Consider the following 54,761-nt stretch of genomic DNA (forward strand, 5'->3'; position numbering starts at 1 on the left):
ATCGAGGACGCCGTCGCGCTCGACGCCTCGGTGGCGCAGGCCGCCGTGGTGGTCCGTGAGGACACCCCCGGCGTCAAGCGCCTCGTCGCCTACCTGGTGCCGAGTGAGGGTACCCTTATCGAGGTCGCCGCGGTCCGGCGTATGCTGGCCGCCCGGCTGCCCGAGTACATGGTGCCGTCGGCGTTCGTGCTGCTCACGGAGCTGCCGCTGACCGTCAACGGCAAGCTCGACCGCAAGGCCCTCCCCGCGCCCAGCGCCACCGACTTCACCACGTCGGGACCGCTGCGCGGGCCGAGGTACCCGAGCGAGAAGGCGGTGCACACGGCGTTCACCGAGGTGTTGGGCCTGCCCGCACTCGGGATCGACGAGAACTTCTTCGACCTCGGTGGCCACTCGCTGCTCGCGATGTCGCTGCTCCAGCGGATCCGGGCGGAGTTCTCCGGCGAGTTCGGCCTGGCCGACCTGCTGGCCCGGCCGACCGTGGCGGCGCTCGCCGAGTTCCTCGTCGACCGCCTCGTCCGGACCTCGCTCGGCGAGGAGCCCGCGAGCACGCCGGCCTGTTCCGGCTGACCACCCGTCCACCGACCACTACCCCCCCCCAAGGAGACGACATGAGCGCCACCAACCCGTTCGAGGACGACGACGCCCGTTACTTCGTGCTCGTCAACGCGGAGAACCAGCACTCCCTCTGGCCCGCCTTCGCCGAGATCCCGGCCGGCTGGACGGTCGTGCACGGCGAGGACACCCGCGAGGCCTGCACCGCCTACGTGGACGCCAACTGGACGGACATGCGCCCGGCCGGCCTGGTCGCCCGCACGGCCGCCGCCGGAATCGCGTAGGCCCGAACCGGACCTGACCCACCACCGGGGGGACGGCCCGACCGGGCCGTCCCCCCGCCCCGTATCCGAATCAGTGACCAGACGGGCGAGCGATCGAGTGAGCGATGTGAGCAACCGACAGACGGAACCCGCCGCGGGGCCCCAGGACGGCCTGACGGCCGAGGAACTCGCGGACGAGGACCTGGCGCCCGGGGCGCTCTCCCCGGAGCGCCGCCGTCGGGCGCGCGCCCTGCTGCGGAGCTCCCTGCGGCCCCACCGGGCCACCGTGGCCGCGGCGATGGTGGCGGCGGCGATCCGCCAGATCGCCCTGCTGGCCGTGCCCTGGTGCGTCCAGCACGCCCTGGACGACGGGCTCAAGCCCGGCGACGACCGGGCCCTGCTGCTCTGGTCCGGCGCCACCGCCGGCGCCGCCCTCGTCCAGTTCGCCGGCCTCTACGGCTGGCAGTACTGGGCCGGGTACGCCGACGCCAAGGTCGGCGCCGACCTGCGCGGCCGCCTGCTGCGCCACCTCTCCGGACTGGACCGCGCCGCGCTCGCCTCCCGCGGGCACGGGGACCTCGCCATGCGCGCCACCCGCGACACCGACCTGGTCCGCGAATGGGTGCACGGCCTGGCGATCTGGGTGGTGCTCGCCACCACCTTCGTGGTCGTGCTGCCCGCCCTGGCCGTCCTCGACCTCAGCCTGCTGCTGGTCACCCTGGCCACCCTGCCGTTCCTGATCTGGGTCAACCTGTACTTCCCCAAGCGCTTCGCCGCCGCCAGCGGGGAGCTCTCCCGGGCGCACGGCGAACGCGCCGACGCCGTCGCCGACCTCCTCCAGGTCGGCACCGGACTGCGCGGCACCGGCGGCCACCGCCCGCTGGTCGAGCGCCACCACACGGCCAGCGCCGACGTCACCGACCGCACCGTCGTCGCCGCCCGGGTCGAGGCCGGCTGGGCCGCCGTGGCGCCCTTCGTCCCGCGCCTGGCGGTCGCCGCCGGCGTCGGCATCGGCGGCCTGGCCGTCCTCGACGACCGGCTCACCCTCGGTGGGCTGGTCGCCTTCACCTCCTGGATGGCGATCGTCACCCTGGCCACCCGGGTCCTGGTGGACCGTCTGCTGGAGCGCGGCCAGGCCGACGTCGCCGCCGCCCGGATCGACGAAGCGCTCTGCATCCGGCCGGTCGTCGCCGACCCCGCCCCCGCGGACGCCGTCGAACTGCCGGACAACGGCACCCTGGTGCTCTCCGGCGTCAGCGCCGTCCGCGACGGGCGCACCGTGCTCGGCCCGGTCGACCTGGAGGTCAAGGACGGCGAGTTCGTGGCGCTGGAGGGCGCCACCGGCTCCGGGAAGAGCACCCTGCTACGCCTGGCGGTCCGCCTCGACGACCCGGACTCCGGCGCCGTCTCCTACGGCGGCGTCGACCTGCGCCGGGCCCGGCTGGACGAGGTCCGCGCGCGGATCGCGTACGTCTCCCAGCGCCCGCTGCTGCTCTCCGGCACCGTCGCCGACAACCTGCGGCTGGGCCGCGAGCTGGACGACGCGGCGCTGCACGAGGCCTGCCGGGTCGCCGCCATCCACGACCAGCTCAGCGCGATGCCCGACGGCTACCTGACCGAACTCGGCGAGGGCGGCACCGCCCTGTCCGGCGGCCAGGTCCAGCGCCTCGCCATCGCCCGCGCCCTGCTCGGCGACCCCCGGGTGCTGCTGCTGGACGACTCCACCTCCGCCCTGGACACCACCACGGAACGGCTCGTCCTGGAACGGCTGCGCACCTGGGCGGCCGGCCGCACGGTCGTCTTCGCCTCGCACCGCTCCGCCGTCCTCGACGCCGCCGACCGCTCGGTGCGGCTGCCGGGCCAGGGCGGCGGGGACCTCGCCGACCCCACCGATCTGTCCGACTCCACCGACCCCGCCCCGACCGAAAGGCCCGAGAGCGCCATGACCGCAACCAGCGCGGAGGCGACCCATGGCTGAGCAGCCCCTGCTCCAGGAGGAGGCGGACCAGCGGGGCGTGCTGCGCCGGGCGGCCCCGTACCTGCGCCCGCACCGCGCCCGGCTGATCGTCGCCCTGCTGGTCGGCCTCGCCGACTCCGCCGCACTGGTGGCCGTCGCCCCGCTGATCGGCCTCGCCGCCGACGCGCTGGACGACGGCGACCGCCGGGGCCTCGGCCTGGCCGTGCTGGTCCTGGCCGTGCTCGCGGTCGGCCAGCTGGTGCTGGCCAGGGTCGGCGAACTGCTGCTGATCAAGGGCGGCGAGCAGGTCGTCCGGACGCTGCGCGAGCAGGCCGTGGAGAACCTCGCCGTCGCACCGCTGCGCTTCCTGGAGACCCACCGCAGCGGCGAACTGCTGCGGCGCTCCACCGGCGAGGTCGCCGCACTGGCCGCCTTCGTCCGGCTCCACCTGCGCAACCTGGTGGCCTCGGTGGCGACCCTGGTCTTCACCCTGGTGCTGCTGGCCGGGTACTCCTGGCTGCTGCTCCTCGTCCAGCTGGCCGTCTTCGTCCCGCTGACCCTGCTGGTCACCCGCTGGTTCCAGCGCGACGCGGGCGCCGCCTTCGGGGCCAAGGCCCAGGCGGAGGCCACCGTGGCGGCCACCTTCTCCGAGACGCTGACCGCCCGTGAGGCGCTGCAGACCTCGCGCGGGATGGCGGGCTGGACCCGCCGCTTCGACGGCGAGAACGTCCGGGCGGTGCACGCCGCCCGCCGGGCGCTGCGGGTGGAGAACCGCATCGACCTGGTGAGCCTGATCGAGGGCCTGGCCCTGGTGGTGCTGCTGGTGGTCGGCGGCTGGCTGGTCACCGAGGACACCCTGACCATCGGCGCCGTGGTGGTCTTCGTGGTCGCCAGCCGCAACCTCTTCGACTCCTTCGCCGACCTCTCCCAGCTGGTCGGCGAGGTGCAGACCGCCAGGACCGGCCTGGCCCGGCTGCTGGACCTGCTGGCGGCGACCGCCCCGGTGGAGCGCGCCAAGCCCGCGGCGGGCGACCTGCCCGCCCGCGGCGACCTGCGCTGCGAGGACGTCGAGTACGCCTACCGGGCGGACGGCCGCACCCTGCACGGGATCAGCCTGGACTTCCCGGCGGGCAGCCGCACCGGCGTGGTCGGTGAGACCGGCTCGGGGAAGACCACGCTGTCCAAGCTGCTCTGCGGCCTCTACCACCCGGACGGCGGCAGCGTGAGCTTCGCCGGCACCGACCTCGCGGCCGTGCCCGAGGCGGAGCTGCGCCGGCGGATCGTCCTGGTGCCGCAGGAGGTGCGGATGGTCACCGGCACGGTCGCGGAGAACCTGGCACTCGTCCAGGGCGCCCCCGACCGGGCGGCCATCGAGCGGACGGTCGACCAGCTCGGCCTGGGCGCCTGGATCTCCGAGCTCCCGGGCGGTCTGGACGCCGAGGTCGGCCTGCGCGGCGGCAACCTGTCGGCGGGCGAGCGGCAGATCCTCGGGCTGGTCCGCGCGGTGCTGGCGGACCCGGCGGTGCTGGTGCTGGACGAGGCCACGGCCGACATCGACCCGGCGACCGCGGCCCGGCTGGAGCACGCGCTGGACGAGCTGCGCTCCGACTGCACGCTGATCGTGATCGCGCACCGCCCGGCCACCATCGCCCGGCTGCCCCGGGTGGTCCGGCTGGACGGCGGGCGCCTGGTGGGTGACGAAGCGGCAGGTGGGGGTCTCGTCGAGGCCGCACGGCTGGCCCAGTGATGCCAGGTTAGGCTAACCTAATCGAAAGTAGGTACCGGTACCGCTCGCCCGTCCCCGGACGTGGCGGGCGGTACCGGTGCGTACCGGCCTGCGCACACCTCCCACCGGATTGGGCTGACCGATGACGACAGAGACCGCCCCGCCGCGCATGCGGATCGTCCGCCACCCGCTCAAATACCGCCTGCTCGAAGTCAAGCGGGTCACCCGGGTCACCCCGGGCACGGTGCGGGTCACCTTCGGCGGGCCCGACCTCGAAGGCTTCTGTGAGCAGGCCCCCACCGACCACGTGAAGCTCTGCTTCGCCGAGGACGGCGCCACCCTGCCCGTCGAGCCGGTCGTCGAGAACGACACCTGGATGGACGCCCCGGTCGAGCCGATCACCCGCGACTACACGATCCGTCACTACCGGCGGGACGCGCAGGAGCTCGACATCGACATGGTGCTGCACGGCACCGGCATCGGCTCCGGCTGGGCCGAGGCCGCCGAGCCCGGCATGCGCCTGGGCGTCCTGGGCCCGCGCGGCTCGGAGGAGATCCCCTTCGTCCACGACTGGTACCTGCTGGCCGCCGAGGAGACCGCGATCCCGGCCCTGGGCCGCTGGCTGGAGATGCTGCCGGCCGGCGTCAAGGTGATCGCCTTCGCCGAGGTCCCCGGGCCCGAGCACGAGCAGGTCTTCGAGACCGCCACCGACCTCACCCTCACCTGGCTGCACCGGGGCGCCGCCGAGCCCGGCGGCACCGACCTGCTGGAGCGGGCGATCCGCGCCGCCGAGCTGCCCGGCGGCATGGGCTTCGCCTGGGTCGCCGGCGAGGCCAACGCCCTCAAGCCGATCCGCCGCCACCTGCGGGCCGAGCGCGGCCTGGACCGCCACCAGGTCGACGTGGACGGCTACTGGAAGCGCGGCGTCGCCAACCACGACCACCACGAGGGCGAGCACGAGCAGGCTTGACATCCTCCCCGTGCTAATGCACGGGGATTCCGGCCGCGCCCGCGGCACGGGGCTTGCGCCCGGTGCGGCTGGCGTTCCGGTGGGTTCCTGTTTCAACGGGCCGTGCCCGGCGTGGGATTGCCACGCCGGGTCCTACCGGCCCTCCGCAGGCGTTTGGCCTGTCCGCCCGTCCGGCGGCCAGGATGTTTCTAGCAGCATTGAGGTCACGGTCATGGCAAGTGCCGCACGCGCCGCACGTCCACGTGCGGATGCCGAGCGGCTTGGGTCCGTCGGGGACCCCGCAGGCCGAGCACACCTGGCTGGTGGGTTCGTACCGGCCGATGATGCCGACGTGTCTACCGTAACGGGCGGCCTTCTCGGTGAGGAGTCGTCGGAAGGTGGACCATCCGGCGTCGTGGACGGACTTGGCCAGGCGGGTCCGGGCCAGGCCGCGCACGTTCAGGTCTTCCAGGTAGATCGCTTGGTTTTCGCGGATCAGCCTGGTCGTCTGCTTGTGCAGCCAGTCCATGCGGGTGTCGGCCACCTTGGCGTGCGCCCTGGCGACCTTGCGCCGGGCCTTCGCCCGGTTCTTCGACCCCTTCGCCTTACGGGACAGCGCCCGCTGCGCCGCCCTCAACCGTTTCTCCGCCTTCCGCAGGAAACGCGGGTTGTCGATCACCGTGCCATCGGACATCACGGCGTAGGTGGTCAGCCCGAGGTCGATCCCCACCTCGGTGTCCAGGGTGGCCAGGTGCTGCGGTTCGATGTCCACGACGAACGAGGCGAAGTACCGTCCGGACGGGTCCAGCACGATCGTCACCGACGACGGGTCGGCGGGCAGCGCCCGCGACCACTTCACTCGCACATCGCCGATCCTGGCGAGGTTCAGTTTGCCGTTGCTCCGCAGGCGGAAGCCGTTGCGGGAGAACCGCAGCGACTGACGGTTGTCCTTTCGCGACTTGAACACCGGAAGGCCCACCCGGTGACCGGACCGCTTACCCGACACGCTGTCGAAGAAGTTCCGGTAGGCCGTGTCCAGGTCTCGGATGGACGACTGCAAGGCGTCGACCGACACGGACCTGAGCCACGACCTGGCCTCGGTCTTCTTCGCGTCGGTGATCACCGCCTTGGCCAGCGCCCCGGTCGGGATCCTCGACCGGTCCGCCTTCCACGCCGCCTTACGCAGGGCAAGCGCATCGTTGTACACCACTCGCGCGCACCCGAACGTACGGGCCAGCGCCTGCTGCTGACTTGCCGTCGGATAGATGCGATAGGAGTACCTGAGATGCACGAGATCAACCTACGGGCAGGCACTGACAACGGCCTGCGACTACCCGCACGGCGGTCCGCCCTGACGGCGGGACGCCGCCCCCCGACCTGCCTCGCATGTGGTCCGTTTCCTGCCCCGGCCAGGGCCGGGGGTATCCACGGAGGTCCTCGATGAGGACCGCCACCCCGTCCAGCGTCGCTGATCCCGCGGAGGCCGGAGCTGGAGCCGAGGCCGCCGCTCCCGCCGGAGCCGGAGCCGGAGCCGAGGCTGGGGTCGGGACCGGCCTGCCGGGGCGGATCGGCACCGGCCGACGGCTGGCCTGGCTGCTCGGCTCGCTGGCGCTGCTGGCCGTGCTCGCCCTCGCCGGCATCGCGATCGGCGCCCGCTACATCCCGCCCGGCCAGGTCCTGCACGTGCTGTTCACCCACGACCCGAAGTCCGAGGACTGGATCGTGGTGCACCACGCGCGGATCCCGCGCACCCTGCTCGGCATCGCGGTGGGCGCCGCCCTCGGTGTCGCCGGCGCGATGATGCAGGCGCTCACCCGCAACCCGCTGGCCGACCCCGGGCTGCTGGGCGTCAACGGCGGCGCCGCCGCGGCCGTCGCGGCCGGGACGGCGCTGTTCGACCTGCGGAGCTTCCACTCCTACATCTGGTTCGCGCTGGCCGGCGCGGCGGTCGCCGCCCTGGTGGTGCAGATCCTCGGTGGCGGCGGCCGGGCCTCGGCGACACCCGCGCGCCTCGCCCTGGCCGGAACCGCCGTCACCGCCGTGCTGACCGCCTTCGTCAACGGCCTGATCCTGCTCGATCCGCTGACCCTCAATCGGTTCCGGTTCTGGCAGGTCGGCACGCTCGCGGGCGTCGACTCCGCGGTGCTCGGCCAGGTCCTGCCGTTCCTGGCGGTCGGCGGTGTGCTCGCCCTGCTGCTCGGCCGGCCGCTGAACGCGCTGGCCCTCGGCGACGACGCCGGGCACGCGCTGGGCGCCCACCCGGCCCGCACCCGGGCGTTCAGCCTGGTCGCCGTCACCCTGCTGTGCGGCGCGGCCACCGCGGCGGTCGGCCCGATCGCCTTCGTCGGCCTGGCCGTTCCGCACCTCGCCCGCCACGTCTGCGGCCCGGACCAGCGCTGGATCATGCTGCTCTCGGCGGTCCTCGCCCCGGTGCTGCTGCTCGGGGCGGACATCCTCGGCCGCGTGCTCCTGCACCCGGCGGAGCTCCAGGCCGGCGTGGTCACCGCCTTCATCGGCGCGCCGCTCTTCATCGCCCTCGTCCGCGGCCGGAGGATCGCCCAGCTTTGACATCCTCCCCGCGCTGAAGCACGGGGATTCCGGTCGCGCCTGCGGCACGGGGTTTGCGCCCGGTGCGGTCGGCACGGGCCAGCAACTGCCGCTGACCCACCGGCGGACAGATCCGAAACGAGTACCTGAGATGCACAGGACCAACCTACCGACAGGCACTGACAACAACCTGCGGCCACCCGCACCGCGGTCCGCCCTGACGGCGAAACGCCGCTCCCCGACCCGCTCCGCAGGCGATCCGCTTCTCCCCCGCAAGTGGGGGCGCCCCCACCCCCCGGCCACGGCCGGGGGTATCCACGGAGGCCCCCGATGAACAGCCCCCTGACGGTCTCCCGGCCCGTCGCCCCGGTCGAGGCCGTGCCGGACGACACACCTGCGCGGCCGCCCGTCCCGCTGCGCGCCCTGCGCCTGCCCGGTGGGCGCTCGCTGCGCTGGCACCGGCGGGCGACGGTGGTCGGCGGCCTGCTGGTGCTCGCCCTGCTCGGCGTCGGCGCCTGGCTGCTGACGGCCGGTGACTACCCGCTGCCGGTTGCCGACGTGATCGACGTGCTCACCGGCGGCGGCGTCCGGGCGGACCGTTACATCGTGATGGAGGTGCGGCTGCCGCGACTGCTGACCGCCCTGCTGGTGGGCGCCGCGCTCGGCCTGGCCGGCGCGCTCTTCCAGACGCTCGCCCGCAACCCGCTGGGCAGCCCGGACGTCATCGGCTTCACGGTCGGCTCGGCCACCGGCGCGCTGGCGGTCATCCTGCTGATCGGCGGCAGCGCCGCCACCGTCGCCTTCGGCGCCGTGGTGGGCGGGCTGGTCACCGCCGCCCTGGTCTACCTGCTGGCCCGGCGCGGCGGCACCCAGGGCTACCGGCTGGTGCTGGTCGGCATCGGGGTGAGCTCGCTGCTCTCCTCGCTGAACGCCTACCTGATCGCCCGCGCCTCGTTCAGCGACGCGCAGAGCGCGGCGGTCTGGCTGACCGGCAGCCTCAACGCCCGCGGGTGGGAGCACTGCGGGCCGATGGCGCTCGCGCTGGCCGTGCTGCTGCCGGCGGCGGTGCTGCTCGGCCGCCCGCTGCGGATGCTGGAGATGGGCGACGACGCGGCGTCCTCGCTCGGGGTGCGCACCGAGCGGGTGCGGATCTGGCTGGTGCTGATCGGCGTCGCGCTGACGGCGGCCGCCACCGCCGCGGCCGGCCCGATCCCGTTCGTGGCCCTGATCGCCCCGCAGGCCGTGCGCAGGCTGACCCGCGCCACCGGCCCCAACCTGGTGGGCTCCGCGCTGCTGGGCGCGGTGCTGCTGGCCGTCAGCGATCTGGCGGCGCAGCGCCTGCTGGCCCCCACGCAGCTGCCGGTGGGTGTGTTCACGGGTGTGGTGGGCGGGTGCTACCTGGTCTGGCTGATCGCCGGTCAGTGGCGGGCCGCGCGCTCCTGAGGAATCGTCGGCGCAGCGGCAGACCCCGGGTCCGATCACGGACCCGGGGTCTGCCGCTGCGGGCGGGCGGCGGGGTCAGCCTTCGAGCGTCCGGCGGTAGACCCGGGAGCCCCGGGCCGGGTCCAGCTCGCGGGCCCAGGCCTGCGGCGCGAGCCCGGGCGGGATCTCCTCGAAGCCGTAGCGGCGGAAGAGCGCCCCGCTGCCGGTGCTGGCGGTGAAGAGGGTCCGCACCCCGCGGTGGCCGGCCTCGTCCAGCAGGGCGTCCAGGAGCTGCGAGCCGAGGCCCGCGCCCCGCAGGCCCTTGCGGACACAGAAGTTGTGCAGCAGCCCGGGGGCGGGGTGGGCCGGCGGCTCGGGGGCGAGCAGGCGCAGCGCCACGCAGCCGTCCGGGCCGGACGGCCCGTCGACCAGGAGGAACCGGTCCTGCGGCGCGAGGTAGTCGGCGGCTCGCCGGCGGCGCAGCTCGCCCGAGTCCATGGACGGCTCGGAGAGCGCGAGGAGCGCCGCCGCGTCGGCCGCCGTGGCCGGCCGGACCGGGAGGGTTCCGGTGCCGGTGGGGGTCACCGGGCCCTCGACCGGTGTCCGGGTGCCATCGGGACGACCAGCGGGGTGCCGGTCTGCGGGTCCTCGATCACCTGGCACGGCAGGTCGAAGACCTTCTCGACCAGTTCGGCGGTGACGATCTCGCCGGGCGGCCCCTGGGCCACCACCGCGCCGTCCCGCATGGCGATCAGGTGGCTGGCGTAGCGGGCGGCCTGGTTGAGGTCGTGGAGCACGGCGACGAGCGTGCGGTCCTGCTCCTCGTGCAGCCGGGCGCACAGGTCGAGGACCTCGACCTGGTGGGCGATGTCGAGGAAGGTGGTCGGCTCGTCGAGCAGCAGCAGCGGGGTCTGCTGGGCGATGGCCATCGCCAGCCAGACCCGCTGGCGCTGGCCGCCGGAGAGCTCGTCGACGAAGCGGGCGGCGAGAGTGTCGACGTTGGTGGCCGCCATCGACTCCGCGACGATCCGGTCGTCCTCCCCGGACCACTGGCGGAACAGTCCCTGGTGCGGGTACCGGCCGCGGGCGACCAGGTCGGCCACGGTGATGCCGTCGGGCGCGGTGGAGCTCTGCGGGAGCAGGCCCAGCCGGCGGGCGAGTACCTTCGCGGGCAGGGCGCTGATCTGCTCGCCGTCCAGCAGGACCCGTCCGGCGGCCGGCTTGAGCAGCCGGGCGAAGGCCCGCAGCAGGGTCGACTTGCCGCAGGCGTTGGGGCCGACGATGACGGTGAAGGAGCCGTCCGGGACGCCGATCGACAGGTCGGTCGCGATGGCGCGGTCGCCGTAGCGGAGGGTGACGTGGTCGGCGTGGAGCCGCCCGGGCTCCTCGGGCGCGGTCACGAGGTCTCCAGCAGCTGGTCGGTGGTCAGGACGACGGCGCACTTCTCGGCGGCCCAGCGCAGGCCCTCCAGGTGCTTCTCGGCGGAGAAGTCGGCGGTGGCGTCGGCCACCACGAACGCCTGGACGTCGCGGCTCCACGCGTCGGCGGCCGTCATCAGCACGCCGATGTGGGCGTAGACGCCGACCAGCACCAGCTGGTCGCGGCCGGACCGGGCCAGGATGTCGGCCAGTTCGGTCCGGGCGAAGGCGCTGTACTTCCACTTGAGCAGCAGGGTGTCGCCCTCGGCCGGGGCGACGACGTCCGGGACGGCCTGCGCCCACGCGTCGGCGGGCAGCCCCGGGCCCCAGAAGTCCAGTTGGAGGCCGCGCTCCTCGGGGGTCTGGCCACCGCGCTGGTGGGAGTAGACGACGGGCATGCCGTGTCCTCGGGCGTACGCCAGGACCTGGGCGGTCCGGGCGAGGGCCGGGGCCAGCGGCGGCCCCTCGGCGGGGAACGCGGAGAGGAAGTAGTTCTGCAGGTCGTGGACGAGCAGGACGGCCCGGGCGGGGTCGACCCGCCACGGGACCTTGGGCGCGGGGAGCTGGTCGACCCGCGGGGGATCGTAGGGGGCGATGGTGGGCAGTGCCATGGTGTCTGGACGTGCTCTCTGTGGGGCGGCGCGCTAGCGGGCGGTGGTGCGGAGGTCCTTCTTGCTGACCTTGCCGATTCCGGTCTGCGGGAACTCGGTGACGAACTCGACCAGGTCGGGCACCTTGTAGTCGGCCAGGCCGCGGGAGCGCACGAAGGCCTTCAGCTCGACGGCGCGCGGGCGGGGTGCGTCGGGGCGCAGGATGACGTAGGCCCGGCTGCGTTCGCCGAGGTGCTCGTCGGGCACGGCGACCACGGACACGTCGTGGACGGCCGGGTGGGCGAGCAGGACGTTCTCGACCTCCTCGGCGGCGACCTTCTCGCCGCCCCGGTTGATCTGGTCCTTGGCCCGGCCCTCGACCACCAGGTGGCCGGTGGCGGTCCGGCGGACGAGGTCCCCGGTGCGGTAGAAGCCGTCCGCGGTGAAGGCGGTGGCGTTGTGCTCGGGCGCGTTCCAGTAGCCGCGGATGGTGTACGGGCCGCGGGTGAGCAGGTGGCCGGTGGTGCCGTCGGGCAGGTCGCGGTCCTCGTCGTCGACGACCCGCACCTCGTCGTCCGGGGAGATCGGGCGGCCCTGGGTCGTCAGCACGGTCTCCTCGGAGTCCTCCGGGCGCGTGTAGTTGACCAGTCCCTCGGCCATGCCGAAGACCTGCTGGAGGTCGCAGCCGAGCGCGGGACCGAGCCGCCGGGCGGCCTCCTCGCTGAGCTTGGCGCCGCCCACCTGGAGCAGGCGCAGGCTGGCGAGGTCCCGGCCGGCGCCGGGCGCCGCGTTGGCCCAGGCGAGGGCGACCGGCGGGACGACACCGGTCAGGGTGACCCGCTCGCTCTCGATCAGCGCCAGCGCGGTGCCCGGGCTGGGGTCGGGGGCGAGGACCACCCGGCCGCCGGCGTGGAAGACGCCGAGGCTGCCGGGGGAGCTGAGCGGGAAGTTGTGCGCGGCGGGCAGCGCGCAGAGGTACACCGTCTCCGGGGTCAGCTCGCAGATCGCGGCGGACTCGCGGACGCTGTACAGGTAGTCGAAGTGGTAGCGGGGGATCAGCTTGGGCAGGCCGGTGCTTCCGCCGGAGAGCTGGAGGAAGGCCGGGTCGGTGGCGGCCGGCGGGTCCGGGACGGGGGCGGGCTCGTCGGCGCGCAGCTCGTCGAGCGAGGTGAAGGGCCCCGGGTCGCCCGCCACGAAGACCTCGGCGAGGTCGGGGACCGCCGCGGTGACCCGGGCGGCCATCTCCCGGTAGTCGAAGCCGGCGTGCCGGTCGGCGACGATCAGCGCCCGGGCCCCGGCGAACTCGCAGAAGTAGGTGATCTCGGCGTGCCGGTGCGCGGGCAGGGCCATCACCGGGACCACCCCGGCCCGCAGCGCGCCGATGAACACCTCGTAGAACTCGGCCACGTTGGGGAGCTGGAGGACGATCCGCTCGCCCCGGCGGATGCCCCGGGCGAGCAGCCCGGTGGCCATCCGGTCGGCGCGCCGGTCGAGTTCGGCGTAGCTCCAGCGCCGGGCGCCGTCGACCACCGCGATCCGCTCGGGCCGCTCGGCGGCGTGCCGGCGGATCATCGCGTCGAGCCGCTCGTCGGTCCAGTAGCCGGCCGCCCGATAGCGTCGGGCGAACTCCTCGGGCCAGTCGGTCACTTGTCGTCTCCCAGTCCAACAGCGTGGAGAAAGGTGCGGAACTTCGCGGTGGTCTCGGCGAGTTCGTGCTCCGGCACGGAGGCCGCGACCACGCCGGCGCCGGCGAACAGCCGCAGGCGGTCCCCGTCGGCCTCCGCACAGCGCAGGGTGATGACCCATTCGCCGTCGCCGTCGGCGTCCCCCCAGCCGACCACGCCGGTGTAGAACCCGCGGTCGAAGGGTTCCAGCGTACCGATCAGCGCGCGGGCCCGGTCGGTCGGCGTCCCGCAGACCGCCGGCGTGGGGTGCAGGGCGAGGGCGAGGTCGAGGGCGCTGGTGTCGGGGTCGCGCAGGGTGCCGGTGACGACCGTGGACAGGTGCCACATCGCGGCGGTGCGGATCACCGACGGCCTCTCGGGCACCACCAGGTCATGGCAGTGGGGTTCGAGCGCGCGCCGGACGGCGTCCACCACGAAGGCGTGCTCGGCGAGGTCCTTCGGCGACTCCAGCAGGGCGGCGGCGCGGCGCCGGTCCTCGACCGGGTCGTCGCTGCGCGCGGCCGAGCCGGCCAGCGGGTTGGAGGTGACGGCCCTGCCGTGCCGGGAGACCAGCAGTTCGGGGCTGGCCCCGACCAGGGTGGCGCTGCCCTCGCCGGGGACGGCGAAGGTGTAGCCGTGCGGGTCACGGTGGATCAGCCGGCGGAGCATGGCGGGGAGATCGGCGCCGCCGGGGGCGGACAGCTCCAGGGTCCGGGCCAGGACGACCTTGCTGAGCTCCGGGTCCTCGCCGAGGATCCGGACGGCGTCGGCGACGGCGTCGCGGTAGCCCTCGGGGGCGGGGACGGGGCGGCTGGTCCAGGCCGGTCCGGTCTGCGGTTCGGGGGCGAGCCGGAGCAGCGGATCGTCGTGGACCGGCTGGGCCCACCGGGCCTGCGCGGGTATGAAGAGCGCGGCGGGGCGGCCGGGGGCGAAGGGCACGGCGCCGACCACGAGCGGGTCGGGGTGTTCCCCGGTGCGGGCCTCGCGGAGCAGCCGGGTGGCCTCGGCGGGGTCGGTGACGGCCGTTCGGCTGCCGGTGGCGAGCAGCGTGCGTCTCGGGCCGGCGATGAAGGCCCGGTCGGGCCCGGGGCGGTAGGCGGCCAGCAGCGCACCGCCGACGCGGTGGGCCGCGGTCGTGCCGCCGGTCTCGTTCACTGTGGTCATGCTGCTCCGTTCTGAGGGGCGGGGTCGGTGTGCCCGGTGGATCGTCCGACCGGTGGATCAGGCGCGGAGGGTGGCGCCGCCGTCGACGTAGAGGTCCTGCATGGTGATGTGCCGGGCCCGGTCGCCGGCCAGGAACACCACGGCCTCGGCGATGTCCTCGGGGTCGGCGATCCGCCCGAGGGGGATCCCCACCCGGTAGCTGGCCGGGTCGCCGTCGATGACGCGCTGTTCGGCGGAGGGGTCGCGCCAGAGGGAGCGCTGCATCTCGGTGTCGGTGGAGCCGGGGGAGACCAGGTTGCAGCGGACGCCCGAGCGGGCCAGTTCCAGGCCGAGGCAGCGGACGAACATCGCGGTGGCGGCCTTGGAGGCCGCGTAGGCGGCCATCGTGGTGCGCGGCACCCCGGCGGCGTTGGAGCCGACCGTGACGATGCTGCCGCGGCCGCGCTCGGCCATCCGGCGCCCGACGGCCCGACAGGTGTGGAACACCCCGTTGGTGTTGACGGCGAAGGTGGCCGACCAGTCCTCGTCGGTGGTCTCGACGGCGAGGGCCGGGCGCAGGATGCCGGCGACGTTGACCAGGATGTCGATCGGGCCGAGGGTGTGCTCCACGCGCTCGACCTCGGCTTCGACGGCGGCGGCGTCGGTGACGTCCAGGAGGCCGAGGCCGGGGTGGTCGGCCCGCCGGTCGGTGGCCACGACACGGGCCCCGCGCTCGGTCAGGAGGCGGGCGACCGCGGCGCCGATGCCCTGGGCCGCGCCGGTGACGAGTGCGACGCGGCCTTCGAACTCCGCGCCGGCGAGGGCCGCGGGGCGGTCGGGGGCGGTGGCGGACCGGTCTCCCTCGTCGGTGGCGGGCGGAGCGGGGACGTCCGCGGGGGAAGTCGGCATGAGAGATCTCCGGGGGCGGGCAGGTGGGGCGAGTGGGCCGAGCACAACAGTTCGGTAAGGTTAGCCTAACCATGTTTCCCGGGGGCGGCCAGGGTGGGGGTGGCTCGGAGTACGGCCGGCGGCGGGTCCGTGGTGAGGTCCGGGCCGCACCCCCGGAGCGGGCCCGGGGAAGCGCCCCTGACGGGAGCTTCGGTACGAGGTCAACGCGGGGGCGTGGGCCGCCGGCCCGGTTGACCGGTGGGGCTTCACCGCCGGGACCTTCCGGCGCCGCGTCCGGCGGTTCGGGTGCGACGACATTCGCATCAGCCTGTCCGCACGGGTTCTTGACGGTGGTTCGCAGATTAGGTGAGGCTAACCTTATGTCGAATGATCCTTCGCGTCACGGGCTGACCGGGGTCGCCAAGACCCTCCTCACACCGCTCTACGGCCGCGCGCACGCGGACCGGCTGCTCCCGGACGGCGGGTTCCACGACCCGCTGGCCGCCGCCGTCCTCGCCGGGACCGGCTTCCGGCCGGACGAGGTGCTGACCGACCGGTCCAACGCCGTCGGCGCGATCCACCGGGCGATCGTCTTCGACCGCGCCGACTTCTTCCACCCGTGGGTCGCCCGCAGCGGGCTCCACCCGATCGTCCGGGCGACCGGGGCCCGGTTCCGCTCCGGCGCCCGGGGCGCCCGCGGCCTGGCCGGGGCGGCCCCCGGCTGGACCGCGACGGCCGAGCACCCCGTCATGGAGCGGATCGGCACCGCGCAGCGGATCTCCGCCGCCCTGCTGCGGATCGTGCTGCGCGGGCACCGCCCCTACGCCGTCGCCGACCTCCGGGCCGGCGGAGGGCGGCCCCGCCATGCGTGAAGGTTCCCGCCCGGGCCCGTGTCCCGGTGACGATTGGCTGACCCGATGAACCCCACCGCACCGGGGCTGTTGACGCTCAGCAGCTTCCTCATGTCCCGCACCGGCCAGGCCGCCCGGCGGCGGCTCTCGAACCAGGCGGAGCGCCGGGGGCTCCGGCTCTGGCACGTGATGGTGCTCTGCGCGCTGGAGGAGGAGGGCAGCCACTCCAAGGGCGAGCTGGCCGCCCGCCTGGACATCGGCCCCAGTGACGTGATCAAGGTGGTCGACGACCTGCTCGTCGCCGGGTACGTCACGTGCACCCGCTCGTCGGCGGACCGCCGGCGGGTGCACGTCGACCTCACCGCCCGGGGGCGGGAGGCGGCGGCCGGGATCAACTCGGACCTGGCCGCCGCCGACGACGAGGTGCTCGCCCCGCTGTCCGGCGAGGAGCGGCTGCGGCTGTTCGACATGCTGAACCGCCTGAACGGGCACCTGGGGCAGGCCGACGCCGGCGCCGAGCCGGCCGGCGCCCGGCAGAACCGGAGGCGGGGCCGCTGACGGCACCGGCGCCCCGGTCCGCCCCGGCCGGTCGGCCCGTCAGCAGCTGCACCCCCACCGGGGTTCGACGGGGGTGCCGGGAAGTGCCGTGGCGCCGGCCTTCCAGGCGGGCGCCGGGTGGACGGTCTGCCCGGCCTTGATGGTCTCGACGACGGTGATGTCCTTGATCTCCTCGGGCTCGACGGCCAGCGGGCTGGCGCTGAGGATCACCAGGTCGGCGAGCTTGCCGACCTCGATGGTGCCCTTGCGGTCCTCCTCGAAGTACTGGCGGGCGGCGTTGACGGTGATCGAGCGGACGGCGTCCAGGGCGTCCACGCACTGCTCGGGGCCCACGACCACGCCCTCGGTGCGGGTGCGGCGGGTGACCTGGCTGGAGAGGATGGCGATCGAGTTGGGCAGCGCCACCGGGGCGTCGTGGTGGGAGGTGTAGGCGAGCCCCTGGTCCAGCGCCCAGCGGGCCGGCGAGATGGTCGCGGCCCGCTCCTCGCCGAGGACCGTCCGGCGGTACCAGTCGCCCCAGTAGTAGGTGTGCATCGAGAAGAAGGACGGGATGACGCCCAGCCGGGCGAAGTCCTCGACCTGGTCCAGCCGGGCGGTCTGCGCGTGGATCGCCACCGTCCGCCGGTCGGCGGGGCCGGCCAGCTCGGCGGCGCCCTCGACGGCCGTGAGGAACTGGTCGATCGCGGCGTCCCCGTTGACGTGCGCCAGGACCTGCCAGCCCTTCGCGTACGCGGCCTCGACCTGCTTCAGGACGGTGGTGTCGTCCTCGATGGCGGGGTAGCCGCAGTACCCCTCGGGCTGGCCGGGCGGCGGGGTCAGGTACGGGGCGCCGAGCCAGGCCGTGCGGCCCTGCGGCGAGCCGTCCAGGACCAGCTTCACCCCGGCCGCGCGCACCCCGTCGACGTAGTCCGGGCTCGCCCCGATCGGGTCCTCCTCCGGGGCCTGCGCGAGCTGCTCGGCCTTGACGTAGGCGACCACGTCGATCTTGAAAGGCACGGCGGCGGCGGTGTCCCGCAGGGCCTGGAGGTTGACGAGGCTGGTGCCGCCCTCCTGCACCGTCGTGAAGCCGAACCGCGCCGCCGACTCCGCGCCCTTGATGAACAGCGTCAGCAGGGCGGCTTCGGGCAGGCCCGCCATCGCCAGGTCCGAGGCCGGGTTGAACGCCTTCTCCTCCAGCACCCCGTCGGGTTCGCCGTACGAGGGCGGCACCGCCAGCTCCCGGCGGCGGATGACCCCGCCCTCCGGGTCCGGGGTGGTGGCGTCGTACCTGAGCCGCTTCAGCCCCAGGCTGTTCACCGCGCCCAGGTGGAAGGACTGGTGGATCGCCAGCACCGGCCGGGTGGTGGAGACCTCGTCCAGCTCGTCACGGGTGGGGTGCACGCCCTCGGCGAGCATGGCGTCGTCGTAGCCGAACCCGATGATCCAGTCGGAGTCCCGGCCGACCGGGGTCTCGGCCCAGGCCCGCAACGTGTCCTGGAGCGAGGGGATGTCGGTGACATGGCCGTCGGGTGCGGCCAGCAGGTTCGCGATGGTCGCCTGCAGCCCGATCCCGCCGAGATGCCCGTGCGCGTCGACGAACCCGGGCAGCAGCGCCCGCCCCGCCAGGTCGCGCACCCGCGTCCGCGGCCCCTGCCAGCCGTCGACCGCTTCGTCGAGACCGCCGACGAAGACGATGAGCCCGTCCTTGACCGCGACGGCCTCCGGCGCCGGCCCGTCGGCGACGGTCACGATGTCGCCGCCGTGGAAGATGAGGTCGGCCTGGTCGGCCATGCTGCTGCCCCTTGGGTCGAATGCGGGTGGTGGCGGGGCCACTACCCCACGTGACCGTCCGTCAATCGTCGGCCGGGCCGCGTTCGTCCGGTCCGGTCGACGGGCGCGGTTCCATTGACGATCCGCAGTGGTCCAGTCCACATTGAACGCGTACACGTCCCTGGCCCGCTCTCACCCCCACGGAGCGACCCGTTATGACGCACCCTTCCTCCCGCCTGCCCTCCCGCGCCCTGCTGCTCGCCGCCGCACTCGGCGCCGCGGCGCTCACCCTGGCACCGGCCACGGCCGGCGCCGCCCCCACGGCCGGTGCCGGCTCCCCGGCGACCGCGAGCGGCGGTGCCGCCGGCCGCGTGGTCGACGTCGCCACCGCCAAGGAGCTCCAGGCCGCCCTGACCGCCGCCGCTCCCGGGCAGACGATCCGGCTCGCCGACGGCACCTACAAGGGCAACTTCAAGGCCGCCACGCCCGGCACCGCCGCCGCCCGGATCACCCTGACCGGCTCGTCCAAGGCGGTGCTGACCACGCCCACCGGCGGCGGCAACGGGCTGTACCTGAACGGCGCGGCGTACTGGACGGTGCACGGCCTCACCGTGACCGGCGCGCAGAAGGGCATCATGGTGGACGCCGCCGACCACGTCGAGATCGAGGCGGTGACGGTCCATCACGTCACCATGGAGGGCGTGCACTTCCGCAGCTCCAGCAGCTACGGCGTGCTGCGCGACTCCAGCATCCACCACACCGGCACCGCCCACGACGGCAAGGGCGAGGGGGTGTACGTGGGGACGGCCAACACGCTCACCGACCACAGCGACCACGTCCGGATCCTGAACAACGTGATCGGCCCCGACATCGGCGGGGAGAACATCGATCTCAAGGAGGGCACCACCGGGGGCCTGGTCTCCGGCAACACCTTCGACGGCAACGGGCTGACCGGCGTCAACTACGACGACTCCTGGGTCGACGTCAAGGGCAACGACTACGTCGTGGAGAACAACTCGGGCGTGCGGACCAGCAACGACGGCTTCCAGACCCACTCCCAGGCGGCCGGCTGGGGCTGCGGCACGGTCTTCCGCAACAACCGCTCCGACCTGACCGGCGCCACCGGCCCGACCCGGTACGCGATCGACGTCACCGTCTACGCCCCGGGCTCCTGCCCGGTCACCGTCACCGCCGACAACACGGTCACCGGCGGCCGGGGCCTGGTCAACCCGGGCATCCCGGTCGGCTGACGGGCGGGGCCGTCCTGCCCGGTATGTGCGCGGACACGCGGGGCACTGGCATGATCGCCGCATGGCAGAACGCATCATCGGCGCCTGTGACGGCGCCTCCAAGGGCAACCCCGGCCCGGCCGCCTGGGCCTGGGTCATCGCCGACGCCGACGGCCGGCCGGGCCGCTGGGAGGCCGGGCCGCTCGGCCGCGCGACCAACAACGTCGCCGAACTGACCGCGCTGAAGGAGCTGCTGGGCGCGGTCGGGCCCGACGCGCCGCTGGAGGTCCGGATGGACTCCCAGTACGCGATGAAGGCGGTCACCCAGTGGTTGCCCGGCTGGCGCAGGAAGGGCTGGAAGACCGCCGCCGGCACGCCGGTCGCCAACAAGGACCTGATCGTGGCGATCGACGCGCTGCTGGCCGGGCGCGACGTCGAGTTCGTCTACGTCCCCGCCCACCAGGTCGACGGCGACCCGCTGAACGCCGTCGCCGACCGGGCCGCGAGCGACGCGGCGGTGGCCCAGCAGCCCGCGAGCGGCACCTCCTTCGACGCGGACCTGCCCGCGCTGCGCGCCGACGCGGCGCCGGCGACCCGCGTGCGCCGGGCCGGCTCCCCGGCCGCCGGGAAGACCGCCGCCCGGCCGGGGGCCAAGGCCGCCGGCGGCCGCACCAAGGCCAAGTTCCCCGGCTCGTGCCGCTGCGGCCGCTCCTACGCCGTCGGCGACCCGATCGCCAAGAACCCGGACGGCTGGGGACACCCCGACTGCGCCCAGGCGGCCTGAGCGGCGAAGGCCCCACCGCAGCAGCGGTGGGGCCGGCCTCGTTCCCGCGATGCCACGGGAATCCGGTGGAATCCGGGGGAATCCGGCAGGGATCACCCCGCCCCGCCGGTGCGGCCCGCTGCGGTCAGGGCAGCAGCCGGCGGGTCTCGCACCAGCGGAGCAGCCGATCCCGCAGCGGGCCGGGCCGCAGATGGCCGACGAGATCGTCCAGATGGGCCGTCCGGCTCCGGTGCCGCCGCAGCTCGCGGATCTGCGCGGCGGGGAGCCCGCGCCAGTTGTCGGCGAGCGCGCCGGCGTCCGAGGGCGAGAGCGTCAGCGTGGCGAGGGTGTCGGCCGCCAGCGTCTCGGGAGTCCAGCGAGGGTCCCGGTGGTCGGGTCCGAGGTGGTGGACGACCCAGGTGCGGAGCATGAAGTCCTGGGTGGCCCCGCGCGTCGAGTCGTCCGGGTGGTCACCGCGCATCCGCCGGTTCGCCAGCAGCGACAGCCCGGCCCACCGCCGTCGGACCTCCGGCGGCAGGCCGGAGTCGTAGGCGTGCTGCTGCGCGACGACACGCGCCGCTTCCAGCCGGCGGCTGTCGTGAGCGGCCGGGACGAACTCCTGAAGGCGTTCGACCGGCCACGCGCTCAGCCCGTGCTCCGGCTCGTCCCGGTCCGGGTCGGTGATCAGCGGCATGCCGGGATCGTGCCACACCGGGCCCGGCGGCGCGGGTGCTCAGCCGGCGTCCGGCCCCTTGCGGCGGCGCAGCAGCAGCGGCAGGAGCGACAGCACCACGACGCCGCCCACCAGCAGCCACAGGTAGTGCTCGATCCCCGGGACGGCGGCGCCCAGCCAGTACCCCATCAGCACCAGGCTCTGCGACCAGAGCACACCACCGACGATCTGCCAGACGGTGAAGGTGCGGGTGGGCACGTCCAGCATGCCCGCCAGCGGGCTGAGCACCGTCCGGACCAGTGGTACGAAGCGGCCCAGGACGATCGCCTTCCGGTAGCCGTAGCGGCGCAGCAGCGCCTCGCCCCGGGCCGCCGCCGATCTCAGGCGCCCGCTGCGGGTACGGGCCAGCACCGGCCGGCCGCCGTGCCGGCCGAGCAGGAAGCCCACCTGGGCCCCGGCCACCGCCCCGACCGCGGCGCAGACCATCACCTGCCAGAGCGACAGGTGGGGCCCGGTGCGGCTGCCGGCGGCGCAGAGCACCCCGGCGGGCAGCAGCAGGGTGTCGCCGGGGAGGAAGAATCCCACCACCAGCAGCCCCGACTCGGCGAAGACCACCACCAGCACGGCCAGCGCGCCGAAGGCGGCGAGCAAGGAGTCCCCGCTCGTCGGGTCGACGGCCAGCAGCACCCCGGTCACCTGGGCCCGGCCGCGGCCGTCCGGCGGTTCGGGTGCCGTCCTGGGGGAGAACTGGACACGTGGTGAACCGTACTCGCGCGGCCGCCGCACCCGCCACAGCAGCAGGCCCGCAGCCCGGCGGGGAGCCGGCCGTCGGGCACCCCGCCGATCCGCACCCCGCCGATCCGTACCCGCCGCCCGCCCCGGCAGGGCCGAGTTGCCGGCCTGTGCACCGGGCTGACATGCGCAGGATGCCCGGCGGCCACGCGGATCGAGTGGGATCGGCCCGGCTCTCCGACTCCGAGCGACTCCCTGGACTCCTCATGCGACGCACTCTCACCTCCGCCGTGGCACTGGCCGCTTCCGCGCTGCTGTCGGTGGCGGTCGCCGCTCCCGCCCAGGCGCACGGCGGCCCGGTCGCGGGCCCCGCCTCCGCCACCCCGGCGGGCGCCACCACCAAGGCGCCCTACCGGCCGCTGCAGAGCGTCCGGAGCCTGCAGCAGGCGCCGGCCGGCTACTCGGCGGTGTTCACCCAGACCGTCTCCCGGCACGGCGCCCGCGCGCTCAGCGACAGCGAGGACGGCGACCTCCTGCTGAAGCTCTGGCAGCAGGCCGCCGACGAGGGCGCGCTGACCCGCCGGGGCAGGAGCTTCGGCCCCGACGTGCGGGCGCTGCTCGACGCCAATGCGAAGGTGGGCTACGGAGCCCTGACCGGTCAGGGCCGGCGCGCCCTCCAGGACACCGCCGAGCGGATGGAGCAGCGGCTGCCCGGCCTCTTCCACCGGATCGCCGACGGCGCCGGTGACCCGGCGGGCCGGGACCGGATCGACGTGGTCAGCTCGGGCCAGCCGCGGGCGGTCGACTCGGGGACGGAGTTCACCAAGGGCCTGCTGGAGGGGGACCCGGCGCTGGCGAAGGCCGTCGACCCGGCCAGGACCGACACCGACCTGCTCTACTTCCACAAGTCCGCCGTGAACAAGGACTACACCGACTACGTCAAGAAGGACCAGCGGCTGGCCGCCACCCTGGCCGCGGTCCGGGACCAGCCGCGCAGCCACGAGGCGGCCCGGCACGTCCTGGAGCGGACCTTCACCAAGCCGTTCGTCGACCGTCTCGCGGCCGGCGCCTACCCCTTCGCGGGGAACGAGGTGGACGCGGCGCAGGCCGTCTTCAACCTGTACGCCGTCACCGCCGACCTCACGGACGAGGGCGACTGGCACCTGGGCCGCTACATCGGCCCGGACGAGGCCGCCTGGTTCGGCTACCTCGACAACGCCGAGGAGTTCTACACCAAGGGCCCGGGCTTCTCCGGCCAGGACATCACCTACAAGATGGCCGGGGTGCTCCTCGACGACCTGTTCCGCAAGGTCGAGGACCGGCGGGCGGGAACGGGCGGCCTGGCCGCCGAACTGCGCTTCACCCACGCCGAGGAGATCATCCCGCTCGCCGCGCTGATGCAGCTGCCCGGCAGCACGGCGCAGGTGACCGAGGCGTCCCCCTACTCGTACGCGGGCAACGCCTGGCGCGGTGCGACGGTGGCCCCGATGGGCGCCAACATCCAGTGGGACCTGTACCGCAAGGGCAACAAGTACCTGGTCCGGATGCTCTACAACGAGCAGCAGACCGCGTTCCGGCCCGGCTGCGCGCCCGTCTCCAAGGGCAGCTACTTCTACGACCTCGACGAGCTGGAGCGCTGCTTCGGCCGCACGTCGTAGCGATCGGGGCGGGCCGGGGCGGTAGGGCCGCCCCGGCCCGTCCGCACGACCGACCCTGGAGGGACGGCAGGGCGGCGCCCCCGGCCGGGGAGCGGCGTTCGGCCAGCCAGTACAGGTAGATCCGCAGGTCCTGCTCCAGTCCGTCGGCGAGGCAGGCCTCGAACGCGCGGACGGCGGCGGCCGTGCCCTGCCGGTAGGACGCGTCGGTGCTCTCCCAGTCGCCGCGCCCGGCGGCCGGGTGCTCCAGCACGCGGGCCCGGTCCCGTCACCACTCCCGGACGGCCCGCGCCGTCCAGTGCTGGTCGCCGTCGAACCCGTAGCCGCCCCACGGGTCGCCGTCGACCGCCTCGACGACGAGCAGGGTCCCGGCGGGGTTCCGGGGCTGACGCCGGACGAACTCGCCGAACCGCTCGCCGTCGTAGAGCACGTGCCCCGGCGCGGCGATCCGGCCCGTCAGGCAGTTGTCCGTCCCACCGCCGTAGAACGGCCCGGGCACGTTCAGCCGGTGCCGGTCCGACCGGCGCCCCTGGAACGTCTCCCGGTGGTCGAGCGCAGCACGGACGTGGGGTCGAAGCAGCGCGTCACGCGCCCATCCCAGGAGGCCTGTTCGAGGCGGCCCGGCCGCGGGCCGGCGGCCTTCGCACCGGTCGTCCGCCCCGGCGGGACGGGGGGTCAGGCTCCTGTGCTGTACTACGCGTTCACCGTTCAGTACACCAACGCTTCAGGAGCGAACCGCACGATGAGTGCCCCTTGCCCGCAGTGCGCCGCGCCGGACCAGTCGGTCGCGGTGTCGCAGGCCCTCGCCGACACCACCCGGCCGCTCGCCGGGCCGACGCGCGCGCTGCTCGCACCGCCGCCCGGGCCCCGGCCGGCCGAGGAGGGCCTGAGCGGGGCCGCGATCTCGTTGTCCGTCCTGGCGGCGGTCTTCGGCCTGCTCGGGATCCTCTCGCTGGTGCGCAACCGGACGGACCTCGCCGGCTACGACCCGGCCTACCGGGTCGGCTACCTGGTGGGCCCGTTCGTCCTCCCCCTGTTCCTGCTGGCGATCGCCGCGATCGTGGAGGTCGTGAAGCGCAGCCGCCGCCCTGCCGCGCCCGCCGCCGCCTCGCCCGAGGAGGAGGCGCGCCGGCAGCTGCACACCCGGGTGTGGCAGGCCGGGTGGCTGTGCCGGCGGTGCCAGGTCGCCTTCTTCCCCGAGGCGTCGATCCGCCCGGGGTTCCCCGCCTCGCCGGCGATCCCCGTGGAGCAGTTCCCGCTCTGGGTGATGACCGCCGCCGAGCGGGCGTTCGGCGCGGACGCCCCGGCCGTGGCGGACTGACCCCACCCGGGGCGGACCGACCCCACCCGGGGCGGACCGACCCCACCCGGGGCGGCGCTCCCGGCGGGGGTGGCGCGGTACGGCCGGTGCGCCCGCGCGCCCGCCCGCTCGCGCGCCCGCGCGCCCGTGGCACGGCCGGTGGCGGCGCCGTGGCCGGGGGAGGAGGATGGCCTCGCCGAGGAGGTGTGGCCGAGTGGCGGACGAACAGGGCATCCCTACGGGCGCGGTGAGCGGCGCGGCGGCCTTCGGTGACCGGCCGGCGCTGCGGCTGGAGGAGGTCGCCCGGGAGGGTACGGGCGGCCGGCAGCCCGCGCTGAGCGTGTACGACGCCCGCACCGGCCGGAGCACCGGAGTCCCGCCCGGGCGCCGGATGCTGCTGCGGGTCGGCGTCCGGTTGTCCTGCGCCGGTGCTCGCACGGGGGCGGGGGACCTGCGGGCCGCGCTCGTCGGCGACCTCCTGCAACGGGTCGCGGAGATCGAGGGTCTCCAGGTGGTGCGGGTCCTCGTCCTGCCGGACCACGCCGCCGGGGAGCGGGCGGCCGGCTTGGAGCGCGCCGCCGCGGCCCTCGGCATCCACCCCCATGCGGCCGTCGCCGGCCCCGGCGACCTGGCCGGGGCGCTGGGGGGCCCGCCGGACGTCCAGGTCCTGGCGGCGGGCGCCGACCGGTCCGGCGCCGCGGAGGGCGTCCGGCTCGCGGTGGGCCCCGCCGGGCCCGACCGGGGCGGCGACCTCGCGGCGGCCCTCGGCTCCGGCGCCGTCGACGCCACGGCCCTGCGGCTGGCCCTGCTCGCCCGCCCGTACCGCGAGCCGGCCGAGGCGGGGCCGCGCGAGCTGACCGAGGCGGCCGCCACCCTGGGGGACTGGCGCCGGCAGGTCGCCGACTGGGCCTGGACGCCCTCGAAGCCCGTCCCCGACGAGATCCGCCGGGAGGCCGCGGCCGCGTTCACCGGGGACCTGGACACCCCGGCCGTGCTCGCCCTGCTGCACCGCGTCCGGGCGGCGTCGGAGTGCGCGGACGGCGCCCGCTTCGAGACCTTCGCGGCCCTGGACCGGGTGCTGGGTCTGGAGCTCGCGCGGGACATCGGCCGCCCCTGACCGGTCCGCCGCGGCCCGCCGTCGGGCGCCGAACGGCGAACTCCGCCTTCCCCCGGGCACGTTGCGGCCGGGAGGTGCGCCCCGGTCGGCGCGGCCGGCCGGGGGTCGGGCTTCCGGGGTCAGTCCTCCGGGGTCAGGCCTCCGGCCGGGGCGTGACCAGGGTGCCGTTGATGACGGTGCGCAGGATCCAGGCCAGGCGCTGCTCGGGCGTGCCGGAGAGGAGGTCCGCGCCGAGCGCGGTGATCCGCGGGTGGCTCTCGGGCGTGGTGGCCCGGAGCGCGGCGGTCAGCGCGCCGTGCTCGTCCTCGGCGCGGGCGTCGTGGTCGCGGCCGGCCTGTTCGGCGGCGATCGCGGTGGCCACCTGGAGGAGGACGTCGACGCCCCAGGCGGCCTGGCCGTCGGGCACGCCCCCTTCGTGGAGCAGGGCGAGGACGGCCTCGACGAGGGCGAGGTAGTTCGGCCCCGAGGGGCGGGCCAGCAGCGCCGAGTGCGCCAGGCTGGGGTGCTGGAACAGGACCCGGGTGTACGAGCCGAGGACGGCGGCGAGCCGCTCGCGCCAGTCGCCCGGCGTGCCGGCCGGGCCGAGGTCGACGGCGCCCAGCAGCTCCTCCAGGATCGCCGCGTGCAGTTCGGCGGTGTTGGCGACGTAGACGTACAGCGAGGCCGGGCCGGTGTCGAGCTCCTGGGCGAGGCGGCGCATGGTGACGCGCTGGAGGCCTTCGGCCCGCATGACCCGGACGGCCGTGTCGACGATGCCCTCGTAGGTGAGGGCGGGCTTGGCGGGCCGCTCACGGCGGCTGCGGGGGGCGGGGGAGCGCGAGGTCACGCGTTCGAGCGTAACGATCGCGTTCGCGACGAACAAGTTCGCCGTCGCCGGCGTGCGCGACGAACAGGCTCGCCTCCGTCGGCGTGGAGGCGCGACGAACATGTTCGTCAGGAGCTTGTTCTTGACGAACATGTTCGTTACCGTGAAGGGGAAGGGCGGTCGACCCCGCCCCCGCCACGACCGAGGAGCCCACCATGACCACCCCCCACCACCCCGTCGCGATCGTCGGCGCCGGCCTCGGCGGCCTGACCCTGGCCCGCGTCCTGCAGGTGCACGGCATCGCCGCGGCCGTCTTCGACCTGGAGCCCTCCCGGGAGGCCCGCACCCAGGGCGGCATGCTCGACATCCACGGCGACACGGGACAGCGCGCACTGCGCACGGCGGGTCTGCACGACCGGTTCCTCGACCTCGTCCATCCGGGCGGCGAGGCGCTGCGGATCGTCGGCCCGGACGGCGCCGTCCGACTGGCCGAGGAGGACGACGGCAGCGGGGACCGCCCCGAGGTGGACCGCGGCCGGCTGCGCGACCTGCTGCTCGACTCGCTCGCACCCGGCACGGTCCGCTGGGGCCGGAAGGCGTCCGGTGCCCGCCCGCTCGGCGACGGCCGCCACGAGGTGCGCTTCGCGGACGGCTCGGCCGTCACGACCGACCTGCTGGTCGGCGCGGACGGCGCCTGGTCCCGGATCCGCCCGCTGCTCTCCACGGCGACGCCCGCCTACACCGGCATCTCCTTCGTCGAGGCCGACCTGCACGAGGCCGACACCCGCCACCGCGGCGCGGCGGCCCTGATCGGTGGGGGCTTCTTCTTCTCCCTGGGGGAGGGCAACGGCTTCCTCGCCCACCGGGAGAGCGACGGCAGCCTGCACGTCTACACGGCCCTCAAGGTCGCCGAGGACTGGCTGGACGGCATCGACTTCGCCGACACCGCCGCCGCGAAGGAGGCCGTCCTGGCGCACTTCGGCGGCTGGCACGAGAGCCTGCGGGCCCTGGTGGCCGACGCCGACGGCGCGCTGGTCGGGCGGCGCGTCCACGCCCTGCCGATCGGCCACCGCTGGGCCCGGACGCCCGGGGTGACGCTGCTGGGCGACGCCGCGCACCTGATGTCCCCCTTCGCGGGGGAGGGCGCCAACCTCGCGATGCTGGACGGGGCCGAGCTGGGTCTGGCGGTCGCCGCCCACCCGGGCGACACCGAAACCGCCCTGGGGGCGTACGAGGAGGCCCTGTTCCCGCGCAGCGCGGCCTCGGCCGCCGAGTCCGCCGCGAGCCTGACGCAGATGTTCGGCGAGCGCGCGCTGGACGGTCTGCTGGAGCGGTTCGCCGCCATCGGCTGAACGACCTCCCCGAGGGGGTCCGGCCGGGGTGCGGAGGCCCGCGTTCCTTCGGCCGCGGTGCCTCCGTCCGGCCTACGCGGAGGTGATGGCCTGCTCCAGCAGACCGCGCAGGACCTGCTGCTCCTGCGCGGTGAGGCCGGAGACCGGGGAGTCCACGGCGAGGATGCCGAGGAGGCGTTCGCGCAGCGCGGTGCCCTCGGCCGTGAGGACGAGGTGCTTGGCGCGGCGGTCGGTGGGGTGCGGGTGGCGCTCGATCAGGCCCTGCTTCTCCAGCTTGTCGACGACGAAGGTGGTGTTGGAGGGCTCGCAGCTCATGCGCTCGGCGAGCTCCCGCATGGTCATCGGCCCGCTCATCTCCCGCAGCGCGGTCGCCTGGGAGGCGGTGAGGCCCAGAGTGGCGGCGCGGACGCGTACGTGCTCACCGATCCGCTGGGCCAGCCCGTTCACCAGGCCGCACAGCTGTCGCTCGGCGATGGCCTGCCGCTCGGGTGACGTCGTCATGCCACCACTCTAGCAAATTCGTCAAGCCAATATAATTGCAGCTTGAATGATTCGAACTTGATGCATATGGTGGGCGTCGTCGCCGCGGGAGACGCCGCGACGACCTGACGACGAAGCACGGGAGAGAACTCATGGCCGACGTGACGGTGGCTCAGGGCGGACGGCTGAACCGGCCGGCGGGAATCCGCTCGATACGGCTGGGCGACACCAAGGTGTCGTACGTGCCGGACGGTGATGTCCGGCTCCGGCCGTCGGCGCTGCTCCAGGACTCCACCGACGAGGTCTGGGCCGCGCACCCGGAGTACCTGGACGCCGAGGGCCACCTGGTGGGGAGCGTCGGCGCCCTGCTGGTGGAGCACGGCGACCGCGCGCTGCTGATCGACGCGGGCTTCGGCCCGCAGGCGCACGAGGCGCCGGACGGCCCCCTCGCCACGATCCGCGGCGGTGCGCTCGTGGACAGCCTGGCCGAACTCGGCCGCCGGCCCGAGGACGTCGAGGCGGTGGCCTTCACCCACCTGCACGCCGACCACCTCGGCTGGGCCTGCCTGCCCGCCCCCGGCGGTGACCGGCCCGCGTTCGCCCACGCCGACCACCTGATCGCCGAGCCGGAGTGGGAGCGGCGCGACCTGTTGGCCGCCGAGCAGGTCGCGGCCCTGGCGCCGCGCGTCCGGACCGTCACGGACGGGCAGGAGGTCTTCCCCGGCGTCCGCGTGCGGATCACCCCCGGCCACACCGTCGGGCACGCCGAGTACGTCATCACCGGGGGCGGGCGCCGGCTGATCGCCTTCGGCGACGCCGTGCACTCGCCGATCCAGATCGACCACCCCGCCTGGTCCTCGGGCTTCGATCACGACCGGGCACTGACCGCGGACCACCGCCGACGCCTGGTCGCCGAGCTGGCGGAGCCCGGCACGATCGGCTTCGGCGTCCACTTCGCGGACGTGGTGTTCGGGCGCGTCCGGCAGGGCGGGGACGGCCCGGCCTGGCAGCCCGTGGACGCCTGATCCGTTGCCGGGGCACCGGCGCGGCACCGTGCGCCCGCGCGACGGCGCGGCGCCGGTCTCCGGGGCGGCCCCGGAGACCGGCGTCACCCATCCCGGCCGACGGTCGCCACCGGCCGGGGTGGGTGACGGGCCGGGTCCAGTAGCTGGTCGGGAGGTAGCTCTCGCAGTAACCGCGGGAACCGTCACGGTGGAAGCCGTAGCCGGGGCGTGGATCGCCCGTGCCACCCCCGCAGGGTGGGCGCCGCCGCCCTACCGGCCCGTGCTCCAGCCGTGTTCGAGGAGGTCGAAGGCGGCGTCGAGGGCCCGCGCCGGGTCGTCGGAGTCGCGGGCGAGGGCCGAGGCCTCCAGGGCGAACCGGGCCAGGGCGGCGCAGCGCGGGTCGTCGTCCGCGGCGCCGGTCGCCCGGGCGACGGCACGGGCGAGGGCGTCCTGGTGCCGCATCCACATCCGGTGGGCGTACTCGCTCAGCGCGGGGGTGGTCCTGACGAGTTCCGAGAAGGCGTGGAACCGGGGGTCGGCGTCCGGGGCGCGGATGTGGGCGCGCTTGACGTACGCGCACAGCGCGCCGGGGATCGACCGGTCCGGCCCCCGGTCGCGCACGGCCGCGACGAGACCGGCCTCCCGGTCGGTGTCCTGGTCGAAGACCAGGGCCTCCTTGCCGGGGAAGTGCTTGAGCAGCGTCGTGGTCGACACGTCGGCGGCCTCGGCGACGTCCCGGATGGTCACCCGGTCGTAGCCGTGTTCGAGGAAGAGGTTCAGGGCGGCGTCCGCGAGGGCCTGACGGGTGGCGGCCTTCTTGCGTTCGCGGCGTCCGACGGTGGCATCCATAGCGGCATCGTACAGGAAAGTGCACAAGCCAAAAAGTTGTGTCGTTGCACTTTTTGGGTCGGTGTGCTTTTGTGGGGGTGCGGTCGGCGAGCCCCAGCCCCGACCCCGCGTCCACCCCGGTCCCGAGCCGCCCGCAGGAAGGCCCTCCCATGCCCACCAGCAGCACGCCCCGCATCGCGATCGTCGGCGCCGGTCCCGGCGGTCTGATCTGCGCCCGCATCCTCCAGCGCCACGACGTCCCCGTCACCGTCTACGACCTGGACTCCTCCCGCACGGCCCGCAATCAGGGCGGCACCCTCGACCTGCACCCCGACGCCGGCCGGCACGCCCTGGCCGAGGCCGGTCTGCTGGACGCCTTCCTCCCCCTGGCCCGCCCCGAGGGCGGACAGTTGCGTCTGGTCAGCCGGGCCGGCGAGGTCCTCCTCGACGCCGCCCCGCCGGAGACCGCCACCACCGAGGGCAACCCCGAGATCGACCGGGGCCAACTGCGCGACCTCCTGCTGGACTCCCTCGCCCCGGGCACCGTGCGCTGGGGGCACAAGCTGGAGCGGGCCGAGCCGCTCGGTGACGGCACCCACCGCCTGCACTTCACCAACGGCGCGACCGCCGGGACCGACCTCCTGATCGGGGCCGACGGCGCCTGGTCCACCGTCCGCCGGCTCCTGTCGGACGCCCGGCCGGTCTACACCGGCGTCACCTTCGTCGAGACCGGCCTCGACGACGCCGACACCCGCCACCCCCGGCTCGCCGCCCTCACCGGCAACGGCACCATGATGGCCCTCGACGACAACCGCGGCTTCATCGCCCAGCGCAACAGCGGCGGACACATCCGCGTCTACGCCGGCCTGCGCACCGACGAGACGTGGTACCGGCGGGCCGGCCTCGACCTGACCGACCCCGGCGCCGTGTGCGCGGCGCTCCTCCAGGAGTTCGCCGGCTGGAGCGGCGACCTGCTCGGCTTCCTGACCGACACCGACACCGGCTACGTCAACCGGCCCCTGTACGCCCTGCCCGTTCCCCACACCTGGCCCCGCACCCCCGGCGTCACCCTCCTCGGCGACGCCGCCCACCTGATGTCCCCCTTCTCCGGCAGGGGCGCCAACCTCGCCATGCTCGACGGCGCCGACCTCGCCCGCGCCGTCCTCGACAGCCCCACCGTCGACGCCGCCGTCACCGCGTACGAGACCGCCATGCTGCCCCGCTCCGCCGAAGCCGCCGAAGGCGCCGCCGAGGGCATCGCCGGCGCCTTCGCCCCCGACAGCGCGGCACAGACCCTCGCCCACCTGACCGGGCACCACTGACGGCCGCGCTCAGCAGAGCGGGGCGGAGGCCACCGAGCGGCCTCCGCCCCTACGAGTGATCGGCACCGGCCCCACCGGCGAGGCAGGGAGACCGCCTCAGCCGCCCGCCGTCGGGCGGTCACGCGAGCCCCGGTCGATGGCGTCGCACGGTGGGCCGCCCGGCGTCCCCGCGGGGAGCAGTTCCCGTTCGCTCGGCGTGAAGTCCCGCGCCGCGGCCCTGCACAGTGAGCGGGCCATCTCGTCCGGGCGCAGGTCGAGGTCCTGGAACCAACCGTCGCCCGCGACGAGGAGACGGTCGCCCACCACCAGGACGGCGAGCTGGTAGATGAGCGGCACGGTCGCGATCGGCCTGCCCGTCGGCAGGTCCCAGAGCTGCAACGCGGTCAGGTTGTAGGTGATCAGCCGGTTGCCCGGGCCCGTGGCGAGCGGGACGCCCAGGTCCGCTGCCGCCGAGGTGAGCGGGCGCTCCTTGAGGCTCCCGGAGCCGACGTCCCAGTGCCGGACGGTGTGGTCCGGGTGGCTGGTGAAGAGCTCCTCGCCGTTCGGCGTGAAGACCAGGTTCCGCCGTGCTCCGGCCGGGGTGCCGACGCTCCCGAGCTCCCCGACGGTCGACGACCGGACGCGGGAGCCGGTGCGGATGTTCCACAGTTCCACGGTGCCGTTGAGCCGACCGGAGCTGGTGACCACCGCGATCTCGTCGGCGTGCCCGGGGCGTGCGCGGAGCTGGCCGTAGCTGTTGAAGGGGTTGGTGAGCTGCTCGGTGGTCTTGCGTTCCACCTGGAGGGGCGGGGCGATCCGCCGCCCGGTGGCCACGTCCATGAGGAGAAGTCTGCCGTCCGTGGTGAGGACGGCCATCTCGCTGCCCTGCAGCGCTTCGACGGACTCCACCCCCTTCTTGCGGGCGGGTGCGTCGCCGTCCTCCCAGACAAGGGTGATCCGCCTGCCGGCGGGGTCGTCGGCCGCGAAGGCCGCGAGCGTGCCGTCGGGCTGCTCCAGCACGATCCATCGGGAGTCCGCCGACCAGAACGGCTCCGATCTCTCCCAGCTCTTCTGCTGCGTCGTGTAGGTGACGGACTTTCTGGCATTGGTGGCCGTGTCGGCGACGGTCAGTGTGGTTTCCCCGACTTCCGCGAGCCACCTGCCGTCGGGGGCCAGGGCTCCGCGGGTGTCGGTGTCGTTGCGGGGTAGCCGGCTCGCACCGTCGATCGGCACGGCGACGGCGGTCAGCAGGGTGTCGGCGGTCGGCAGCAGGAGCGCGACCGTGCCATCGGGCCGGGGGACCACCGCCAAGGCGTGCTGCAGGCCGAAGCTGTCGTCCGTGGTCGCTGGAATCCGGCCCCGGTGGACCCGACCTGTTCGTACCTCGGTCACCGAGATCTCGCGGTAGCCGCCCTGTTTGTTGTCCCGGGTCAGGAGGAGGTACTCACCGGTGAGGTCGAGGGAGTCGAGCCCGAAGGGCAGAACCGTCTCCCGGTCGTCACCCGCGCCCGTGGGAAAGGCTCGGGCGGGGCCCCCCTTGCCGCCGCTGTCGTCCACGACCACCCAGGCGCCATTGGCGGCAATGGAGGTGACGCCTTGGGGTGAGGCCTCGAAGGTGCGAACGTCCTGGCCGGAAGCGATGTCGCGGACCACCGCCGGTTCCCCGGTGAACGGACCGCCCTCAAGAATGATGCGGTCCCCCTCGCCCGCGAAGGCCAGGTAGTGAGAGTTTCCGCGCAGCAGGTCCGGCGCGGTGGGGACGGGCCGTCCGTCGGCGGTCTCCCACACGGAGACCCAGGGCGTTGCGGGGTTCGCACCGGTTGTCTCGGCCGATTCGTAGGTCTCGTACCGTCGCAGCAACCGGCTCCCGTCGCTGCTGAAGAAGAGGCCGGGACTCGCTGCGAGCTTGGCATCGGACTTCGGCAGTTCCTCGAAGATCCGTGGTGGGCCGGTGCTGTCGAGGTCCCACAGCCTGACGCGGAGGCTCTTGTCGATGGAGGCGAACCATCGGCCGTCCGGGCTCAGCGCGTTGGCCGGGGCGTTGCGGATGTCCGCGGGCACGTCGTTCAGCGGGCGTTGGCGGGCGGCGCCGTCGAGCAGCCCGGACACGACCGTGACCCGGTAGTCGTCCGTGCCCTCGATGGAGAACACCACGGCTGTCCCGGCACCGGGCGGGACGAACATCTTCTGGAAACGCCCCGGCCACAGACCCGGGCGGCTGGCGGAGAGCCGCTGTCCCCGGGTGTACTCGCGCAGCAACGCGCCGTAGGCCTCCAGCGTCGGGCCGCTGCTCCACGCGGCGAGGGCCAGTTGCAGGGCGACAGCCGGGTCGTCGGTGGCGTGCTGGTCCGAGGTCGTGGCGAGCAGGCGGGACGCCTGGGTCCGCAACCGGGCCTCGGCCTCCTGGCTGTTGTTCAGGGCCAGGGCGGTCAGGCCGGCGGACAGGAGGAGCAGCGCGAGCAGGCAGGCAATGATCGAGCGAAGCACCCGGACCTCGCGCCGGTGGCGGTGGCGGCTGAGCGCGATGAACGCCGCCTCGTCGGGCGCGATGTCCTCGGGACGGTCGGCCAACCAGCTCGTTGCCCTGACCAGGGCTCTTCCACGCAGGAGCTGGCCCGGCTCCTTCTGGTGGTTCTCCCACCGACCGAGGCCCGCGCGCAGTTCCTCCTGCCAGAGCCGGAAGTCCCGGGAGTTCTCCAGCCACTTCTCCAGCCTGCGCCAGAGAGTGATCAGGGCCTCATGGGCGAGGTCGACGATCTCCTCGCCCCCGGCGGTGCGGCTCAGCACGACGAGCCGGGTGGGAATCAGCCGGAGGGCCAGCTCCCGAAGGGCCGGGTCGAGGGCGGCCAGTCTGGCGGGATGGCGGGAGAACCCACCCCGCTCGCGCGGTCGGGCGAGCTGCGTGAACAGTCTTCGTGCGAGATCCTCCTCGTTCTCGCCGAGGTGGCTGTGCATGCACTCCTCGGCGAAGGCCACCAGGGAGCCCGCGACGCCATCGAATCCGTCGTAGGCGGCGTGTGTGAGTGAGGCCCCGTCCCGGAGATCCCACAGCCGGGTCAGCGTGAACTGGACCAGGGGCATCCGCCCGGGCTCGTCGGCGGCGTCCGCGACGATGCGAGCGGGCAGCCCCGGCTCGAACTCGAGACCGGGTACGCCGACGACAGGCGCGGTGACGGCCTCCAGCAGCTGTTCCGCGGACAGCTGGGCCAAGTACTGGGTCGCCGTGCTCAGCAGGTGGACGTTGGCCGGATCGACCAGCACGTCCAGGGACTCGGGCCGTGCGGTGGCCACGATCCTGAGCGCGGGGCGCTGCACCGTGCCGGTGGCGGGTCGGCAGAGCGACACCAGCAGCCGCATCAGCCGGCCGGCCGCCGACGGATCGGCGGTGACGTACTCCTCCAACTGGTCGACGAAGATCACGAGGCTGTCCTCGCCGACCGCTTCCAGGATCTGTGCGCGCAGCCCGGCCATCAACTCGTCGAGCCCCGGGTCGGGACTGTCCAGGCGGTCGGCGAGCAGGTCGGTGAGATCGGCGACGGCCCGCACCTGTTCAACGGCGGTTCGATCGGCCCCCAGCAGCGGAGCGAGTGTCTGGGCCACCACCGCGGGAGCGCGGACCCCCGGAACGGCGCGCAGCTCCGAGACCGTCGCGGCCAGGCCGTTCCGGAGTCGCGGCACCAGTCCGGCGCGGACGAGGGAGGACTTTCCGCAGCCCGAGGGCCCGACCACCAGGGTCAGCGGACGCTGCTCGACGGCGGCCAGGATCCGTTCGATGTCCTCCTGCCGGCCGTGGAAGACGTCGGCGTCCGCCTCGCTGAACGAGGCGAGGCCGGGGAACGGGCACCGGGGTGGGAGCAACCGCTCGTCGAGGAGGGCGGCGGACGGGATCAGGTAGGCGGTGGTGGAGCCGGTGCCGCGCTGGGCCGCGACCGTCATTCCGACGACGCCTCCCCGGGTCTCGTCCCACACGGGGGAGCCGCTGAACCCGCGGGCGATGCGTTGCCCCGTGGCACCGGTCTCCATCTGCAGCCAGCCTGCGCCCTGACGGCTGCGCAGGCTGCCCGACGCCCATACCCCGTCCTCGGCACCGTGCGGGAAGCCCATCACCCGGAACGGGTGGTCCCACACCTTGTCGCCGTCCACCAGCGGTACCGGACGGGAGCCGGGAACCGACCGTTCCAACCGTAACAACGCGACATCGTCGCCGTCCGTTGCGGCCACCGGGCGCCACACCTCCACGGTGGAGAGGCAGCCGGGCGCGGCTCCGTTCCCGTCACGCAGGAGCGGGAACTCCACGGAGACGGGGTCCACCGGTGCCTGCTCGGTCGACTCGGAGACTCCCACCGCCTGGGCGACGACATGGGCGCACGTGCAGACGAGGTCGGAGTCGACCAGGAACCCGGCACCCACCACCTCGCCGGACCGGGAGCGGATACGGACCAGGCCGGCGGTGAGAACCTCACCCCCCGAGGACGGCGTCACTGCCAGACTCAAGCCCGTCCCCCGGCCCCCGGGCGCCACTCCACGCTGACCGTGAAGTTGGCCTCCGAGGCCGCCCGGGCCACCACGACGCCGGCCTCGGCGGACAACTTGATGCCGAAGTCGACGCGCACCGTGTCCGGAGCGTGGGCCATGTCGCGCAGGCCGTCCGCGATGACGTCCAGCGCTGGTCGCAGGTGGCTCATCGCGTCCTGGAGCGTCTCGGAGGTTGCGCGTGCCAGCGATGACGCTCGCCCGACACGATCGAGCCCGGATCCCTCCCCGTCCGACACCTCGACCCAGATCCCGCTGCCATCCGTCAGCCGCAGCTCGCCGGCATAGGTCATCGCGCCGTCCCTCCCCCTGGTAGACCCACCCATGCTAGACGAACTCTTCTGTGCTGTAGGTGACTTGATGCAATCTCCCGACTGGGGGCCGAGCAGTCGGGCTCGGGAGCGGGTGCCGTCGAGGTCCGTCTCTCGATCGGGCGGTGCGCCCCGGTCGGCGGTGCGCCTTCGGCGGGGGTGGGTCAGGCGGCGGCGACCCAGTCGGGCAGGGGCTCGCGGCGCTCCCGCCACGCCTCCGGGACACCGGCCAGGCCGGTGCGCGCCGCGACCGTGCCGCCGGTGATCGCGCAGGTGGTGTCGACGTCGCCCAGCCCCTCGGCGGTGGTCCAGAGCGCGTCGACCAGGCTGTCCGGATGCCGGGCGGCCGACCACAGCGCGAACGGCACCGTGTCGCTCGCGCGGATCCGTTGGCCGTTGCCGAGGAGATCGGCGGCCCGCCAGGGCTCGGTGTCCGCGGGGAGTCCGGCCGCCCGGTACAGGCCCGCGCGGACCTGGCCGTCGGGAGTGCGGTCGGCCACCTCGCGCAGCAGCGCCGCGGCCGGGGGCGCGGGCCGGTCGCGGCTGCGCGCGGCCAGGGCGGCCGCCAGGGCCACCGCCACCGCTCCCGCGATCCCCTCCGGGTGCGCGTGCGTCACCTCGGCGGAGAACGCGGCCTGCTCCGCCGCTTCGTCCAGGTCCTCGCAGAACCAGGCGCCCAGCGGCGCCACCCGCATCGCCGCCCCGTTGCCGAGACTGCCCTCACCGCCGAAGAGCTCCCGCGCCTCGCTGCGCCAACTCGACGGCTGCTCGGCGAGTTTCGGCAGCAGCTGATGCATCCCGTGCCCGTAGCCGCGGTAGGCGTCGGCGCGATACGTCGCGGCGAACGCCGCCGCCAGGTCGTCCTGGTGGACCGCGCCGTACACCGTCAGGACCCGGTGGACCGACAGCGCCATCGCGGTGTCGTCCGTCCAGTGCCAGGGCGACTCCTCGGGCATCCGGCGAGCCCGGATGTCGTCGAACGCCACCCGGGCGGGACGGAAGAGCGGGAACCAGCGCTCCCCGAAAGCGTCACCGAGGGCCAGGCCCTCCAGGGAGTCACGAGCGGCATCGGACGGAGTCATGGTCGGCATGCTTCCAGCGCACCGCCTCCCGCGCACCCTGTTTTCGCCCCTGCCCACCGGCGCTCGCACCCGGTCATGCGGCCCCGTTCCAGGGGGGTGTGCGGCCTCCGACCGGGTGCGACCGGCACCGGCGGTGCGGAAGGGTCGGTCGGACGTGACAAGGTGTGCGTGAAGCCGTCAACCGGCATCACCCTTTCCAGGAGGTCCTGTATGAGCAGCGAATCAACGTCGTCCGAGAAGCCCGAGAACCCGGAGAACCCCGCGAGCCCGGAGGCCGACCAGGCCGCCGCGGCGCCCGCCGCGCAGGACGACGTCAAGGCCCGGTTCCTTGCCGCGCTGGAGCGCAAGCACGGCACCAAGGCCGGCGGCTCGGCCGGTGGGCCGAACGGTGACTCGAAGATCCACGGCGCCCACGGCGCGGTCGGCGGCAAGCGCAACTTCCGTCGCAAGAGCGGCGGCTGAGCACTCCGCCGCACAGCGGGGCCGCCTGGTCCGGTGCCGACCGGGCCGGGGGCACCTGTGCAGTGGGCGCTGCGGGGGGCGCGCCCTGCCGGTCGTGGGCCGGCGGCGAGCCGGAGGCCGGCCGCCGTCCGGCACACCTGGTCTTCCGCCGTCCGGCTCCTTCCGGGCCGGGCGGCGGTGCCGTCCGCCCCGGAAGGAGCCGGACGGCTCAGGAGTGCGCGGGCCGCGCGGCGAACGGGCGGCCCGGGGCGAAGGCCAGCGCGGCGAAGCGCTCCCCGATGCGGCGGTGCGCGGCGGTGTCCGGGTGGAGCCGGTCGGGCAGCGGCAGCTCGGCGAAGTCCGCCTCCCCGTAGAGCTCGCGCCCGTCGAGGTGGTGCAGGTTCGGGTCCTCGGCGGCCCGCTGCCGCACGATGCGGGCCAGCTCCTCCCGGATGACGCGCAGGGTGAGCTTTCCGCCCGCCCGGTCCGCCGGATCGCCGGTGGCCCGGAACCTGAGCTGCCCGGTGCTGAGGGCGGCGAGGTCGGGGGCGCTCGGGCCGGGGGTGTCCTCGTGGATGGGGCACAGGATGGACGAGACGACGAGCAGCGGCGTGTCGGGGTGCCCCTCGCGGATGGTGTCGAGGAAGCCGTGGACGGCCGGGGTGAAGGCGCGCAGGCGCATCAGGTCGGTGTTGACGAGGTTGATGCCGATCTTGACGCTGATCAGGTCGGCGGGGGTGTCGCGCAGGGTCCGGGCGGTGAACGGGTCGAGCAGGGCGCTGCCGCCCAGGCCCAGGTTGATCAGTTCCACGCCGCCGAGGGCGGCGGCGAGCGCCGGCCAGGTCGTGGTGGGGCTCGCGGTGTCGGAGCCGTGGCTGATCGAACTCCCGTGGTGCAGCCAGGTCTTGCGGCCGTGGTCCGGGGCCGGCTCGACGGGGGCGTCGGTACGCAGCGCCACCAGCTCGGTGGTCTCGTTGTGCGGCAGCCAGATCTCGACGTCCTTGACGCCCTCGGGCAGCGCGGGGAACCGGGCGGTGCCGACCGGGCCCGGCCCGAGCTGCGCGGACCCGGTGGCCAGGTCGATGGTCAGGGTGTTGCCGCCGGCCACGCGGGCCTGTCCGGCCAGGCGGCCGTCGACGAGCAGGTCGTACACGCCGTCCGGGCGGGGCGGGGCGCCCGGGTAGACCCGCTTGGTGGGCAGGGTGTCCAGTTCCACCGCGGTGGCGCGGGTGCGGAAGGCCAGCCGCACGCCCGAGGGCTGGGCCTCGGCCATGGCCAGCTGTCCGTCGGTGTTCTGGGCGCGGGCCCGGGCGGGCAGCCGGTGCGGCAGCAGGCCGTGCTCGGTCCGCTCCAGGTCCAGGGCGCCGCGCAGCAGCTCCCCGGTGACGGGCGTGGTGATCCAGCGGCGGGGGGTGGTGTGCATGTGCTTCAACCTTGTGGTTCAGGGGTGACGGAGGCTTCGGACCCGGCGCCGGGGCGGCCGGTCCGAGCCTGCGCCGGACGAGGGCGGGTCAGGGTGCGGGCCAGTTCCGCAGCAGGGCGTCGAGGGCGTCCAGGACCCGGGACCAGGACTCCTGGGAGTCGGGGGCGCTGTGGCTGAAGCCCCCGGCCAGCTCCAGGCTGACGTAGCCGTGGAAGACGCTCCCCAGGAGGCGGACGGCGTGGGTCTGGTCCGGCTCCGTGAGGTCGTAGCCGCGCAGGATCGCCCGCGTCATCTCGGCGTGCCGGCCGCCGGCGCTGGCGGCCGCCGCCTCCGGCGTGAGCCGCAGCCGGGTCGCGGCGTAGCGGCCGGGGTGCTGCCGCGCGTAGTCGCGGTAGACGTCCGCCAGGGCGACCAGGGCGTCCTTGCCCGCCCGGCCGGCCAGCGCGTCGGCGCCCCGGTCGGCGAGCTCCTCCAGGGCGAGCAGGGCGATCCTGGTCTTGAGGTCCTGGGAGCTCTTCACGTGCGAGTACAGGCTCGCGACCTTGACGTCGAACCGCCTGGCCAGTGCCGAGACGGTCACCTGCTCGAAGCCGACCTCGTCGGCCAGCTCCGCGCCCGCTCGCGTCAGGCGCTCGGTGGTCAGCCCTACGCGTCCCATGCCCATCCCTTTCGTTCGACAGAATCGATGATGCATTTGCCTAAGGGCTTTAGGCAAATCGACACGGCCTATAGGGAAGGCTGAGGAGCCCGAGGCGTTCCCGGGGAGGGCGGCGTCGGACCTGTGCTCCGCGTACCCGGCCGACGAAGCGCGGCCGTGGGAAGAAGGCCCGGGGGAGCGATGCCGGGACGTCGGCGGGTCAGGGGTGCCCCGATGCGGCGGCACGCCCAACAGGGCGCGCGGCGGCGGGTGTTGGCGGCCCGGGGGGGCGACAGCGGGCAGGGGTGCCCGCTCAGTCCACCTGCAGCCGCCAGCCGGAGTACGAGGTGTCCGACACCCGGATCAGGCAGCCCGGGGTGAGCGGTTCGTGGAGGACCGAGGGCGCGCCGTCCTTCGAGAAGGCGGAGGTGAAGTCGAGCCGGCGGAGGTCCTCCGTCAGGGAGTCGGCGGTCACCGATCCGCCGGCGTCGCGCGGCGCCAGGCTCGCCAGGGCGACGCGTCCCGGCCCGTCGCCGCTCCCGCTCCGGCCGGTCCAGCGCAGCACCTCGGAACCGCGCCCGGTCACCGTCCCGCCGAAGCCGCGGGCCTCGGCGATCGGATGCACCCGCGCCTCCCAGCGGCCGTTGCTGCGGACGTCGACCAGCTCCGCCCCCTCGCCGCCCCCGATCAGGTCGATCCCGGTGCGGTCGTCGTAGCGCGAGTGGCGCAGGCTCACCCCGCGCAGGCACCCGCCCGAACTGCCGACCAGCAGATGATCGTTGTCCCGTGGCAGGGCGAACCACAGGAGCGCGGGCGGTCCGTCGTACCGCAGGACGTCATTGGCCTCGCCCTCGGTCCGGTCCACCAGCCGGGGCACCCGGTCCGGTTCGAGCAGCCGCGCCCACCAGGGGCCCTGCGCCTCGACCCGGACCCGCAGGCTCGGCAGGTTCGCGGTGTCGTCGGTGTGCCACAACAGCACGCGCTGCGGGGACACGGCGGTGACCAGGTGGAAGTCGGTCCGCCGGTCGCCCCGCGGTCCCTCGATCTCCAGACCGACCCGGTTGCGCTCGACGAGCTCGTCGAAGCCGAACTCCAGCACCGCCGCCAGGCCCCGCGTCGGCCGCGCGAACACCGCCGAGCCCTTCCCCCGGCCCGCGTGCGCCCCGTCCGGCACCCGGAAGGCGTCGAACTGTTCGTCGGCGGGCGGACCGGGCACGGCGTCGCTCGGCGGACCGGCCACGGTCTCCCGCAGCCGCAGTGTCCACTCGCCCCGGTGCCGCACCGACAGCTCGGCGAAGGCCGGCCGCCACCCCGGCGGGATCAGCAGGCTGCCGCCCGCGCCGTCGAAGACCACCTCCGTCGGTGCGTCGGCCGAGGGCCGGGAGACCCGCAGCGTCAGCGACCGCCCGGGCCTGCCCCGCACGGTCAACAGCAGGGTCCGGTCCCCGGCGGGGAAGGACGGCTCGACCGTCCCGCCGCCCTGCCCCCGGCCCACCCACAGATCCGTCACAGCGGCCCCCCGACGCGATCGACGGAACCACTGTGCCAGTGCCACCGCCCGTGCGACACCCCCGCGTTCCGGCACCGGACCGCCCGGGGTGCCGGACGGTCAGCGGTACCAGGGCTCGACCACCGGCCGTACCTCGTCGAGCAGCGCGGGGCCGTCCTGCGGGACGGGCGGGCGGCCGCTGCCCGGCCTGATGTCCAGGAGCTGGTCGCCGGACAGTGCGAACACCACCCGCCGCAGCCCCGCCTGCTGGATGACCGCCTCGCACATCCCGCACGGCTGGCAGCTGGTGTACAGCGTGGTGCCCGCCGCCGCGGCCGCGTCGAGCTCCCGTGCGGCCCACCTGGCCAGCTTCAGTTCCGGGTGCGCGGTGATGTCCCGGTCGGTGAGGGTCGTGTTGCGCTCCTCGGCCAGGACCGTGCCGTCCGGTCCCGCCAGCAGCGAACCGAACGGCGGGTTGCCGCTCGCGCGGGCCTCGGCCGCGAGCGCGATGGCCCGCCGGAGCAGGGTGTGGTCCTCGGGTGCGGTCATGACTGCTCCGTTCCGGTGCGGGGTGGGAGGAGGTGCGCGGCCACCGTGGCGAGCGCCTGCCGGGCCGCCTGCGGGTGGCAGGTCTCCCGGGGGTCGCCGTGGTAGGGGTCGAGGACGACGGTGTCGGCGCCCACCTGCCGCAACTGGTCGAGGTCGTCCAGGACCTGCTCGATCGTGCCCTCGCCGGCGAGCCGCTGGGTGCCGTCGACCGGCGCCTCGGTGAGCCGCAGGGCGATCCGCGGGGCCAGCGCGGGCGCGGGGAGCCGTTGCCCCGCCGCGGTGGCCTTCAGCCGGCCGGCGGCTTCGCGCAGCCACGGCAGGGTGCAGCGCAGCGGATGCCAGGCCTCGCCGAGCCGCACGGCCCGGCGCATCCCGGCATCGCTGTTGCCGCCGACCCACACCGGGATGCTGCGCCGTCCGTAGGAGGCGGTGTCCGCCCAGGCGGCCCGGACGTCCCGCAGATGGGCGTCGGTCAGCCGGCCGCGCTGCTCGAACGGGATCCCGAGCGCGGCGAACTCCTGCCGCGCCCACCCCACCCCCACGCCGAGGACCAGCCGGCCGTCGCTCAGCTCGTTCAGGTTGGCCGCCATCCGGGCGGTGACCAGCGGGTGCCGGTAGGGAGCGATGAGGACCGTGGTGCCGAGCCGGACCCGGGAGGTGAGGCCGGCCAGCCAGGACAGGGTGGTGAAGGGCTCGTAGAAGGGCGCGGGATAGCGTTCGGCGACGTCGGGCGTGATCGCGATGTGGTCCGAGAGCATCAGCAGGTCGAAACCCAGATCCTCCACGGTCCGGGCCCAGCTCCGCAGGACCCCGGGGTCGGTGCCGGGGCCGAAGTTGGGGACGTTGACTCCGATCTTCATACCCTCGAGCCTAGTCAGGCCGGACGGGCCGTCAGAAGGGATTCCTGCCTGTCCGGAGGCGGTTCGCCCGTGGAACCGCCGGTAATCTGGTCGGATGACCGTGACTCTTGACGCGACCGACTGGGCGATCCTCGCCGAACTCCAGCAGGACGGCCGGATCGCGTTCACGGAGCTGGCCCGGCGGGTGAACCTGAGCGCGTCGGCGACGACGGAGCGGGTGCGCCGGCTGGAGGCGGCCGAGGTGATCACGGGGTACCGCGCCGAGGTGGACCTGGAGCGCACCGGGTACCCGGTGCTGGCGGTGATCCGGCTGAAGTACCCGGGGACGCGGCACGAGCCGCTGCGCCGGCTGCTCGGGGAGCGCCCGGAGATCCTGGAGTGCGTGCGCACCACCGGGGACGACTGCTACGTCCTGCGGGTGGCGACCACGTCGCCGGGCCACCTGGAGGAGATCGTCGACGCGCTGGCCCAGTTCGGCAGCACGACCACCAATCTCGTGCTCAGCCGGACGCAGCCGCTGCGCGGTCCACGCGCGCCCCGGGAGGGCGCCCGGTCGCGCTGAACCGACCGGACGGGCCGCTGCGGGTCGGCGGGGATCCGGCCACCGTGACCGCGCGCCGCCCGCGCCGCGATCCGTCCCCGGGGGCCGAGCCGTCGAGGGAGCCGGCCGCAAGGACCGACCGGTGGGCCCGGACCGGGCTGTTGGTCCGATCGGACGGCTGTCCCCCGGCTTCCGGCGCGCCGGGGCGTCGCAGCCCGGGGCCGGTGTGCCCGGCGGCTAGGTTGAGCCCGTGACCGGCAACGACGCGGTCCTGGCACTGGTGGTCGCCACCGCGCTGGGATTCGACTTCACCAACGGATTCCACGACACCGGCAACGCCATGGCGACCTCGATCGTCACGGAGGCCCTGCGCCCTCGCGTCGCGGTCGCCCTCTCGGCGGTGCTGAACCTGGTCGGCGCGTTCCTGTCGACCGCCGTCGCGGCGACGATCGCCAGCGGCCTGGTCGACAGCGCCGACGTGACCCTGGTGGTGGTCTTCGCCGGCCTGGCCGGCAGCATCCTGTGGAACCTCACCACCTGGTACCTGGGCATCCCCTCCAGTTCCTCGCACGCGCTCATCGGCGGCGTGGTCGGGGCCACGATGGCGGCGGCGGGCACCTCCGCCGTCAAGTGGCAGGGTCTGGTCTCCAAGGTGATCGTGCCCGCCACCCTGTCGCCGTTCATCGCGGGCACCGTCGCGATGGTCGGCACCTACCTGGTCTACCGCTTCACCCGTGGGGTGTCGGAAGGCCCGCGCGATCACGGCTTCCGGATCGGTCAGATCGGTTCGGCCTCGATGGTCTCGCTCGCCCACGGCACCAACGACGCGCAGAAGACCATGGGGATCATCACGCTGGCCCTGATCGCCAACGGCACCCTGCAGTCCGGGGCCCAGGCGCCGACCTGGGTGATCACCTCCTGCGCGCTGGCGATCGCCCTGGGCACCTACCTCGGCGGCTGGCGGGTCATCCGGACGCTGGGCAAGGGGCTGCTGGAGATCGAGTCGCCGCAGGGCATGGCCGCCGAGTCGGCCTCGGCCGCGGTGATCCTCTCCTCCACCGACTTCGGGTACTCGCTCTCCACCACCCATGTGGCCACCGGGTCGATCCTGGGCGCGGGGGTCGGGAAGAAGGGCGCCGTGGTGCGCTGGAACATCGCCCGCCGGATGGCGGTGGCCTGGCTGTTCACCCTGCCGGCGTCCGCGGCGGTCGGCGCCGCGGCCTACTGGGCCGCGAGCGGGATCGGCGGGACGCTGGGCGTCGTGGTGATCTTCATCGTGCTGGTCCTGGCCTCGATCGCCTTCTTCGCCGCCTCCCGGCACCCGGCCGTGACGCCGGAGAACGTCAACGCCGCCTGGACCGGCTCGGTGGTCCCGACGCCGGACGCCAACGAGGCGGCCTCGTGAACTCCTGGATCAACCTGGACGCGCTGTGGCGGATCGTCGTCGTCGGCCTCCTCGCCGGAGCCGGTCTGCCGGCCCTGTTCGCCGTCGGCCTGCGGGCCCTCAACCCGCCGGCCCGGTCGGCCGCGCCCGCCGCGGCGCCCGCCGCCGCCGGGCGGTCGACCGCCGGACCGGTCGGCTACGCGGTGGCCGGTCTCTGCTTCGCGGTGGTGCTGGCGTCGATCGGCTGGGGGATCTCCGTCATCGTCAACCACAGCTGAGACGGCCGCCGCGCGCCCCGGGCCCGTGCAGCGGTCCGCGCCCCGGGTCGGGACGGGTGCTCCGTTCAAGTGATTGACAGGGTTCCGTCATGGGAGTTCACTTCGTGAAGAAAGGTCCCGGCCGGGCGCTCCCACGACCCCTCCCAGACCAAGGCGGTTGCGTATGCCCTCGTCGATCCACCGACAGTCCCTGGCAGCCATATTCGGCGTGGTCCTGGCCATGCTCGCGGCGCTCGCCTGGGCTCCGGCCCCGGCCTCAGCGGCTCCGGCGTCCGTTCAAGCCGTGAACTTCGAGGACAACTTCGACGGTCCCGCCGGGGCGGCCGTCGACTCGGGCCGGTGGCAGACCGAGACCGGAGACAACGTCAACAACCACGAGCGCCAGTACTACACGGCAGGCAACGCGAACGCCGCGCTGGACGGCCAGGGGCACCTGGTGATCACGGCGCGGCGCGACAACCCGGCCAACTACCAGTGCTGGTACGGCACCTGCCAGTACACCTCGGCCCGGCTGAACACCTCCGGCCGGTTCGCCCAGGCCTACGGGCACGTCGAGACCCGGATGAAGGTCCCGCGCGGCCAGGGCATGTGGCCGGCCTTCTGGATGCTGGGCAACGACATCGGCCAGGTCGGCTGGCCGAACAGCGGCGAGATCGACGTCATGGAGAACGTCGGCTTCGAGCCCGGCACGGTGCACGGGACGATCCACGGCCCCGGCTACTCGGGCAGCGGCGGCATCGGCGCCGGCTACAGCCTCCCGGCCGGGCAGGCCTTCGCGGACGCCTTCCACACCTTCGCCGTCGACTGGGCGCCCGACTCGATCACCTGGTCCGTGGACGGCACGGTGTACCAGCGCCGGACCCCGGCCGATCTCGGGGGCCGGAGCTGGGCGTTCAACAAGCCGTTCTTCCTCATCCTCAACCTGGCCGTCGGGGGCTACTGGCCCGGCGACCCGGACGCCGGCACCGCCTTCCCCCAGCAACTGGTCGTGGACTACGTCCGGGTGACCTCCGGCGCCGCGCCCACGGGCGGCACCCTGACCGGGCTGGCCGGCAAGTGCCTGGACGTGGCGGCCGCGGCCACCGCCAACGGCACCCAGGTCCAGCTCTACACCTGCAACGGGACGGCCGCGCAGCGCTGGACGGTCGGCTCGGACGGCACGGTGCGCGCCCTCGGCAAGTGCCTGGACGTCAACGCCGGAGCCGCCGCGGACGGCACCAAGGTGCAGCTGTGGGACTGCAACGGCACCGGCGCCCAGCGCTGGTCGTACAACGCGACCACCCACGACCTGGTCAACGTGCCGGCGAACAAGTGCCTGGACGTCGCGGGCAACAATCCGGCCGATGCCACGGCGGTCCAGATCTGGACCTGCACCGGGGCCGGCAACCAGAAGTGGACGCTCAACCCCTGACGACGCCGCCGTGCCCCGGCCGCCACGAGGGCGGCCGGGGCACGGCGGGTTCCGGCCGGTCCGGGATCAGCGCAGGTCGAAGCGGTCGAGCTCGGACACCTTGGTCCAGGCCGCGACGAAGTCCGTCACGAACTTCTCCTTGGCGTCGTCGCTCGCGTAGACCTCGGCGAGGGCGCGCAGCTCCGAGTTGGAGCCGAACACCAGGTCGGCCCGGCTGCCCGTCCAGCGGACCTCACCGGTGGCGGCGTCCCGGCCCTCGAAGGTGTTCGCGTCCGCCGAGGTGGCCTTCCACGTCGTGCCCAGGTCGAGCAGGTTGACGAAGAAGTCGTTGGTCAGCCGCCCGGGGGTCCGGGTCAGGACGCCCAGCGAGGACTGCTGGTGGTTGGCGCCCAGCACGCGCAGGCCGCCGACCAGGACGGTCAGCTCCGGGGCGCTCAGGGTCAGCAGGTTGGCCCGGTCCAGCAGCAGGTACTCGGCCGGCAGCCGGTTGCCCTTGCCGAGGTAGTTGCGGAACCCGTCGGCGGTCGGCTCCAGCGCCGCGAAGGACTCGACGTCGGTCTGCTCCTGGGCGGCGTCCACCCGGCCCGGGGTGAAGGGCACCTCGACCGGGAAGCCGGCGTCGGCGGCGGCCTTCTCCACGCCCGCCGCACCCGCGAGGACGATCAGGTCCGCGATCGAGATCGCCTTGCCGTCCGTCCGGCCGGAGTTGAACGACGCCCGCACGCCCTCCAGGGTGCGCAGCACGGTCGCCAGCTCGTCGGGCTCGTTGACCTCCCAGCCGCTCTGCGGCTCCAGCCGGACGCGGGCGCCGTTGGCGCCGCCGCGCATGTCGCTGCCGCGGTAGGAGGAGGCCGAGGCCCAGGCGGTGGAGACCAGCTGGGAGACCGACAGGCCGGAGGCCAGCACCTGCTGCTTGAGGGCGGCGATCTCCTCGGCGCCGACCGGGGCGTGCGTGGCGGCGGGCAGCGGGTCCTGCCACAGCAGGGTCTCCGACGGGACCTCGGGGCCGAGGTAGCGCACGACCGGGCCCATGTCGCGGTGGGTGAGCTTGTACCAGGCCCGGGCGAAGGCGTCCGCGAACTGCGCGGGGTCGGCCAGGAAGCGCCGGGAGATCTGCTCGTAGACCGGGTCGAACCGCAGCGAGAGGTCCGTGGTCAGCATGGTCGGGGCGTGCGTCTTCGAGCCGTCGTGCGCGTCCGGGACGGTGCCGGCGCCCGCACCGTCCTTCGGGCGCCACTGGTTGGCGCCGGCCGGGCTCTTGAACAGCTCCCACTCGTAGCCGAAGAGGATCTCGAAGAAGGTGTTGTCCCAGGTGATCGGCGTGTTGGTCCAGATGCCCTCGAGGCCGCTGGTGATCGCGTCGTCGCCCTTGCCGGTGCCGTAGCCGCTCTGCCAGCCCAGGCCCTGCTGCTCCAGCGGGGCGGCCTCGGGGTCGGGGCCGACGTTGTCGGCCGGGCCCGCGCCGTGGGTCTTGCCGAAGGTGTGGCCGCCCGCGATCAGCGCGACGGTCTCCTCGTCGTTCATCGCCATCCGGCGGAAGGTCTCGCGGATGTCGCGGGCCGCGGCGATCGGGTCCGGGTTGCCGTTGGGGCCCTCCGGGTTGACGTAGATCAGGCCCATCTGCACCGCGCCGAGCGGGCTCTCCAGGTCGCGGTCGCCGGTGTAGCGCTCGTCGTCGAGCCAGGTCGTCTCGGGACCCCAGTAGACGTCCTCCTCCGACTCCCAGACGTCCTCGCGGCCGCCGCCGAAGCCGAAGGTCTGGAAGCCCATGGTCTCCAGCGCGACGTTGCCGGCCAGGATCAGGAGGTCGGCCCAGGACAGGCTCTGGCCGTACTTCTTCTTCACCGGCCACAGCAGGCGGCGGGCCTTGTCGAGGTTGGCGTTGTCCGGCCAGCTGTTGAGCGGGGCGAAGCGCTGCTGGCCGGCGCCGGCGCCGCCGCGGCCGTCGCTGATCCGGTAGGTGCCCGCGCTGTGCCAGGCCATCCGGATCATGAAGGGGCCGTAGTGGCCGAAGTCGGCCGGCCACCAGTCCTGCGAGGTGGTCAGGGTCTCGGCGAGGTCGCGCTTGACGGCCGCCAGGTCGAGCGAGTTGAACGCCTCGGCGTAGTCGAAGTCCGCACCGAGCGGGTTGGCCACGGCCGGGTTCTTGGCAAGGATCTTCAGGTTGAGCCGGTCCGGCCACCACTGGCGGTTTCCACCGCCCTGGGTCGGGTGCGGGGCGCGCCCGTGCGCGACCGGGCAGCCTCCCCCCTCCGCCTTCGCATCGGTGACGATCGCGTCGTGGTTCTCAGACATGGGAATCCTTCCGGGCCGGGCGGATCACGGTGTTCAGGAACGATCGAAAGGGTGGAGCACCTGAGGGGTCGTTCAATGAGGAGGACTAGCTCACCCGACGCGGAGGTGCTCACCGCCGTTCCGGAGCCTCATTGCCCCCTAGGCTATCGCCGGAACCGATCCTACGATGGACGAATTCCAAGTCAAGAACCACACCGAGTCGATATCCGATCGGGGTTCGGAAGGCCACTGCTAGAATCCGGGGTTCCCCCATGAGCCTGAATAGGTGAACCGATATGAGTGACCTGCTGGTACGGCTGAGAGGGCGCGGCTGGCGGCTGACCGCCCAGCGGCGCGTCGTCGCTGAGGTCCTCGACGGCGACCACGTCCATCTCACGGCCGACGAGGTGCACGCCCGCGCGGTCGAGCGGCTGCCGGAGATCTCCCGGGCGACCGTGTACAACACGCTGGGCGAGCTGGTCGGCCTCGGCGAGGTCATGGAGGTCGCCACCGACGGCCGGGCCAGGCGCTACGACCCCAACGCCCACCGCCCGCACCAGCACCTGGTGTGCTCCGGCTGCGGCACCATCCGCGACGTCCACCCGGCCGGGGACCCGTTGGCCGACCTGCCGGCGGAGCAGCGGTTCGGCTTCGCCGTCGCCACCGCCGAGGTCACCTACCGCGGGATCTGCCCGGACTGCGTCTGACGCCCACGGGGTGCCGGGGGCGGTCGCGGCCGGCGACGGCCGCCGCCGAGCGGACGACCCTCGGCCGGTGACCCCGCGCAGTGCGCCGGCGGCCAGGGCGGGGGCCTCGGGGGAGCTGCCGTACCCGGATGGCGCCCTCGTCGTCGCCGTCGCTGGCGGGGGTGCGGCCGTCGGGTCTGAACACCACCGAACTCACCTGCTCGGCCTGGCCGCTGAGGGTGGCGGGGACGGTCCCGGTGGTGACGTCCCGGGGCCGTGGGCCCACCGGTCGGCCGCTGCGCGAGGAACGTCCCGCCCGGTGCGGCCGCCGGCGCGGTGATGCCGCCGAGGACGAGGGCACGGCGGCTCGGGCCGCGACCACCGGCGGGCGGCTCCGGCGCGGCGCCCCGGTCGAACCCGGTCGGGGCGGTGACAAAGGGCGAACGGCCGGACATGGGGGTGCACAGGCGTTTACCCTGTGAGGGGTGAACACCCGTGCACCCCCGTGTGGACCAGCGTCTGGAGCAGCATGACCCCGGTGACGGCCGAGCCCGGCCCGCCCTCCCCAGCCCCCTCCCCGTCCGCGCGGGCGCCGAGGGCCCACCTGATCGTGCCGGTGCTCGCCTTCTGCGGTGTCGTCGTCGCGGTCATGCAGACCCTGGTCGTCCCGCTGCTCCCGCACGTGCCCGCCCTGACCGGCAGTTCGCCGGGCGCGGCCGGCTGGCTGGTCACCGTCACCCTGCTGACCGGCGCGGTCTTCACCCCCGTACTCGGCCGGGTCGGCGACATGTACGGCAAACGCCGCGTGCTGCTCGCCTCGCTGGGCGTACTCACCGCCGGGTCCGTGCTGTGCGCCGTGAGCTCGCAGATCGGTGTACTGATCGCCGGCCGGGCGCTGCAGGGCGCGGCCCTCGCCGTCATCCCGCTCGGGATCAGCATCATCCGCGACGAACTGCCGCCCGAGCGCGTGCTGCCGGCCATCGCCCTGATGAGCTCCACCCTCGGCATCGGTGCCGCCGTGGGCCTGCCCGTGGCGGCGCTGGTCGTCGAGAACTTCGACTGGCACACCATGTTCTGGGCCTCCGCGGCACTCGGCCTGCTGGACATCGCCCTGGTGCTGCGGATCGTGCCGGAGTCACCACTGCGCTCCCGGGGCCGCTTCGACCTGCTCGGGACGCTCGGCCTCGGCGCCGTGCTCGTCGGCCTGCTGCTCGCGATCACCCAGGGCGCCGGCTGGGGCTGGACCTCGCCGCGCACCCTCGGCCTGCTCGGCGGGTCGGTGCTGCTCGGGCTGCTCTGGGGCCGGTACGAGCTGCGCACCGCCTCGCCGATGGTCGACCTGCGGGTCTCGGCCCGGCCCGCCGTGCTGCTGACCAACGTCGCCGCGATGCTGATCGGCTTCGCCTTCTACGCCAACTCCCTGGTCACCGCGCAGATGGTGCAGGAGCCCAAGGAGACCGGCTACGGCCTCGGCGCCTCGATCGTGGTGGGCGGGCTCTGCCTGCTGCCGGGCGGCCTGGCGATGGTGGCGCTCTCCCCGGTCTCCGCCAGGATCTCGGCGAAGTACGGGCCGAGGACGACGCTCGCCCTCGCGGCGGCCGTCATGGTGGTCGGCTACCTGGTGCGCTTCTTCACCAGCCACAGCCTCTGGCTGATCGTGGCCGGCGCCACCGTCGTCGCCTCCGGCACCGCCATCGCGTACTCGGCGCTGCCCGCCCTGGTGATGCGGGCCGTGCCGGTCGGCGAGACCGGCGCGGCGAACGGGCTGAACACGCTGATGCGCTCGGTCGGCCAGGCCTGCTGCAGTGCGGTGGTCACCGCGGTGCTCGCCCACGTCACCTTCACCGTCGGCGGGCTCACCGCCCCCACCCTGCACGCCTATCTGCTGATCTTCCTGATCGCGGCCGCGATGGCCGCCGCCGCGCTGGTCGCGACGCTCTTCCTGCCCTCCGGCCGGACGGTTCGTACCGCCCCCGCCGCACCCGGTACCGTCGGGGTGACGACCCCCGCCGCCCCGGCCCAGGAGAGCGCTTGACCATCGCCGACGAGACCGGCGCAGCCGAGCCGGCCCCCGGATCGAACGCCGGATCGAACGCCGGATCGAACGCCGAGCCGGCGCCCGGCCCGCCCGCCCGGCCGGGCGAGGCCGACCCCGGCACCGAGCAGGGCACCGGGCGGGACGCGATCCTGCGCGCCGCCCGCCGGGCGTTCGCCCTGCGCCCCTACGCCGACGTCACCATGCGGGGGATAGCGGCCGACGCGGGCGTCAGCCCCTCGCTGATCGTGAAGCGGTTCGGCAGCAAGGAGCACCTGTTCAACACCGTCGCCGACTTCCGGCCCGCGGCGGACGAGCTGTTCGCCGCCGAGCCCGCCGCACTGGGCCGCCACCTGGTGCTGACCGTGGTCCGGATGCGCCGGGAACAGCGCGGCGACCCACTGCTGCGCGTCGTCTTCTCGCTCGGCAACGAGGACGAGCGGACGCTGCTGCGCGAGCGCTTCCGCCACCAGGTGACGGACCGCCTCGCCGCCTCGCTGCCGGGGCCGGACGCCGAGCTGCGGGCCGAGCTGATCGCCGGCCAGCTGCTCGGCCTCGGCGCGACGCTGAGCCTGCACCGCCCGGGCGCGGGCGACCGCGCCACGCCCGAGCGGCTGGCGGACCTGTACGCCCCCGCGCTGCAACGGCTCGTCGACGGCGGCTGACGGCGGCCGGGGGCGGGGCCGCGACCGCTCCCGCCCCGGCGGGGCGGTCAGCCGAGGCGGGAGACCTGGTAGTGGCTGAGGTACCACGCGTCGCCCAGTCGCTTGGCCAGGACGCCGAGGTTGACCCCGACCACCGGCCGGTCGGTGAACGAGAAGTCGACGGCCAGGTAGCCGAGCACGAGGTCGTCGGCGAGCTGCCGCGTTTCGAGGATCCGGTACGCGGCCGTCATGCCGAGCGGCTGGGCGCCGTAGTAGTCGGCGACGCCCTGCCGCCCGACCGCGTAGGGGTGCAGCCCCTGGAAGATCGCGTCCTCGGTGAAGAGGGCGGCGACCTCCTCGGGTTCGTGTGCGTCCACGGCGGCCTTCCACCGGTCCAGGACGTCGCGCAGGATCGTTTCGCGGGCTGTCGTGCTGTTCATCGGGACTCCTGGGAGTGTCGGGGACACCCGTGCGCGGGCACGGGCCGACCGGGCAGCGGTACGGGCGGGTCCGGCGGCCGGTCCATCGGCGACGCGGACCGGAGCGGCGCTACCGGCGGCCGGGATCGCTCGGGTGCGGGGACAGCGCGGTCACCGTGTCGCGGCGCCACACCCGCAGCGGCATCGACGCGAGCACCTGCTCCAGCTGCTCCGCGTCGTCCGCGTCGAACAGCCCCCAGGAGCGCCACTCGCCGGGCGCCAGCGGCGGGCGCCAGAGCCGCAACAGGTGCCCCTGCGCGGCCAACTCCCGGGCCCGCTCCGCCTCCCGGGCCCGGATCGCGGCCACGTCCTGCTCGGACGTGCCCTCCGGAACGCTGGTCACCATGTCGACCAGGAACTCCACCGTTGCCTCCCTCGTCACCACGTGCCGGCCGCAGACGCCGGCCGGGCTCCCGCAACGATCGCCGACCGGCGCCGCCGGAGGCCGGGAGGCACACGCCGCTTCACCCGACGGAGTGCGCGCCGCTGCCGGTCGGCCGAGGCACCCCGCCGTCCGGCAGCGGGGTCGGAACGGCGTGCCCGGGCGGCCGTGTGAGGGGGCGCGGCGGCGCGTCCGGCCGGCGCGTTCGGTCGGGGCGTGAACCTTTTCGGCCCGGGCACGGACTGTCCTGGTGGCAAGGGACGGACGACACGGGTGGAGGGAGGCGGGGCGGTGGTCGAGGACCGCACCACTGAGTTGCTGGTGGTCCGCTGCCAGCTCGGCGAGCGGGAGGCGTTCGGCGAACTCGTCGGCGTCTGGCACGACGCGCTCCGGCGCTACCTGCGGGGCATGACGGGATCCGGGCACGTCGCGGACGACCTCGCCCAGGAGACCTGGGTGGCCGTGCTGCGCGGCCTGCCGAGGCTGCGACAGCCGGACCGGTTCGCGCCCTGGCTCTTCACCATCGGGCGCCGGGCCCTGGCGGACCACCTGCGCCGGGCCTGCGCGGCGCCCGTCCTGACGGTGCTGGAGGAGGCCGACGACGCGCTGTCCGGCGAGCCGGCCGGGGTCGCGGAGGTCCTGGACCGGATGGAGATCGAGGCGGGCCTGGACGGCCTGCCGCCGCTGGAGCGCGAGGTCCTCCTGCTGTTCCATCTGCAGGACCTCCCGCTGACCGCCTGCGCGGCCGTCCTCGACGTCCCCGTGGGCACGGTGAAGAGCAGGCTCTCCCGCGCCCGGCGCATGCTGCGCGCCGTCCTGACCGAGAAGGGGTACCACGCATGAGCGAGCGGACCGGGCGGGACGGCTCGTTGCCGCCCGCACTGCGGCGGGTGATCGCCGCCGAGACCTCGGTACGGGCCCGGCTGGGTCAGCTGGCCGTCGGACTGGCCGGCCTGTGCGGGGCGGGGCTGATCGGTGTGCTCTGGGCGACCGAACCGGGCGGGCTGCCGGCCCGGACCGGGATCGCGTTCGCCGTGCTGATCGCGATCGGCCTGTCCTGGGCGGCCTTCGTCGGCTGGGTGCTCGCCCGGCGGCGGCCGCTCTTCGCGGCGGACCGGGTGGTGGGCGGGTGGATCGCGCTGGCGGCCTGCACCGCGACCACGGCCGCGGGGGTCGCCCTGGCGGCGGTGCGCGGCGCGGCCGGGGCCGCGCTGGGGGCGGGTCTCGTCGGGGGCCTGCTGACGGCCGCCGCCGCGGCGCTGCTGGTCCGGGCCCGTGCCCGGCGCGCCGCCCTGCTGCGGCTGAGGGAGGCACTGGAGCGGGACGCGGCACGGTAGCGGCCGCTCCTCCCTGACCGGGGCCGAGGCCGCGTCAGGCGCCCGCCGCGCCACGGGCCCGCGTCACCCGTGGTGCGCGTGCTGCGGCACGGACGCGGGCCCCAGCCGCCGGAAGGCGTCCGGCTCCCGGCCGCCGCCGGGAGCCAGGAAGACGAACAGGTGCTGGCCGCCGTCCGGCAGTCCGAGCACGGTGTAGTCGAGCACCTCGGCGTCCAGGTCCGGATGGCGCAGCGAGAGCCGGCCCTGGCGGGGCGGGCCGGCCCGGTGCCGGGCCCAGAGCGCGGCGAACGCCCGGCTCTGCGCGGAGAGCCGGGCGACCAGCGCGGTCAGCTCCCGGTCGTCCGGACGGTCGGCGTGCTGGGCGCGCAGCCCGGCCACCAGGTCGGCGCCGATCGAGTCGGCCGGTGCGTGGTTGGCTCGCTCGGCCGCGCCGTACGGGCAGCAGAACACCTGCCAGAGCAGATTG

General features: G+C 74.4%; 53 protein-coding genes (1 of these 53 running past the window's edge). 27 read left to right on the top strand and 26 right to left on the bottom strand.

Translation table 11 applies throughout. From position 1 onward, the window contains the following. The 5 genes from ACWDRR_RS26725 to ACWDRR_RS26745 all read left to right on the top strand — a co-directional run. A partial coding sequence (locus ACWDRR_RS26725) for a phosphopantetheine-binding protein (RefSeq protein WP_449774777.1) occupies positions 1–570 on the top strand: 570 nt, incomplete at its 5' end. A 41-nt stretch (positions 571–611) separates the two neighbouring features. Further along, entirely contained in the window at positions 612–839 is a 228-nt protein-coding gene (locus ACWDRR_RS26730) for an MbtH family protein (protein ID WP_449774778.1), read from the top strand. 106 nt (positions 840–945) lie between these two features. Next, on the top strand, positions 946–2,796 hold the full coding sequence (locus tag ACWDRR_RS26735) for an ABC transporter ATP-binding protein (RefSeq protein ID WP_449774779.1): 1,851 nt from the start codon (positions 946–948) through the stop codon (positions 2,794–2,796). Then, positions 2,789–4,522: an ABC transporter ATP-binding protein gene (locus tag ACWDRR_RS26740; protein ID WP_449774780.1), complete on the top strand. Its 1,734-nt coding sequence runs from the start codon at positions 2,789–2,791 to the stop codon at positions 4,520–4,522. Before ACWDRR_RS26735 ends, ACWDRR_RS26740 begins: the two co-directional genes overlap by 8 nt. Positions 4,523–4,643: 121 nt before the next feature. Next, positions 4,644–5,471: a siderophore-interacting protein gene (locus ACWDRR_RS26745; protein ID WP_449774781.1), complete on the top strand. Its 828-nt coding sequence runs from the start codon at positions 4,644–4,646 to the stop codon at positions 5,469–5,471. 13 nt (positions 5,472–5,484) lie between these two features. On the opposite strand, the gene ACWDRR_RS26750 is transcribed toward ACWDRR_RS26745, so the two are convergent. After that, a complete protein-coding gene (locus tag ACWDRR_RS26750) occupies positions 5,485–6,741 on the bottom strand; it encodes an RNA-guided endonuclease InsQ/TnpB family protein (protein WP_449774782.1) in 1,257 nt (418 codons plus the stop codon). Between the two features lie 149 nt (positions 6,742–6,890). On the opposite strand from ACWDRR_RS26750, the gene ACWDRR_RS26755 reads away from it, so the two are divergent. Continuing rightward, entirely contained in the window at positions 6,891–8,018 is a 1,128-nt protein-coding gene (locus tag ACWDRR_RS26755; protein ID WP_449774783.1) for a FecCD family ABC transporter permease, read from the top strand. 309 nt (positions 8,019–8,327) lie between these two features. After that, positions 8,328–9,440 carry a FecCD family ABC transporter permease gene (locus ACWDRR_RS26760; RefSeq protein ID WP_449774784.1) on the top strand — a complete coding sequence of 371 codons (1,113 nt, stop codon included), beginning with the start codon at positions 8,328–8,330 and terminating at the stop codon, positions 9,438–9,440. 75 nt (positions 9,441–9,515) lie between these two features. Here ACWDRR_RS26760 and ACWDRR_RS26765 read toward each other — a convergent pair whose 3' ends face one another. From ACWDRR_RS26765 to dhbA, 6 genes are read right to left on the bottom strand one after another with little or no spacing between them, the layout of a single operon-like run. Beyond that, the gene (locus tag ACWDRR_RS26765; protein WP_449774785.1) at positions 9,516–10,004 is read right to left on the bottom strand and encodes a GNAT family N-acetyltransferase; all 489 of its coding nucleotides are present in this window, start codon (positions 10,002–10,004) and stop codon (positions 9,516–9,518) included. Beyond that, a complete protein-coding gene (locus tag ACWDRR_RS26770; protein WP_449774786.1) occupies positions 10,001–10,819 on the bottom strand; it encodes an ABC transporter ATP-binding protein in 819 nt (272 codons plus the stop codon). Before ACWDRR_RS26770 ends, ACWDRR_RS26765 begins: the two co-directional genes overlap by 4 nt. Then, positions 10,816–11,448: an isochorismatase family protein gene (locus tag ACWDRR_RS26775; protein ID WP_449774787.1), complete on the bottom strand. Its 633-nt coding sequence runs from the start codon at positions 11,446–11,448 to the stop codon at positions 10,816–10,818. Before ACWDRR_RS26775 ends, ACWDRR_RS26770 begins: the two co-directional genes overlap by 4 nt. A gap of 33 nt (positions 11,449–11,481) precedes the next feature. After that, a complete protein-coding gene (locus ACWDRR_RS26780; RefSeq protein ID WP_449774788.1) occupies positions 11,482–13,074 on the bottom strand; it encodes a (2,3-dihydroxybenzoyl)adenylate synthase in 1,593 nt (530 codons plus the stop codon). Further along, on the bottom strand, positions 13,071–14,255 hold the full coding sequence (locus tag ACWDRR_RS26785) for an isochorismate synthase (RefSeq protein WP_449774789.1): 1,185 nt from the start codon (positions 14,253–14,255) through the stop codon (positions 13,071–13,073). The genes ACWDRR_RS26780 and ACWDRR_RS26785 overlap by 4 nt, the downstream gene beginning before the upstream one ends. A 57-nt stretch (positions 14,256–14,312) precedes the next feature. After that, a complete protein-coding gene (gene dhbA / locus ACWDRR_RS26790; RefSeq protein ID WP_449774790.1) occupies positions 14,313–15,143 on the bottom strand; it encodes a 2,3-dihydro-2,3-dihydroxybenzoate dehydrogenase in 831 nt (276 codons plus the stop codon). A gap of 359 nt (positions 15,144–15,502) precedes the next feature. Here dhbA and ACWDRR_RS26795 point away from each other — a divergent pair, with 359 nt between their 5' ends. Both ACWDRR_RS26795 and ACWDRR_RS26800 read left to right on the top strand, forming a co-directional pair. Then, positions 15,503–15,994 (top strand): hypothetical protein, encoded by a 492-nt coding sequence (locus ACWDRR_RS26795; protein ID WP_449774791.1) that lies wholly within the window; start codon positions 15,503–15,505, stop codon positions 15,992–15,994. Positions 15,995–16,039: 45 nt separating this feature from the next. Then, positions 16,040–16,531 (top strand): MarR family winged helix-turn-helix transcriptional regulator, encoded by a 492-nt coding sequence (locus ACWDRR_RS26800; protein WP_449774792.1) that lies wholly within the window; start codon positions 16,040–16,042, stop codon positions 16,529–16,531. A 39-nt stretch (positions 16,532–16,570) separates the two neighbouring features. Here ACWDRR_RS26800 and ACWDRR_RS26805 read toward each other — a convergent pair whose 3' ends face one another. Beyond that, a complete protein-coding gene (locus ACWDRR_RS26805; RefSeq protein ID WP_449774793.1) occupies positions 16,571–18,301 on the bottom strand; it encodes an amidohydrolase in 1,731 nt (576 codons plus the stop codon). 194 nt (positions 18,302–18,495) lie between these two features. Here ACWDRR_RS26805 and ACWDRR_RS26810 point away from each other — a divergent pair, with 194 nt between their 5' ends. Next, a complete protein-coding gene (locus tag ACWDRR_RS26810) occupies positions 18,496–19,530 on the top strand; it encodes a right-handed parallel beta-helix repeat-containing protein (protein WP_449774794.1) in 1,035 nt (344 codons plus the stop codon). Positions 19,531–19,591: 61 nt separating this feature from the next. Continuing rightward, complete coding sequence (locus tag ACWDRR_RS26815; RefSeq protein ID WP_449774795.1) at positions 19,592–20,293, top strand: ribonuclease H family protein; 702 nt, start codon at positions 19,592–19,594, stop codon at positions 20,291–20,293. Positions 20,294–20,417: 124 nt separating this feature from the next. Here ACWDRR_RS26815 and ACWDRR_RS26820 read toward each other — a convergent pair whose 3' ends face one another. Beyond that, positions 20,418–20,966 carry a hypothetical protein gene (locus ACWDRR_RS26820; RefSeq protein ID WP_449774796.1) on the bottom strand — a complete coding sequence of 183 codons (549 nt, stop codon included), beginning with the start codon at positions 20,964–20,966 and terminating at the stop codon, positions 20,418–20,420. A gap of 39 nt (positions 20,967–21,005) precedes the next feature. Next, positions 21,006–21,629, bottom strand: coding sequence for a DedA family protein (locus tag ACWDRR_RS26825; RefSeq protein ID WP_449774866.1), 624 nt, complete (start codon positions 21,627–21,629; stop codon positions 21,006–21,008). Positions 21,630–21,943: 314 nt separating this feature from the next. On the opposite strand from ACWDRR_RS26825, the gene ACWDRR_RS26830 reads away from it, so the two are divergent. Beyond that, the gene (locus tag ACWDRR_RS26830; protein WP_449774797.1) at positions 21,944–23,335 is read left to right on the top strand and encodes a histidine-type phosphatase; all 1,392 of its coding nucleotides are present in this window, start codon (positions 21,944–21,946) and stop codon (positions 23,333–23,335) included. Positions 23,336–23,600: 265 nt separating this feature from the next. Here ACWDRR_RS26830 and ACWDRR_RS26835 read toward each other — a convergent pair whose 3' ends face one another. Continuing rightward, positions 23,601–23,831 (bottom strand): hypothetical protein, encoded by a 231-nt coding sequence (locus ACWDRR_RS26835; protein ID WP_449774798.1) that lies wholly within the window; start codon positions 23,829–23,831, stop codon positions 23,601–23,603. Between the two features lie 243 nt (positions 23,832–24,074). On the opposite strand from ACWDRR_RS26835, the gene ACWDRR_RS26840 reads away from it, so the two are divergent. Together ACWDRR_RS26840 and ACWDRR_RS26845 are read left to right on the top strand one after the other, a co-directional pair. Then, positions 24,075–24,653 carry a hypothetical protein gene (locus ACWDRR_RS26840; RefSeq protein WP_449774799.1) on the top strand — a complete coding sequence of 193 codons (579 nt, stop codon included), beginning with the start codon at positions 24,075–24,077 and terminating at the stop codon, positions 24,651–24,653. A 193-nt stretch (positions 24,654–24,846) separates the two neighbouring features. Next, the gene (locus ACWDRR_RS26845) at positions 24,847–25,749 is read left to right on the top strand and encodes a hypothetical protein (protein WP_449774800.1); all 903 of its coding nucleotides are present in this window, start codon (positions 24,847–24,849) and stop codon (positions 25,747–25,749) included. Between the two features lie 133 nt (positions 25,750–25,882). Here the strand turns inward: ACWDRR_RS26845 and ACWDRR_RS26850 are convergent, their stop codons facing one another. Next, positions 25,883–26,575 carry a TetR/AcrR family transcriptional regulator gene (locus ACWDRR_RS26850; protein WP_449774801.1) on the bottom strand — a complete coding sequence of 231 codons (693 nt, stop codon included), beginning with the start codon at positions 26,573–26,575 and terminating at the stop codon, positions 25,883–25,885. 194 nt (positions 26,576–26,769) lie between these two features. Between ACWDRR_RS26850 and ACWDRR_RS26855 the strand changes: the two genes are divergently transcribed. Next, positions 26,770–27,906, top strand: coding sequence for an FAD-dependent oxidoreductase (locus ACWDRR_RS26855; protein WP_449774802.1), 1,137 nt, complete (start codon positions 26,770–26,772; stop codon positions 27,904–27,906). A 72-nt stretch (positions 27,907–27,978) separates the two neighbouring features. Here ACWDRR_RS26855 and ACWDRR_RS26860 read toward each other — a convergent pair whose 3' ends face one another. Next, positions 27,979–28,407 carry a MarR family winged helix-turn-helix transcriptional regulator gene (locus ACWDRR_RS26860; protein ID WP_449774803.1) on the bottom strand — a complete coding sequence of 143 codons (429 nt, stop codon included), beginning with the start codon at positions 28,405–28,407 and terminating at the stop codon, positions 27,979–27,981. Between the two features lie 131 nt (positions 28,408–28,538). Here ACWDRR_RS26860 and ACWDRR_RS26865 point away from each other — a divergent pair, with 131 nt between their 5' ends. Further along, positions 28,539–29,411 (top strand): MBL fold metallo-hydrolase, encoded by an 873-nt coding sequence (locus ACWDRR_RS26865; RefSeq protein ID WP_449774804.1) that lies wholly within the window; start codon positions 28,539–28,541, stop codon positions 29,409–29,411. 249 nt (positions 29,412–29,660) lie between these two features. Here the strand turns inward: ACWDRR_RS26865 and ACWDRR_RS26870 are convergent, their stop codons facing one another. Then, complete coding sequence (locus ACWDRR_RS26870; RefSeq protein WP_449774805.1) at positions 29,661–30,239, bottom strand: TetR/AcrR family transcriptional regulator; 579 nt, start codon at positions 30,237–30,239, stop codon at positions 29,661–29,663. 149 nt (positions 30,240–30,388) lie between these two features. Here ACWDRR_RS26870 and ACWDRR_RS26875 point away from each other — a divergent pair, with 149 nt between their 5' ends. Then, positions 30,389–31,540 carry an FAD-dependent oxidoreductase gene (locus ACWDRR_RS26875; protein WP_449774806.1) on the top strand — a complete coding sequence of 384 codons (1,152 nt, stop codon included), beginning with the start codon at positions 30,389–30,391 and terminating at the stop codon, positions 31,538–31,540. Positions 31,541–31,636: 96 nt separating this feature from the next. Here ACWDRR_RS26875 and ACWDRR_RS26880 read toward each other — a convergent pair whose 3' ends face one another. The 3 genes from ACWDRR_RS26880 to ACWDRR_RS26890 all read right to left on the bottom strand — a co-directional run bounded on the left by ACWDRR_RS26880 (position 31,637) and on the right by ACWDRR_RS26890 (position 37,445). After that, a complete protein-coding gene (locus ACWDRR_RS26880; RefSeq protein WP_449774807.1) occupies positions 31,637–36,001 on the bottom strand; it encodes an nSTAND1 domain-containing NTPase in 4,365 nt (1,454 codons plus the stop codon). 8 nt (positions 36,002–36,009) lie between these two features. Further along, positions 36,010–36,345: a CU044_2847 family protein gene (locus ACWDRR_RS26885; protein ID WP_449774808.1), complete on the bottom strand. Its 336-nt coding sequence runs from the start codon at positions 36,343–36,345 to the stop codon at positions 36,010–36,012. A gap of 182 nt (positions 36,346–36,527) precedes the next feature. Next, positions 36,528–37,445, bottom strand: coding sequence for an ADP-ribosylglycohydrolase family protein (locus ACWDRR_RS26890; protein WP_449774809.1), 918 nt, complete (start codon positions 37,443–37,445; stop codon positions 36,528–36,530). Between the two features lie 210 nt (positions 37,446–37,655). Here ACWDRR_RS26890 and ACWDRR_RS26895 point away from each other — a divergent pair, with 210 nt between their 5' ends. Then, positions 37,656–37,907, top strand: a complete 252-nt coding sequence (locus ACWDRR_RS26895; protein WP_449774810.1) for a DUF5302 domain-containing protein — start codon at positions 37,656–37,658, stop codon at positions 37,905–37,907. A gap of 208 nt (positions 37,908–38,115) precedes the next feature. On the opposite strand, the gene ACWDRR_RS26900 is transcribed toward ACWDRR_RS26895, so the two are convergent. From ACWDRR_RS26900 to ACWDRR_RS26920, 5 genes are all read right to left on the bottom strand, one after another. Then, positions 38,116–39,309 (bottom strand): GDSL-type esterase/lipase family protein, encoded by a 1,194-nt coding sequence (locus ACWDRR_RS26900; protein ID WP_449774811.1) that lies wholly within the window; start codon positions 39,307–39,309, stop codon positions 38,116–38,118. An 88-nt stretch (positions 39,310–39,397) separates the two neighbouring features. Further along, entirely contained in the window at positions 39,398–39,967 is a 570-nt protein-coding gene (locus ACWDRR_RS26905) for a TetR/AcrR family transcriptional regulator (RefSeq protein ID WP_449774812.1), read from the bottom strand. A gap of 292 nt (positions 39,968–40,259) precedes the next feature. Beyond that, a complete protein-coding gene (locus tag ACWDRR_RS26910; RefSeq protein WP_449774813.1) occupies positions 40,260–41,456 on the bottom strand; it encodes a hypothetical protein in 1,197 nt (398 codons plus the stop codon). A 99-nt stretch (positions 41,457–41,555) separates the two neighbouring features. Then, complete coding sequence (locus tag ACWDRR_RS26915) at positions 41,556–41,984, bottom strand: nucleoside deaminase (protein WP_449774814.1); 429 nt, start codon at positions 41,982–41,984, stop codon at positions 41,556–41,558. Continuing rightward, on the bottom strand, positions 41,981–42,844 hold the full coding sequence (locus ACWDRR_RS26920; protein WP_449774815.1) for an LLM class flavin-dependent oxidoreductase: 864 nt from the start codon (positions 42,842–42,844) through the stop codon (positions 41,981–41,983). The genes ACWDRR_RS26915 and ACWDRR_RS26920 overlap by 4 nt, the downstream gene beginning before the upstream one ends. 94 nt (positions 42,845–42,938) lie before the next feature. Here ACWDRR_RS26920 and ACWDRR_RS26925 point away from each other — a divergent pair, with 94 nt between their 5' ends. The 4 genes from ACWDRR_RS26925 (at position 42,939) to ACWDRR_RS26940 (ending at position 46,458) form a co-directional block, all read left to right on the top strand. After that, on the top strand, positions 42,939–43,406 hold the full coding sequence (locus ACWDRR_RS26925; protein WP_449774816.1) for an Lrp/AsnC family transcriptional regulator: 468 nt from the start codon (positions 42,939–42,941) through the stop codon (positions 43,404–43,406). A gap of 229 nt (positions 43,407–43,635) precedes the next feature. Further along, positions 43,636–44,790 carry an anion permease gene (locus tag ACWDRR_RS26930; RefSeq protein ID WP_449774817.1) on the top strand — a complete coding sequence of 385 codons (1,155 nt, stop codon included), beginning with the start codon at positions 43,636–43,638 and terminating at the stop codon, positions 44,788–44,790. Continuing rightward, positions 44,787–45,047 (top strand): hypothetical protein, encoded by a 261-nt coding sequence (locus tag ACWDRR_RS26935; protein ID WP_449774818.1) that lies wholly within the window; start codon positions 44,787–44,789, stop codon positions 45,045–45,047. Before ACWDRR_RS26930 ends, ACWDRR_RS26935 begins: the two co-directional genes overlap by 4 nt. A 163-nt stretch (positions 45,048–45,210) precedes the next feature. Continuing rightward, the gene (locus ACWDRR_RS26940) at positions 45,211–46,458 is read left to right on the top strand and encodes a ricin-type beta-trefoil lectin domain protein (RefSeq protein WP_449774819.1); all 1,248 of its coding nucleotides are present in this window, start codon (positions 45,211–45,213) and stop codon (positions 46,456–46,458) included. A gap of 66 nt (positions 46,459–46,524) precedes the next feature. On the opposite strand, the gene katG is transcribed toward ACWDRR_RS26940, so the two are convergent. Then, positions 46,525–48,753: a catalase/peroxidase HPI gene (gene katG / locus ACWDRR_RS26945; RefSeq protein WP_449774820.1), complete on the bottom strand. Its 2,229-nt coding sequence runs from the start codon at positions 48,751–48,753 to the stop codon at positions 46,525–46,527. Between the two features lie 275 nt (positions 48,754–49,028). Between katG and ACWDRR_RS26950 the strand changes: the two genes are divergently transcribed. The 3 genes from ACWDRR_RS26950 (at position 49,029) to ACWDRR_RS26960 (ending at position 52,118) form a co-directional block, all read left to right on the top strand. After that, the gene (locus ACWDRR_RS26950) at positions 49,029–49,439 is read left to right on the top strand and encodes a Fur family transcriptional regulator (protein WP_449774821.1); all 411 of its coding nucleotides are present in this window, start codon (positions 49,029–49,031) and stop codon (positions 49,437–49,439) included. A gap of 508 nt (positions 49,440–49,947) precedes the next feature. Then, on the top strand, positions 49,948–51,453 hold the full coding sequence (locus tag ACWDRR_RS26955) for an MFS transporter (protein ID WP_449774822.1): 1,506 nt from the start codon (positions 49,948–49,950) through the stop codon (positions 51,451–51,453). After that, on the top strand, positions 51,450–52,118 hold the full coding sequence (locus tag ACWDRR_RS26960; protein ID WP_449774823.1) for a TetR/AcrR family transcriptional regulator: 669 nt from the start codon (positions 51,450–51,452) through the stop codon (positions 52,116–52,118). Before ACWDRR_RS26955 ends, ACWDRR_RS26960 begins: the two co-directional genes overlap by 4 nt. A gap of 47 nt (positions 52,119–52,165) precedes the next feature. Here ACWDRR_RS26960 and ACWDRR_RS26965 read toward each other — a convergent pair whose 3' ends face one another. Together ACWDRR_RS26965 and ACWDRR_RS26970 are read right to left on the bottom strand one after the other, a co-directional pair. Continuing rightward, the gene (locus ACWDRR_RS26965; RefSeq protein ID WP_449774824.1) at positions 52,166–52,537 is read right to left on the bottom strand and encodes a YybH family protein; all 372 of its coding nucleotides are present in this window, start codon (positions 52,535–52,537) and stop codon (positions 52,166–52,168) included. Between the two features lie 109 nt (positions 52,538–52,646). Further along, positions 52,647–52,940: a muconolactone Delta-isomerase family protein gene (locus ACWDRR_RS26970; RefSeq protein WP_449774825.1), complete on the bottom strand. Its 294-nt coding sequence runs from the start codon at positions 52,938–52,940 to the stop codon at positions 52,647–52,649. Between the two features lie 309 nt (positions 52,941–53,249). Between ACWDRR_RS26970 and ACWDRR_RS26975 the strand changes: the two genes are divergently transcribed. Further along, positions 53,250–53,801, top strand: coding sequence for an RNA polymerase sigma factor (locus tag ACWDRR_RS26975; protein WP_449774826.1), 552 nt, complete (start codon positions 53,250–53,252; stop codon positions 53,799–53,801). Beyond that, on the top strand, positions 53,798–54,295 hold the full coding sequence (locus ACWDRR_RS26980) for a transmembrane transport protein (RefSeq protein WP_449774827.1): 498 nt from the start codon (positions 53,798–53,800) through the stop codon (positions 54,293–54,295). The genes ACWDRR_RS26975 and ACWDRR_RS26980 overlap by 4 nt, the downstream gene beginning before the upstream one ends. 63 nt (positions 54,296–54,358) lie before the next feature. On the opposite strand, the gene ACWDRR_RS26985 is transcribed toward ACWDRR_RS26980, so the two are convergent. Next, positions 54,359–54,761, bottom strand: partial view of a helix-turn-helix domain-containing protein gene (locus ACWDRR_RS26985; protein ID WP_449774828.1) — the final stretch only. It continues 449 nt past the right edge of the window; the window shows 403 of its 852 coding nt (coding positions 450–852); its start codon lies off the right edge, out of view — the gene reads right to left on this strand; it ends in the stop codon at positions 54,359–54,361.

Source organism: Kitasatospora sp. NPDC003701, assembly GCF_053587085.1.

What these genes read in the sequence shown, in the direction of transcription:
- ACWDRR_RS26730 (WP_449774778.1), top strand. Translation starts at nt 612, where the DNA reads ATGAGCGCCACCAACCCGTTCGAGGACGACGACGCCCGTTACTTCGTG.
- ACWDRR_RS26740 (WP_449774780.1), top strand. Translation starts at nt 2,789, where the DNA reads ATGGCTGAGCAGCCCCTGCTCCAGGAGGAGGCGGACCAGCGGGGCGTG.
- ACWDRR_RS26745 (WP_449774781.1), top strand. Translation starts at nt 4,644, where the DNA reads ATGACGACAGAGACCGCCCCGCCGCGCATGCGGATCGTCCGCCACCCG.
- ACWDRR_RS26755 (WP_449774783.1), top strand. Translation starts at nt 6,891, where the DNA reads ATGAGGACCGCCACCCCGTCCAGCGTCGCTGATCCCGCGGAGGCCGGA.
- ACWDRR_RS26760 (WP_449774784.1), top strand. Translation starts at nt 8,328, where the DNA reads ATGAACAGCCCCCTGACGGTCTCCCGGCCCGTCGCCCCGGTCGAGGCC.
- ACWDRR_RS26775 (WP_449774787.1), bottom strand. Translation starts at nt 11,448, where the DNA reads ATGGCACTGCCCACCATCGCCCCCTACGATCCCCCGCGGGTCGACCAG.
- ACWDRR_RS26785 (WP_449774789.1), bottom strand. Translation starts at nt 14,255, where the DNA reads ATGACCACAGTGAACGAGACCGGCGGCACGACCGCGGCCCACCGCGTC.
- dhbA (WP_449774790.1), bottom strand. Translation starts at nt 15,143, where the DNA reads ATGCCGACTTCCCCCGCGGACGTCCCCGCTCCGCCCGCCACCGACGAG.
- ACWDRR_RS26795 (WP_449774791.1), top strand. Translation starts at nt 15,503, where the DNA reads ATGTCGAATGATCCTTCGCGTCACGGGCTGACCGGGGTCGCCAAGACC.
- ACWDRR_RS26800 (WP_449774792.1), top strand. Translation starts at nt 16,040, where the DNA reads ATGAACCCCACCGCACCGGGGCTGTTGACGCTCAGCAGCTTCCTCATG.
- ACWDRR_RS26805 (WP_449774793.1), bottom strand. Translation starts at nt 18,301, where the DNA reads ATGGCCGACCAGGCCGACCTCATCTTCCACGGCGGCGACATCGTGACC.
- ACWDRR_RS26810 (WP_449774794.1), top strand. Translation starts at nt 18,496, where the DNA reads ATGACGCACCCTTCCTCCCGCCTGCCCTCCCGCGCCCTGCTGCTCGCC.
- ACWDRR_RS26815 (WP_449774795.1), top strand. Translation starts at nt 19,592, where the DNA reads ATGGCAGAACGCATCATCGGCGCCTGTGACGGCGCCTCCAAGGGCAAC.
- ACWDRR_RS26820 (WP_449774796.1), bottom strand. Translation starts at nt 20,966, where the DNA reads ATGCCGCTGATCACCGACCCGGACCGGGACGAGCCGGAGCACGGGCTG.
- ACWDRR_RS26830 (WP_449774797.1), top strand. Translation starts at nt 21,944, where the DNA reads ATGCGACGCACTCTCACCTCCGCCGTGGCACTGGCCGCTTCCGCGCTG.
- ACWDRR_RS26840 (WP_449774799.1), top strand. Translation starts at nt 24,075, where the DNA reads ATGAGTGCCCCTTGCCCGCAGTGCGCCGCGCCGGACCAGTCGGTCGCG.
- ACWDRR_RS26855 (WP_449774802.1), top strand. Translation starts at nt 26,770, where the DNA reads ATGACCACCCCCCACCACCCCGTCGCGATCGTCGGCGCCGGCCTCGGC.
- ACWDRR_RS26860 (WP_449774803.1), bottom strand. Translation starts at nt 28,407, where the DNA reads ATGACGACGTCACCCGAGCGGCAGGCCATCGCCGAGCGACAGCTGTGC.
- ACWDRR_RS26865 (WP_449774804.1), top strand. Translation starts at nt 28,539, where the DNA reads ATGGCCGACGTGACGGTGGCTCAGGGCGGACGGCTGAACCGGCCGGCG.
- ACWDRR_RS26870 (WP_449774805.1), bottom strand. Translation starts at nt 30,239, where the DNA reads ATGGATGCCACCGTCGGACGCCGCGAACGCAAGAAGGCCGCCACCCGT.
- ACWDRR_RS26875 (WP_449774806.1), top strand. Translation starts at nt 30,389, where the DNA reads ATGCCCACCAGCAGCACGCCCCGCATCGCGATCGTCGGCGCCGGTCCC.
- ACWDRR_RS26885 (WP_449774808.1), bottom strand. Translation starts at nt 36,345, where the DNA reads ATGACCTATGCCGGCGAGCTGCGGCTGACGGATGGCAGCGGGATCTGG.
- ACWDRR_RS26890 (WP_449774809.1), bottom strand. Translation starts at nt 37,445, where the DNA reads ATGACTCCGTCCGATGCCGCTCGTGACTCCCTGGAGGGCCTGGCCCTC.
- ACWDRR_RS26895 (WP_449774810.1), top strand. Translation starts at nt 37,656, where the DNA reads ATGAGCAGCGAATCAACGTCGTCCGAGAAGCCCGAGAACCCGGAGAAC.
- ACWDRR_RS26900 (WP_449774811.1), bottom strand. Translation starts at nt 39,309, where the DNA reads ATGCACACCACCCCCCGCCGCTGGATCACCACGCCCGTCACCGGGGAG.
- ACWDRR_RS26905 (WP_449774812.1), bottom strand. Translation starts at nt 39,967, where the DNA reads ATGGGACGCGTAGGGCTGACCACCGAGCGCCTGACGCGAGCGGGCGCG.
- ACWDRR_RS26915 (WP_449774814.1), bottom strand. Translation starts at nt 41,984, where the DNA reads ATGACCGCACCCGAGGACCACACCCTGCTCCGGCGGGCCATCGCGCTC.
- ACWDRR_RS26920 (WP_449774815.1), bottom strand. Translation starts at nt 42,844, where the DNA reads ATGAAGATCGGAGTCAACGTCCCCAACTTCGGCCCCGGCACCGACCCC.
- ACWDRR_RS26925 (WP_449774816.1), top strand. Translation starts at nt 42,939, where the DNA reads ATGACCGTGACTCTTGACGCGACCGACTGGGCGATCCTCGCCGAACTC.
- ACWDRR_RS26940 (WP_449774819.1), top strand. Translation starts at nt 45,211, where the DNA reads ATGCCCTCGTCGATCCACCGACAGTCCCTGGCAGCCATATTCGGCGTG.
- katG (WP_449774820.1), bottom strand. Translation starts at nt 48,753, where the DNA reads ATGTCTGAGAACCACGACGCGATCGTCACCGATGCGAAGGCGGAGGGG.
- ACWDRR_RS26950 (WP_449774821.1), top strand. Translation starts at nt 49,029, where the DNA reads ATGAGTGACCTGCTGGTACGGCTGAGAGGGCGCGGCTGGCGGCTGACC.
- ACWDRR_RS26955 (WP_449774822.1), top strand. Translation starts at nt 49,948, where the DNA reads ATGACCCCGGTGACGGCCGAGCCCGGCCCGCCCTCCCCAGCCCCCTCC.
- ACWDRR_RS26965 (WP_449774824.1), bottom strand. Translation starts at nt 52,537, where the DNA reads ATGAACAGCACGACAGCCCGCGAAACGATCCTGCGCGACGTCCTGGAC.
- ACWDRR_RS26980 (WP_449774827.1), top strand. Translation starts at nt 53,798, where the DNA reads ATGAGCGAGCGGACCGGGCGGGACGGCTCGTTGCCGCCCGCACTGCGG.